Origin of the sequence: Steroidobacter sp. (assembly GCF_036402275.1) — a bacterium.
Taxonomy (GTDB): Bacteria; Pseudomonadota; Gammaproteobacteria; order Steroidobacterales; family Steroidobacteraceae; genus Steroidobacter.
The window spans coordinates 57,672-115,152 of sequence record NZ_DASWTF010000050.1; the positions used below are offsets into that span (position 1 = coordinate 57,672).

At 62.4% G+C, this 57,481-nt stretch carries 51 protein-coding genes (2 of these 51 only partly in view); 23 read left to right on the top strand and 28 right to left on the bottom strand.

Translation table 11 applies throughout. The features are described from left to right. Window positions 1-1,000, top strand: the 3' portion of a protein-coding gene (locus VGD45_RS29300; protein WP_331158948.1) for a PH domain-containing protein. Its footprint begins 509 nt before the window's first position; 1,000 of the gene's 1,509 nt are visible here — the last part of the coding sequence; the start codon falls outside the window, past its left edge; its stop codon occupies window positions 998-1,000. Between the two features lie 9 nt (window positions 1,001-1,009). On the opposite strand, the gene VGD45_RS29305 is transcribed toward VGD45_RS29300, so the two are convergent. From VGD45_RS29305 to VGD45_RS29315, 3 genes are all read right to left on the bottom strand, one after another. After that, window positions 1,010-2,692, bottom strand: coding sequence for a serine/threonine-protein kinase (locus tag VGD45_RS29305; protein ID WP_331158949.1), 1,683 nt, complete (start codon window positions 2,690-2,692; stop codon window positions 1,010-1,012). A gap of 377 nt (window positions 2,693-3,069) precedes the next feature. Next, entirely contained in the window at window positions 3,070-3,543 is a 474-nt protein-coding gene (locus VGD45_RS29310; protein WP_331158950.1) for a hypothetical protein, read from the bottom strand. A 198-nt stretch (window positions 3,544-3,741) separates the two neighbouring features. Beyond that, window positions 3,742-4,293 (bottom strand): Lrp/AsnC ligand binding domain-containing protein, encoded by a 552-nt coding sequence (locus VGD45_RS29315; RefSeq protein ID WP_331158951.1) that lies wholly within the window; start codon window positions 4,291-4,293, stop codon window positions 3,742-3,744. Between the two features lie 172 nt (window positions 4,294-4,465). On the opposite strand from VGD45_RS29315, the gene VGD45_RS29320 reads away from it, so the two are divergent. The 6 genes from VGD45_RS29320 to VGD45_RS29345 all read left to right on the top strand — a co-directional run bounded on the left by VGD45_RS29320 (window position 4,466) and on the right by VGD45_RS29345 (window position 12,271). Further along, entirely contained in the window at window positions 4,466-5,509 is a 1,044-nt protein-coding gene (locus VGD45_RS29320; RefSeq protein ID WP_331158952.1) for a Leu/Phe/Val dehydrogenase, read from the top strand. Beyond that, window positions 5,506-6,762, top strand: a complete 1,257-nt coding sequence (locus VGD45_RS29325) for a thiamine pyrophosphate-dependent enzyme (RefSeq protein ID WP_331158953.1) — start codon at window positions 5,506-5,508, stop codon at window positions 6,760-6,762. Before VGD45_RS29320 ends, VGD45_RS29325 begins: the two co-directional genes overlap by 4 nt. Further along, the gene (locus VGD45_RS29330) at window positions 6,763-7,779 is read left to right on the top strand and encodes an alpha-ketoacid dehydrogenase subunit beta (RefSeq protein ID WP_331158954.1); all 1,017 of its coding nucleotides are present in this window, start codon (window positions 6,763-6,765) and stop codon (window positions 7,777-7,779) included. Further along, complete coding sequence (locus VGD45_RS29335) at window positions 7,776-9,047, top strand: dihydrolipoamide acetyltransferase family protein (RefSeq protein WP_331158955.1); 1,272 nt, start codon at window positions 7,776-7,778, stop codon at window positions 9,045-9,047. Before VGD45_RS29330 ends, VGD45_RS29335 begins: the two co-directional genes overlap by 4 nt. A gap of 832 nt (window positions 9,048-9,879) precedes the next feature. Then, window positions 9,880-11,619, top strand: coding sequence for an EAL domain-containing protein (locus VGD45_RS29340; protein WP_331158956.1), 1,740 nt, complete (start codon window positions 9,880-9,882; stop codon window positions 11,617-11,619). A 46-nt stretch (window positions 11,620-11,665) separates the two neighbouring features. Next, complete coding sequence (locus VGD45_RS29345) at window positions 11,666-12,271, top strand: GNAT family protein (protein ID WP_331158957.1); 606 nt, start codon at window positions 11,666-11,668, stop codon at window positions 12,269-12,271. Here the strand turns inward: VGD45_RS29345 and VGD45_RS29350 are convergent. Continuing rightward, window positions 12,258-12,779, bottom strand: coding sequence for a gamma carbonic anhydrase family protein (locus VGD45_RS29350; protein WP_331158958.1), 522 nt, complete (start codon window positions 12,777-12,779; stop codon window positions 12,258-12,260). The genes VGD45_RS29345 and VGD45_RS29350 overlap by 14 nt on opposite strands. Before the next feature lie 113 nt (window positions 12,780-12,892). On the opposite strand from VGD45_RS29350, the gene VGD45_RS29355 reads away from it, so the two are divergent. Beyond that, entirely contained in the window at window positions 12,893-14,278 is a 1,386-nt protein-coding gene (locus VGD45_RS29355; RefSeq protein WP_331158959.1) for a sorbosone dehydrogenase family protein, read from the top strand. On the opposite strand, the gene VGD45_RS29360 is transcribed toward VGD45_RS29355, so the two are convergent. Then, a complete protein-coding gene (locus tag VGD45_RS29360) occupies window positions 14,211-15,566 on the bottom strand; it encodes an MATE family efflux transporter (protein WP_331158960.1) in 1,356 nt (451 codons plus the stop codon). The two genes, VGD45_RS29355 and VGD45_RS29360, sit on opposite strands and share 68 nt — an antisense overlap. A gap of 162 nt (window positions 15,567-15,728) precedes the next feature. Here VGD45_RS29360 and trxC point away from each other — a divergent pair, with 162 nt between their 5' ends. Then, entirely contained in the window at window positions 15,729-16,187 is a 459-nt protein-coding gene (gene trxC / locus VGD45_RS29365) for a thioredoxin TrxC (RefSeq protein WP_331158961.1), read from the top strand. Window positions 16,188-16,201: 14 nt separating this feature from the next. On the opposite strand, the gene VGD45_RS29370 is transcribed toward trxC, so the two are convergent. Continuing rightward, on the bottom strand, window positions 16,202-17,134 hold the full coding sequence (locus tag VGD45_RS29370) for an aldo/keto reductase (protein ID WP_331158962.1): 933 nt from the start codon (window positions 17,132-17,134) through the stop codon (window positions 16,202-16,204). A 219-nt stretch (window positions 17,135-17,353) separates the two neighbouring features. On the opposite strand from VGD45_RS29370, the gene VGD45_RS29375 reads away from it, so the two are divergent. Together VGD45_RS29375 and VGD45_RS29380 are read left to right on the top strand one after the other, a co-directional pair. Then, complete coding sequence (locus tag VGD45_RS29375; RefSeq protein WP_331158963.1) at window positions 17,354-17,572, top strand: hypothetical protein; 219 nt, start codon at window positions 17,354-17,356, stop codon at window positions 17,570-17,572. A gap of 121 nt (window positions 17,573-17,693) precedes the next feature. Next, complete coding sequence (locus VGD45_RS29380; RefSeq protein WP_331158964.1) at window positions 17,694-18,995, top strand: serine hydrolase domain-containing protein; 1,302 nt, start codon at window positions 17,694-17,696, stop codon at window positions 18,993-18,995. Here the strand turns inward: VGD45_RS29380 and VGD45_RS29385 are convergent. Continuing rightward, window positions 18,992-20,035: an NAD(P)-dependent oxidoreductase gene (locus tag VGD45_RS29385; RefSeq protein WP_331158965.1), complete on the bottom strand. Its 1,044-nt coding sequence runs from the start codon at window positions 20,033-20,035 to the stop codon at window positions 18,992-18,994. The two genes, VGD45_RS29380 and VGD45_RS29385, sit on opposite strands and share 4 nt — an antisense overlap. 211 nt (window positions 20,036-20,246) lie before the next feature. On the opposite strand from VGD45_RS29385, the gene VGD45_RS29390 reads away from it, so the two are divergent. Further along, window positions 20,247-22,751, top strand: a complete 2,505-nt coding sequence (locus tag VGD45_RS29390) for a TonB-dependent receptor (protein WP_331158966.1) — start codon at window positions 20,247-20,249, stop codon at window positions 22,749-22,751. Here VGD45_RS29390 and VGD45_RS29395 read toward each other — a convergent pair. Next, window positions 22,748-23,365 (bottom strand): LysE family translocator, encoded by a 618-nt coding sequence (locus tag VGD45_RS29395; RefSeq protein ID WP_331158967.1) that lies wholly within the window; start codon window positions 23,363-23,365, stop codon window positions 22,748-22,750. The two genes, VGD45_RS29390 and VGD45_RS29395, sit on opposite strands and share 4 nt — an antisense overlap. Window positions 23,366-23,626: 261 nt before the next feature. Between VGD45_RS29395 and VGD45_RS29400 the strand changes: the two genes are divergently transcribed. Beyond that, the gene (locus VGD45_RS29400; protein WP_331158968.1) at window positions 23,627-24,130 is read left to right on the top strand and encodes a nuclear transport factor 2 family protein; all 504 of its coding nucleotides are present in this window, start codon (window positions 23,627-23,629) and stop codon (window positions 24,128-24,130) included. A gap of 40 nt (window positions 24,131-24,170) precedes the next feature. Here VGD45_RS29400 and VGD45_RS29405 read toward each other — a convergent pair whose 3' ends face one another. Further along, window positions 24,171-25,946: a beta-N-acetylhexosaminidase gene (locus VGD45_RS29405; RefSeq protein WP_331158969.1), complete on the bottom strand. Its 1,776-nt coding sequence runs from the start codon at window positions 25,944-25,946 to the stop codon at window positions 24,171-24,173. Window positions 25,947-26,127: 181 nt separating this feature from the next. Between VGD45_RS29405 and VGD45_RS29410 the strand changes: the two genes are divergently transcribed. Further along, window positions 26,128-28,080, top strand: a complete 1,953-nt coding sequence (locus VGD45_RS29410) for a PQQ-binding-like beta-propeller repeat protein (protein ID WP_331158970.1) — start codon at window positions 26,128-26,130, stop codon at window positions 28,078-28,080. Here the strand turns inward: VGD45_RS29410 and VGD45_RS29415 are convergent. Further along, entirely contained in the window at window positions 28,064-28,666 is a 603-nt protein-coding gene (locus VGD45_RS29415; RefSeq protein ID WP_331158971.1) for a 5'-nucleosidase, read from the bottom strand. The genes VGD45_RS29410 and VGD45_RS29415 overlap by 17 nt on opposite strands. A gap of 72 nt (window positions 28,667-28,738) precedes the next feature. Between VGD45_RS29415 and VGD45_RS29420 the strand changes: the two genes are divergently transcribed. Continuing rightward, window positions 28,739-30,148, top strand: coding sequence for an amino acid permease (locus VGD45_RS29420; RefSeq protein WP_331158972.1), 1,410 nt, complete (start codon window positions 28,739-28,741; stop codon window positions 30,146-30,148). Window positions 30,149-30,154: 6 nt separating this feature from the next. Here the strand turns inward: VGD45_RS29420 and VGD45_RS29425 are convergent, their stop codons facing one another. Continuing rightward, the gene (locus tag VGD45_RS29425) at window positions 30,155-31,000 is read right to left on the bottom strand and encodes an alpha/beta hydrolase family protein (RefSeq protein ID WP_331158973.1); all 846 of its coding nucleotides are present in this window, start codon (window positions 30,998-31,000) and stop codon (window positions 30,155-30,157) included. A gap of 7 nt (window positions 31,001-31,007) precedes the next feature. Beyond that, complete coding sequence (locus tag VGD45_RS29430) at window positions 31,008-32,012, bottom strand: hypothetical protein (protein WP_331158974.1); 1,005 nt, start codon at window positions 32,010-32,012, stop codon at window positions 31,008-31,010. Between the two features lie 214 nt (window positions 32,013-32,226). Between VGD45_RS29430 and VGD45_RS29435 the strand changes: the two genes are divergently transcribed. Both VGD45_RS29435 and VGD45_RS29440 read left to right on the top strand, forming a co-directional pair. Next, on the top strand, window positions 32,227-33,939 hold the full coding sequence (locus tag VGD45_RS29435) for a redoxin domain-containing protein (RefSeq protein WP_331158975.1): 1,713 nt from the start codon (window positions 32,227-32,229) through the stop codon (window positions 33,937-33,939). A gap of 971 nt (window positions 33,940-34,910) precedes the next feature. Beyond that, window positions 34,911-35,249, top strand: coding sequence for a CC_3452 family protein (locus VGD45_RS29440; RefSeq protein ID WP_331158976.1), 339 nt, complete (start codon window positions 34,911-34,913; stop codon window positions 35,247-35,249). Between the two features lie 43 nt (window positions 35,250-35,292). Here the strand turns inward: VGD45_RS29440 and VGD45_RS29445 are convergent, their stop codons facing one another. The 6 genes from VGD45_RS29445 to VGD45_RS29470 all read right to left on the bottom strand — a co-directional run bounded on the left by VGD45_RS29445 (window position 35,293) and on the right by VGD45_RS29470 (window position 41,534). Beyond that, window positions 35,293-35,619, bottom strand: coding sequence for a DUF2845 domain-containing protein (locus VGD45_RS29445; RefSeq protein ID WP_331158977.1), 327 nt, complete (start codon window positions 35,617-35,619; stop codon window positions 35,293-35,295). Between the two features lie 195 nt (window positions 35,620-35,814). Further along, window positions 35,815-36,246: a hypothetical protein gene (locus tag VGD45_RS29450; RefSeq protein ID WP_331158978.1), complete on the bottom strand. Its 432-nt coding sequence runs from the start codon at window positions 36,244-36,246 to the stop codon at window positions 35,815-35,817. A 74-nt stretch (window positions 36,247-36,320) separates the two neighbouring features. Further along, complete coding sequence (locus VGD45_RS29455; protein ID WP_331158979.1) at window positions 36,321-38,318, bottom strand: amidohydrolase family protein; 1,998 nt, start codon at window positions 38,316-38,318, stop codon at window positions 36,321-36,323. A gap of 78 nt (window positions 38,319-38,396) precedes the next feature. Further along, on the bottom strand, window positions 38,397-40,481 hold the full coding sequence (locus VGD45_RS29460; protein WP_331158980.1) for a PQQ-dependent dehydrogenase, methanol/ethanol family: 2,085 nt from the start codon (window positions 40,479-40,481) through the stop codon (window positions 38,397-38,399). Window positions 40,482-40,619: 138 nt separating this feature from the next. After that, a complete protein-coding gene (locus VGD45_RS29465; RefSeq protein ID WP_331158981.1) occupies window positions 40,620-40,826 on the bottom strand; it encodes a hypothetical protein in 207 nt (68 codons plus the stop codon). A 63-nt stretch (window positions 40,827-40,889) separates the two neighbouring features. Next, the gene (locus VGD45_RS29470; protein ID WP_331158982.1) at window positions 40,890-41,534 is read right to left on the bottom strand and encodes a hypothetical protein; all 645 of its coding nucleotides are present in this window, start codon (window positions 41,532-41,534) and stop codon (window positions 40,890-40,892) included. Window positions 41,535-41,771: 237 nt separating this feature from the next. On the opposite strand from VGD45_RS29470, the gene VGD45_RS29475 reads away from it, so the two are divergent. Continuing rightward, the gene (locus VGD45_RS29475) at window positions 41,772-42,602 is read left to right on the top strand and encodes a class I SAM-dependent methyltransferase (RefSeq protein ID WP_331158983.1); all 831 of its coding nucleotides are present in this window, start codon (window positions 41,772-41,774) and stop codon (window positions 42,600-42,602) included. Here VGD45_RS29475 and VGD45_RS29480 read toward each other — a convergent pair. Continuing rightward, window positions 42,584-43,048: a hypothetical protein gene (locus VGD45_RS29480; protein ID WP_331158984.1), complete on the bottom strand. Its 465-nt coding sequence runs from the start codon at window positions 43,046-43,048 to the stop codon at window positions 42,584-42,586. The genes VGD45_RS29475 and VGD45_RS29480 overlap by 19 nt on opposite strands. Window positions 43,049-43,252: 204 nt before the next feature. Between VGD45_RS29480 and VGD45_RS29485 the strand changes: the two genes are divergently transcribed. Next, entirely contained in the window at window positions 43,253-43,630 is a 378-nt protein-coding gene (locus VGD45_RS29485) for a hypothetical protein (RefSeq protein ID WP_331158985.1), read from the top strand. Between the two features lie 116 nt (window positions 43,631-43,746). Beyond that, on the top strand, window positions 43,747-44,775 hold the full coding sequence (locus VGD45_RS29490) for a hypothetical protein (protein ID WP_331158986.1): 1,029 nt from the start codon (window positions 43,747-43,749) through the stop codon (window positions 44,773-44,775). A gap of 1 nt (window position 44,776) precedes the next feature. On the opposite strand, the gene VGD45_RS29495 is transcribed toward VGD45_RS29490, so the two are convergent. After that, window positions 44,777-46,555, bottom strand: coding sequence for a DUF885 domain-containing protein (locus tag VGD45_RS29495; protein ID WP_331158987.1), 1,779 nt, complete (start codon window positions 46,553-46,555; stop codon window positions 44,777-44,779). A 133-nt stretch (window positions 46,556-46,688) separates the two neighbouring features. Here VGD45_RS29495 and VGD45_RS29500 point away from each other — a divergent pair, with 133 nt between their 5' ends. Continuing rightward, window positions 46,689-47,462: a DUF4397 domain-containing protein gene (locus VGD45_RS29500; RefSeq protein ID WP_331158988.1), complete on the top strand. Its 774-nt coding sequence runs from the start codon at window positions 46,689-46,691 to the stop codon at window positions 47,460-47,462. Window positions 47,463-47,644: 182 nt separating this feature from the next. After that, window positions 47,645-48,235, top strand: a complete 591-nt coding sequence (locus VGD45_RS29505) for a DUF4879 domain-containing protein (RefSeq protein ID WP_331158989.1) — start codon at window positions 47,645-47,647, stop codon at window positions 48,233-48,235. A gap of 414 nt (window positions 48,236-48,649) precedes the next feature. On the opposite strand, the gene VGD45_RS29510 is transcribed toward VGD45_RS29505, so the two are convergent. From VGD45_RS29510 to VGD45_RS29545, 8 genes are all read right to left on the bottom strand, one after another. Beyond that, window positions 48,650-51,091 (bottom strand): hypothetical protein, encoded by a 2,442-nt coding sequence (locus tag VGD45_RS29510; RefSeq protein WP_331158990.1) that lies wholly within the window; start codon window positions 51,089-51,091, stop codon window positions 48,650-48,652. 186 nt (window positions 51,092-51,277) lie between these two features. Next, entirely contained in the window at window positions 51,278-51,553 is a 276-nt protein-coding gene (locus tag VGD45_RS29515) for a DUF167 domain-containing protein (RefSeq protein ID WP_331158991.1), read from the bottom strand. Window positions 51,554-51,558: 5 nt separating this feature from the next. After that, a complete protein-coding gene (locus VGD45_RS29520) occupies window positions 51,559-52,704 on the bottom strand; it encodes a hypothetical protein (RefSeq protein ID WP_331158992.1) in 1,146 nt (381 codons plus the stop codon). A 110-nt stretch (window positions 52,705-52,814) separates the two neighbouring features. Continuing rightward, the gene (locus tag VGD45_RS29525) at window positions 52,815-53,051 is read right to left on the bottom strand and encodes a hypothetical protein (RefSeq protein ID WP_331158993.1); all 237 of its coding nucleotides are present in this window, start codon (window positions 53,049-53,051) and stop codon (window positions 52,815-52,817) included. Continuing rightward, the gene (locus tag VGD45_RS29530; protein ID WP_331158994.1) at window positions 53,048-53,374 is read right to left on the bottom strand and encodes a hypothetical protein; all 327 of its coding nucleotides are present in this window, start codon (window positions 53,372-53,374) and stop codon (window positions 53,048-53,050) included. The genes VGD45_RS29525 and VGD45_RS29530 overlap by 4 nt, the downstream gene beginning before the upstream one ends. A gap of 59 nt (window positions 53,375-53,433) precedes the next feature. Continuing rightward, window positions 53,434-53,718 (bottom strand): RNA-binding protein, encoded by a 285-nt coding sequence (locus VGD45_RS29535; protein ID WP_331158995.1) that lies wholly within the window; start codon window positions 53,716-53,718, stop codon window positions 53,434-53,436. A gap of 318 nt (window positions 53,719-54,036) precedes the next feature. Then, complete coding sequence (locus VGD45_RS29540) at window positions 54,037-55,641, bottom strand: ABC-F family ATPase (RefSeq protein WP_331158996.1); 1,605 nt, start codon at window positions 55,639-55,641, stop codon at window positions 54,037-54,039. Between the two features lie 54 nt (window positions 55,642-55,695). Continuing rightward, complete coding sequence (locus VGD45_RS29545; RefSeq protein ID WP_331158997.1) at window positions 55,696-56,982, bottom strand: MFS transporter; 1,287 nt, start codon at window positions 56,980-56,982, stop codon at window positions 55,696-55,698. Between the two features lie 188 nt (window positions 56,983-57,170). Here VGD45_RS29545 and VGD45_RS29550 point away from each other — a divergent pair, with 188 nt between their 5' ends. Beyond that, window positions 57,171-57,481, top strand: the 5' portion of a protein-coding gene (locus VGD45_RS29550) for a hemerythrin family protein (RefSeq protein WP_331158998.1). 121 nt of this gene lie beyond the right edge of the window; only the first 311 of its 432 coding nucleotides appear in the window; it begins with the start codon at window positions 57,171-57,173; its stop codon lies off the right edge, out of view.

Genomic DNA, 57,481 nt, shown 5'->3' on the forward strand with positions numbered 1-57,481 from the left:
TCCGATCGAGGAACTGGTCCGTTACGGCCTGATCGACAATCGCGGCATGATCCTGGTCGCAGCAGCATTCGGCGTGCTGCACGAGACGGGCATCTTCGTGCTCAACGAGGCGCTGCTGCATCGAGTGCTCGAGTCATCGCCCGCCGCCGGTCTCGCGGCGCTCGGCTTGATGATGCAGATCGCCCTGGGCGCGTTCACGATTCTGGCCGCGATCGTCGCCGTGCGGATGCTGTCCGTGATCCTCGCCATCGTCACGTTCTACGACTTCAAACTCACGCGCGTGGCGGGAGATCTGCGCGTGCGCTACGGATTGTTTACTCGCGTAGCGCTGACGTTGCGCACGCGGCGCATTCAGGCCGTTCATCAAACCGAGTCACTGCTGCATCGCTGGTTCAAACGAGTTTCGCTCAGTGTCGATCTCGCTGGCGACAGTGGGGGCGGCGAAGGCGATCAGGACAGCTCACGGATGAAGACGCGATGGCTCGCACCGGTTTGCGCAGTTGCCGCCGCACCTGAGCTCATCGCCACTGCCCTGCCAACGCTCGATTGGAGCAACGAGCCCGACTGGCAACCGCTCGCACCGGGCGCGCGTGCCCGCATCTTCCGAAAAAGCCTGGCCTGGTCCGTGTTGCTGTTGACGATTCCTGCGCTCTATTACTTACGGGAAGGAGCGGTCATCGTGGTGTTGAGCTGCATTCCGCTAGCCTGGATGCACGCACATTTATATGTGAAGCACACTCGCTGGGCGCTGGCGCAGGACGCAGTGTTATTTCGTTCAGGCTGGCTGACTCGACGCCTCACGATCGTGCCGCGCGATCGGGTTCAGACCTTGAGCATCGAAGCGTCGCCGTTCGACAGGCGCAGCCGCATGGCGAGCATTTACGTCGACACGGCGGGCGCAAGCGCCGCGACTGCGGGAATCAGGATTCGTTATCTTGCGGCGGATGTCGCCGAGGGCCTGGCGACAGCGCTCTATAGAACTGCCGGTGCGAAGGTCTAAGAAAAAAGATCAGTCGCGTGCGAGCGATAGCATGCGCGAGAACGGCGAGTCCGTCCTGCGCCATAGCCGCCGCCGGAGCGACGCCATCGCGATGATCATGCCCGGGAACAGGCCGCTGAGCGCGCTATACAGATAATTGCGATCGGTGACGTGATCCGCCTGCACCAGCAGCGCGAGTCCCAGCAACGTACCGAACAACGCGCCCACGAACGATATTTCGAGCCTGAACCGCCCGGCGGCGATGCGCCAGCGACGGGTCACGTAATCCATACTGCTGGCCCAGACCGAGCCGCACAACATCATCACCAGGCCGTTGCTGAGGCCGGAAAGTTTCTGCGCCACGACCAGGACCAGGGCGATCCACACCACCGTGGCGACGAACGCCGCAATCACATGGCTGCGATATCGCGAGCGGAAGAAGGTCTCGCAGAACTCCACCATCAGTGCCGTGCCTATGCCGACGGCGATGCCGGAGGGATACATCCATTCATGGATGCGCCCCATGCTCAAGCTGTCGAAGTAGGCGAACAGCGCACCGGCAACGGTACCCAGCGCGATCGAGCGACCGAAGGCGTTGAAGACGGCACCCGGCACATCGTCTTCGCGACGCGCGACGATGCGACTCTGCAACTCGCGCAGCGAATCGAACCGGGCTTCGGGCCGGGGTGACATGGCGCGCATGATGGCCCGGGCGATCTGACGCGGAATATCGCGACGAACCTTTTCGATGGGCTGAACTGCGCCCATGGGCACGCGGCCCGTCAGCAATTCATACATCAGCACGCCGAATGCATATTGATCGGCGCGCCAATCGACTTCCTTCGCGTCGGCGTGCTGCTCGGGCGCCATGTAATAGGCCGTGCCCAGGTTCATGCCGGTGCGGGTGTACTCGTTATATTGATAGGCGCGCGCGATACCGAAGTCCATCAGCTTCACGACGCCGCTGCTGTCGATCCACACGTTCTCGGGCTTCAGGTCACGATGCACGATAAAGCGATGCGCGTGGCGCAGAGCTTCCAGCAACTGCTCGCCGATGGCGGTCGCTTCTTCGACGGGGAACGGCTTGCCGGTGGCAATCTGAGCCTGCATGCGCCGACGCAGGCTGACGCCACGCAGGCGCTCCATGGTGAAGAAATAACGGCCGCTCGCTACGCCGACGTCGAACACGCGGACGATGTTTGGATGCGCGAGCTTGCAGGACACTTTCGCTTCGGACAGGAAACGTCCGCGCGCCGCGGCGCTCGACAGCAATTCGTTGCGAAGAACCTTGATCGCGACTTCTTCGTCTTTCAGGCGATCGCGCGCGGCGAACACGCGCCCCATGCCGCCGTCGCCGAGCACTGCCTGAATCTCATAACGACCCTGGAGCACCACGCCCGGCCCGATCACCACGTTGGAACCCTGAGGAACCTGCGGCTGCGGCTCCTCGGCGTCATCCATGCGCATCATGGTGACGGCTTCGCGATTGACCTGTCGGGTGGCGGGCTCGGTGGCGCTGCGCGCCGTCTGATATGCATTCACCAGGCGCGCCAGATCCGTCTGGGCAGCTTCTTGGGCTGCCGGAGTTTCAGCGTTGATGAGCTTGTGCTGAAGAACAGCCAGACGGTCCGTATAGTTTTGCCATAACGTGGCCGGATCGTCCGCTGACTCCAGCCCGAGCAGCATCAGTGCATTCTCCAGACGGCTGGACATAGTGGTAGCGATACTTCCGTGCAAAAGCCAAAAGCAAAGATTCTTCCCGGATGTTATAGCCCGCGTATCGATTCCGGGGGTGACAACATTGCACGAGGCCTGACTGCTTGAAAAGTGCCTCCACGAGCAGACACTGTGCAAGCCGGGAGAAAGCTGATAGTCAATCGCGCCGCCGGCGGCGCGGGCCCGCTTTTTAACCGGCTATCGGTCGATGACCGCCGGTCGTCGGGCGACGAATTTTCGGCAACCCCGCCAGTGCAGCCGCGGACAGCGGCTCATCCACTCGTTTGCGCAAAAACAATCATCTCAGAAGCGCGCGCCAGCGCCGAAATGTCGCCAAAGCGCGATAGCGTTCATGAACGAATTGAGACATAACGTCAGGGCCGATGCCGACGATGCTTGCAGCGCATGGCCCATTGATGACGGGCATGCAGCCGCTCCCCTTCATCGTCGGTTTCGGGCGGCAGCTTGCGGATCGCCTGCAAGGCGGCGGCATGCGCGATGGCCACCTCGGGATCGGTTTGCAACAGCGCCCGATAGCGTTCCAGAAATGCCTGCTCGACTGGCGCGCCGACGCCGGAGAGCAACGCCGAGGCGTGACCGCCGATGGCCGCCACTTCGGTCTCGGGCAGATCGCCGTCGTCGGACGCATGATCGACGTCGGCAATCAGCTGATACAGCGGCTTCAGCCATTCCCACTGCGGGTCTTCCTGGATCTGGCGCAGCAGCGCCAACGGCGACTGCGCCCCGCCGAAACGGCGCTCCACCGAAATGATGACGCCCAGCAACGCCCGGAGGGCGCGGCTCGCGTCGTCCAGCGCTTGCAGATGCGGCGAGTCGGATTGAGTCATGAGTGTGCTCCGTAGGGGGCGAAACCACCGCCAGTGACGATCTCACCCGAAGACCCTCGCTCGCAAGGATGAAGCTTATGGACCCGCGAGAGTGTGCAGGTCACCGCAGTCATGAGCGGCAGTTCCTCCTCCGCGAGAGACAAGGCCGGGCGAGGGTCTCCTTCGGGCCTACTGATATCGAGCCATGGAGCAGCGACGTCAAGGCCGGGCCCGTCGGCGCTTCGGCGCCGCTGCGCCCGCCCGTCCGGCCTCGCTGAGGCGCACGCGCACCGCATGCGTCGACTTCACTTCCTCCAGCACGAAATACGTCTGGGTATGCCTCACGCCGCGCACGTTGACGATCTTGTCGCCGAGCACGCGCCGGTACTCGTCCATGTCCTGCACGCGCGTCTTGATCAGATAGTCGAAACCGCCGGCCACCATGTGGCACTCGACGATTTCCTCCACCAGTTGCACGGCTTCCTTGAAGCGCTGAAACACATCCTGTGTCGCGTGATCCAGCGTGACTTCCGTGAACGCCAGCATGCTCTGCCCGAGGCGTTTCGGATTCAAGTGCGCGTAGTAGCCATCGATGAAGCCTTCGCGCTCGAGCCGCCGGACCCGCTCGATGCAAGGCGTGAGCGTGAGATTCACGGTGCGCGCCAGCTCGGCGACGGTCAGTCGTCCGTCGGCCTGCAATAGCGATAGCAACTGCCGGTCGACGCGATCCAGTTCGCGACCCAGTTCACGCAAGGGAGGAGTGCTGCTCATACCGATCCAGTAAGAATTACTGTTACAGGGCGTTCGTTTGGCAGACTATGCTGCGAAACTGTCGGTATTGTAGCGCAATATGCTCCGGGACAGGCGGAGCGGACTCGACAGCCCTGACCATAAATTCCAGCTACAAGACCCACCAGCCCCTTTTTCAGACCAGCTTCAGACTATGTTCGACCATCCTTCGTTCGACCAGCACGAGCGCGTGGTCTACGCGCACGATGCTGCCACCGGTTTGCGCGCCATCGTCGCCATTCACTCCACTGCTCGCGGCCCCGCAGCCGGCGGCTGCCGCTTCTGGCATTACAACTCGACCCATGACGCGCTCGCCGATGCGCTCCGGTTGTCGCGAGGCATGAGCTACAAAAACGCCATGGCCGGGCTGCCGCTGGGCGGCGGCAAGGCGGTGGTGATGGTCGACCCCAGCCAACCCAAGACGCCGCTGATGCTCGAAGCCTTCGGCCGTTTCGTCGACTCGCTGCACGGCCTGTACATCACCGCCGAAGACGTGGGCGCATCGGTCGCCGACATGGAAATCGTCGCCACCCGCACGCGTTACGTCAGCGGACTGCCGCGGACCGCCGTCAGCTCCGATGGCAATCCGAGCCCGAAGACGGCCCTCGGCGTGTACCTCGGCATCAAGGCGGCAGTGAAATACAAACTCAACAAGGACGAGCTGCGCGGACTCACCGTGTCTGTGCAAGGCTTGGGTGGCGTCGGCTTCGAGCTGTGCAAGCTGCTCGCCGCTGACGGCGTCAGGCTGCGTGTCGCTGACGTGCGCGAGGCCGTTGCACAGAAGGCGTCCCATCAATTCGACGCAGCGGTCTCCGCGCCCGACAAGATTCTGTTCGAGCGTGCCGATGTCGTCGCACCGTGCGCCCTGGGCGCGATCTTCGACGCGAACACCATTCCGAAACTACAAACCACGATCATCGCCGGCGCCGCGAACAATCAGCTCGCGACCGCCGAAGATGGCGCGAGGCTGCACGCGGCCGGCGTGCTCTACGCGCCTGACTATGTCATCAACGCAGGTGGCATCATCAGCGTCGGTCGTGAATATCTGGGCGGCGCGACGGCCGAGTCCATCACCGCCGAGATTCATCGCATTCCTGTCCGACTCACGGAAATTTTTGCGCGTTCCAGCGCGACCAACCGTCCGACCAGCGACCTGGCGGACGAGATGGCTCGCCAGCTGCTAACGGAGGCCCGATGATGCGATCGCGTTTGCATGTCCCGAGACCGCCAGCTCGTCCTGGCGAGAAACCGGACTTCAGTTACGTTGCGCTCTCCCCTGCCGGCGCAGCCGCGCGGCCCGATCCGAACGCACCGCTGAACGATACCGAGTTCCTGTCGCGGGACCTGGTCCGGGTGCTCGATGACAAACATCGCGCGGTCGGCCCGTGGGATCCGCATCTCGCGGCGGCTGATCTGGAGCTCGGCCTGCGCCACATGCTGCTGACACGCGTGTTCGATGACCGCATGCATCGCGCCCAGCGCCAGGGAAAGATCACGTTCTATATCAAGTCGACGGGCGAGGAAGCCGTCTCGGTCGCGGCCAACATGGCGATGCGCCCCACCGACATGCTGTTTCCTTCGTATCGCAATCAAGGCCTGCAGATCGCGCGTGGCCGGAACATCGTCGATCTCATGTGTCAGCTGCTGTCGAACACGCGTGACATGTGCAAGGGCCGGCAGCTGCCGGTGATGTATCACTCGGTCGAAGGCAACATGTTTTCGATCTCGGGCAATCTCGCCACTCAGTTCCCGCAAGCCGTGGGTTGGGCCATGGCTTCGGCCATCAAAGGCGAAGATCACATCGCGGCGACCTGGCTCGGCGACGGCAGCACGGCCGAAGCGGACTTCCACTATGCGCTGCTGTTCGCACAGATCTACAAAGCGCCCGTGATTCTCAACGTCGTCAACAATCAGTGGGCGATCTCGACGTTCCAAACGTTTGCCGGCGGCGAAGGCCGCTCGTTCGCCTCGCGTGGGCCCGGTTACGGCATGCCCGGCATCCGAGTCGATGGAAACGATTTCCTCGCCGTCTATGCAGTCACTCAGTGGGCCGCCGAACGCGCTCGCATGGGTGCCGGCCCGACGTTGATCGAACACGTCACTTATCGCGCGGCTCCGCACTCGACCAGCGACGATCCGTCGCGTTACCGGCCGAAAGACGATTACGAACATTGGCCACTGGGCGATCCCATCGACCGGTTGAAGTCTCATCTGATCGCGCTCGGCGAGTGGTCCGATGAGCGCGAGCAGACGCTGCTCAAGCAATGCGAGGACCAGGTCAATCAGGCGTGGCGTGAGGCTGTCACGTACGGCACCCTCACCGACGGCCCGCAGCTCGATCCGGAAACCATGTTCCAGGACGTCTTCAAAGAACAAACGCCGAGCCTGGCGCGGCAGCGCATGCAGCTGGCCCAAGAAATAAAAGAGCGGCAACTGAAGGAGCGCGCCTAAATGAGTCAGATGAATATGATCCAGGCGCTGAACTCCGCCATGGATGTGATGATGGCGCGCGATCCCGGCGTCGTCTTGATGGGCGAGGACGTGGGCTACTTCGGCGGCGTGTTCCGTGCGACCGAAGGTCTGCAGCGCAAGTATGGCGAGCATCGCGTGCTCGACTCGCCGATCGCCGAGGGCGGCATCGTCGCCACGGCCATCGGCATGAGCTTGAACGGCTTGCGGCCGGTCGCGGAAATTCAGTTCGCCGATTACATCTATCCGGCGTATGACCAGATCGTGAGCGAGCTCGCCCGCATCCGTTATCGCAGCGGCGGCGACTTCTGCGCGCCCGTGACGATTCGCACCCCGTGCGGCGGTGGCATTCGCGGCGGCCAGACGCACTCGCAGAGTCCCGAGGCGATTTTCGCGCACGTGTCTGGCTTGAAAGTGGTGATGCCGTCGAACCCTTACGATGCCAAAGGACTGTTGATCGCCGCCATCGAAGAAGACGACCCGGTGATCTTCCTCGAGCCCAAGCGCCTTTATAACGGCCCCTTCGACGGCGATCCGAACAAGCCCGCGGTGGGCTGGAACTCGCATCCTCGCGGTGAAGTGCCGGAAGGACATTATCGGGTCGATCTCGGCGTTGCCGACATCGTGCGGCCTGGCGCGCAACTCACCATTATCACTTACGGAACGATGGTGCACGTTTGCATGGCCGCCGCGGAAAAGGCCGGCGTCGACGCCGAAGTGATCGATCTGCGCTCGTTTGTGCCGCTGGACATCGAGACCATCGTCAACTCGGTGAAAAAGACCGGTCGTTGCATCGTCGCGCACGAGGCGACGCGCTTCGGCGGGTTCGGCGGCGAGATCCTGTCGACCATTCAGGAAGAATGTTTCTGGCACCTGGAAGCGCCGATCCTGCGCGTGGCCGGTTGGGACACGCCTTATCCGCACGCGTTCGAGTGGGAATATTTTCCGGGCCAGGCGCGCGTCATCGCCGCCATTAAAGCAACGATGGAGGCGTCATGAGCCGTCATGTAGTGAAGCTGCCGGATCTCGGCGAAGGCACGACGTCCTCCGAGATCGTGGCCTGGAAGGTCAAGGTCGGCGACCAGATCGCCGAAGACGATCCCATGGTGGAAATGTCCACCGACAAGGCCGTGGTCGAGATGCCCGCGCCGGTCAGCGGCAAAGTGGTTTCGCTTGGCGGCGAGCCGGGCGATCAGATTGCGGTAGGCGCGGAGCTCATCGTGCTGGAGACCGGCGAAGGGAATGGGGCTGGCACAGCGGCGGAGAACACGCCGCCCCCTGCTGCAGCTCAGAAGCCGGCTGCGCAGAGCGCTCCTTCTAAGACGGCGGCTAACAACGGCAACGGCGCTGCGCAGCCTGCGAGCAAGCCGTCGGGTCGCGTGATGGCGTCGCCGGCGACGCGTGCGCGCGCCAAGCAATCGGGCATCGATCTGTCCACGATTGCTGGTAGTGGTCGCGATGGCCGCATTCAGCGGCAGGATCTCGAAGCCGCGATCCAGGAACGTCAGGTGGGTCGCGCGGCGCCTACGCCGCAGCCTTCCTCCGGCGGCCGACAGGAAGCTCGCACCGGCACCGAAGAGATCCGCATCCTCGGCGTGCGTCGCGTGAGCGCGCAGCGTGTCGCGGACTCGAAGCGGAACATTCCGCACTTCGCCTATGTCGAGGAAGTCGACCTGACGGAGTTGGAGCGGCTGCGCAAACATCTGAACTCGCAGCTGCCCAAGGGCTCGCCGTCGTACACCTATCTGCCGTTTTTGGCGATGGCGCTGGTGCGCGTCGTCGAGCAGTTCCCGAAAGTGAACTCGCGCTACGACGCCGAACGCAACGTGCTCGTTCGTTACGACGGCGTACACATCGGCGTCGCCACGCAGACCGGCGATGGTCTGAAGGTGCCGGTCGTGCGGCATGCCGAGTCGCTGTCTCTGAAAGAGATCGCCGCGGAAATCCGCCGAGTTTCGACGGCCGCGCGCGATGGCACGGCCAGTCGCAATGAGTTGCAAGGCTCGACGATTACGATCACAAGCCTCGGCAAACTCGGCGGCATAGTGTCCACGCCCATCATCAACGCGCCGGAAGTGGCCATCATCGGCATCAACAAGGCGATTGAACGGCCTGTCATCGTCAATGGTGAAGTGGCGGTACGTTTGATGATGAATGTTTCCTCGTCCTTCGATCACCGCTTCATCGACGGCTACGACGCGGCGGAAGCGATTCAGGCATTGAAGGAAAAGCTGGAACAGCCGGCGACGATCTTCATCCGCGATTGACTTTGTTTTTAGCCAAAGTCCCCCTCCCGTGCCTGGGAGGGGAAACTTAACTCTTGAGTTTTGATTTTCTCGTCCTCGGAAGGGTGGCACTCAGCCGGGGGTCCTGGCTCTGCACGGTCGGGGTGGGTGGGCGGACATGGGGCGGCCGCGCTTCATTTATTTCGACCTGAGGACAGGTCGAAATAAATGGCGAGCCTTGCGCGCCGGAGGGTTCGGCGTCACGGGTGTCAGCTGAGCCTTCCCACGTCACCAGCCGCCGAACCGCAAACCGGCGCGCGGCGGCGGGTGAGCGCGGATGCCTTTTCGAGGCGACTTAACGTCGCCTCGAACCGCGAGAACGACGGTACACGGATGTACCGGCTGGCTGAGGCTCCAAGGACGGCTGCTTGAGACGACCCCCCACCCACCCCGACCGTGCAAAGCCAGGACCGTGGTAACTTGAAACCGCCACCGGATTTCAGAGGTGGTAACTTGAAACGACCGCGGATTCAGCAGCGGCAATTCGGCTGAAGAAGCGCAGCACAATCCATCGGCTGCAATTCCTTCCGTTCCGCTCTCCGGGCAAGAAATAAAAAAATAAAAATCTAAGCTCCCCCTCCCGGGCACGGGAGGGGGTTAGGGGGGTGGGGTCTTCCGGCGAGAAGGAGCCACAGTTTTCACCGCATCGTGTGATGCCGTTCACACTGCCGGTCGCATCGGCCCGAGGCGTTGCGTTGCACGACGCAATTCCTTGTGAAACCGTGAGTTGTTTGCGAACCGCTTCCTACCAACCATGGCGGCGGCCAATTTACATTTGCCGGCAAGGCCCCGAGCCGGGGGCGAGCATGGTTATATGGATTCGGCAAACAGCACGATTCGGCAATTTCTGATCGAAGCGCAGCGGCGCTTGAGCTGCCATGCGGCGGCATTCGTTGCCCCTGCGCGCGATCAGTTCCAATTTCACTGCGACGGGCCCGATGCGGGCGAGATTGAAGAGATGTTGCGCGGGATCGCGGACACGTTCATGGCGCAGGCTCGCAGCCACGCTGGAGCCGACACAAATAGTCCGCTGATCCGAAACAAGGTGCGCTATGAAAATGGCGGCCCGCTCATCGGCCGATTTCTGGTCGCGCCCGTGCCGGACTCCGCCAATAATTTTTCGAGCATCGCCTCCGGCGATTTCTCGAGCATAATAATTATGTTCCGTCCGATGACGTCGGACGGGTTCAACGAAGAGCATCTGCCCCAGGCCACGCAGCTGAGTCGACAGCTCGCGTCCGTGCTGTCGCTGCCCGCCGATCCGGTCACGGGCCTGATTGCCCGCGAGAGCATGGAGAAGCTGGTCAGCTGGCGTTTGCAGACGCTGTGCGAGCGCTGTGAATCCAGCGTGCTCTATGGCGACATCGATCAGCTGCGGGTGGTCAACGACCTGCTCGGCTTCGAAGTCGGCGATCGCGCAATCGCGACGGTCGCGCATGCGCTCGCCGCAGGACTGGCAAACGAAGACGCTTTGCTCAGCCGCCTGTCCGGCGACCGCTTCGCCATCTTCCTGCCCGATTGCCCGCTGACCAAAGCGCAAAAGATCGCCGCCCGCCTGCGTGAGGCCGTGCAGGCTCGCCCGTTCGCCATCGCCGATGAAAGCATTCCTCTGTCGATCTGTTTCGGCGCGGCGGTGCTGGGAAATGGCGAGCGCAGCTTCGAGCATTCGCTCGCCGGCGCCGAAGTCGCCTGCAAGGCCGCCAAGGACCGGGGCCGCAACCGGGTCGAGATCTATCACGTCTCGGACACGAGCCTGATCCGTCGGCGCGACGACTTTTCCATCGTGGGCCGGCTGCGCGGCGCGTTCGAGCAAGGCCGGTATCAGATCGTCGGCCAGCCGATCGCGTCGCTGCTCACCCCCGATTCCATCCATCGCTACGAGATGCTGTTGCGGATCATCGACGAGAAGGGCCGACTGGTATTGCCGGCGCACTTCATGTCCTCCGCCACGCGCTATCAGTTGCTGCCGCAGATCGACCGTCACGTCATCACCGACGTGCTCAATCACTTGCGCTCCGCCAGCGCGCGCCCCGGATTCAAGCCGCTGCACATTTCCATCAACCTGTCCGGCCCGACCATCGCCGACGTCACCTTCCTCGACTGGCTGCAGACGCAGCTCGACGAAAGCGGCGTGAGCGGCGAATGGCTAACCTTCGATCTCACCGAGACCGCCGCAGTCAGCAACATGGCGCAGACTCAACTGTTGATGAGCAAACTCGGCGCGCGCGGCTGTCGCTTCGCCCTCGACGATTTCGGCACCGGCCTCAGCTCGCTCACGCACCTGAAGAATCTGCAGTTCACCTCCCTGAAGATCGACGGCTCGTTCGTGCGCGACATCCTCCACAACGAACGCTCGCGATCCCTGGTCCGCGCCGTGACGCAGCTCGCCACCGCGATGGGCATGGAAACCATCGCCGAGTACGTCGAGACTCCGGAAATCTGCATGCGCCTGATCGAGCTGCAAGTGGAGTTCGGCCAGGGCTACGCCATCGGCAAACCCCGCCCGTTGAACGGCATCCTCGCCCCCGCCGCCAACCTGCTGCACGCAAGCTGACACACATGCATTAAGCTAGCAGCCCGTTCCATTCTGGCTGCTAGCTATGCCCTGGCCCGAAACCGTCACTCTGCGCGGCGAACATGTCACGTTGGAGCCGCTGACCCTGGCGCGTCACGACGAGCTCGTCGAGGCCGTGCGCGACGGTGAGTTGTGGAACCTCTGGTACACGTTCATTCCCACGCCGGACACCATGAAGTCCGAGATCGAAAAGCGGCTGGAACTGCATCGTCAGGGATCGATGCTCCCGTTCGCCGTCATCGAAGCGACCACCGGCAAAGCCGTGGGCATGACGACCTATATGAACATCGACGCGGAAGCGCGCCGGGTGGAAATAGGCTCCACCTGGTATCGCAAGAACGTTCAGCGCACGCCGCTCAACACCGAATGCAAATTGATGCTGTTGACGCATGCCTTCGAACAGCTCGACTGCATCGCCGTCGAGTTCCGCACGCACTTTTTCAATCATCAGAGCCGGCGCGCCATCGAGCGGCTGGGCGCTAAGCTCGATGGCATCCTGCGCAATCACCGCCGCTCCAGCGACGGCACGCTGCGAGACACCTGCGTCTACAGCATCATCGCGAGCGAATGGCCGGCGGTACGCTCCCACCTTCGCCACCAGCTCGCGACGCGCGGCGCTAAATCTCCTTGAGATTGGCGAGGAACTGCGCGCGGCGATCGACGTAGCCCGCGGCGGCTTTCATCAGGTTCGCCACATCTTCATCCGACAGCACGCGAGCGACGCGTGCTGGCGCGCCGAGAATCAAAGAGCGATCGGGGAACACCTTGCGCTCGGTGACGATGGCGCCGGCCCCGACCAAACATCCCTTGCCGATGACGGCGCCGTTCAGCACCACGGCTTGGATGCCGATCAATGACCCGTCGCCGATGGTGCATCCGTGCAGCATCGCCTGATGGCCGATAGTGACATTCTCACCCACCGTCAGCGCCAGACCCGGATCGGTGTGCAATACTGCGCCTTCCTGCACATTGGAGTTCTTGCCCAAGGTGATGGTGTCGTTGTCGCCGCGAATGGTGGCACCGAACCACACGCTGACATTTTCCGACAGCACCACGCTGCCGATGACGCTCGCACTGGGCGCGACGAACACGCTCTCATGCGCGGAAGGAACGCGCTCGCCGTATCGATATAAAGGCATGGGAAACTCCACGGGGACCAGGATGCCGCCGGCATTCTAACCTCGTAGCGCCCCGGAACTCCCCTGCCGTCTCGATCCTTCAAATAACAACTCCCTCACGGCGGGATACTGTCATGCGCGTTCCTGCAAAAGCTGCCCTCGCATCGCCCCTTGCAGTGTTAGTAGCCGGCACGTGCTGCGTGGCTGCCGACGAAGTGACCACGCAGATGACCGAAGATCAGGGGTACGGTCCAAATCCGAAGCTGCCAGCGCCTGACAAATCGCTGATCCCGACAGTAAAAGTCGCGGAAGCGCAGCCGTGGCGAGCGGACGAAGCGCCGACGCCCGCGAAAGGTCTCGCCGTCGCGCGCTTTGCCTGCGATCTGGATCATCCGCGCTGGTTGTATGTACTACCCAATGGCGACGTACTCGTCGCTGAAACCAACGCGCCGGAGCGCCCCGAGGACAAGAAAGGCGTGAAGGGTTATTTCATGAACAAGGCGATGGAAAAGGCCGGCGCGGCGACGCCGAGCGCCAATCGCATCACCCTGCTGCGGGATGCGAACGGCGACGGTCAACCCGAAGTGCGCACCCGATTCCTCGGCGATCTGAACTCGCCTTTCGGCATGGCGCTGGTCGACAAGACTTTCTACGTCGCGAATACCGATGCGGTCATGCGCTTCAACTACGAAGCCGGCGCGACTGAGATCAAACAAACTGGAGCCAAACTCGCCGACCTGCCCGGCGGCACGCTGAATCATCACTGGACCAAGAATCTCATCGCGAGCCCGAAGGGAGACAAGTTGTACGCCACGGTCGGCTCGAACAGCAACGTCGCCGAGAACGGCATGGAGGCCGAAGACAAACGCGCGGCCATCCTGGAAATCGACGCAGCCACTGGCGCGACACGCGTGTTCGCATCCGGCCTGCGCAATCCCAACGGCATGGATTGGCAGCCGCAAACCGGCGCGTTGTGGACGGTCGTGAACGAACGCGATGAGATCGGACACAACCTCGTACCCGACTATCTGACCTCCGTGAAGGACGGTGGCTTCTACGGCTGGCCGTACAGCTACTATGGCAGGCACGTCGATGAGCGCGTCGAGCCGCAGCGTCCCGACCTCGTGGCCAAGGCCATCGTGCCCGACTACGCGCTCGGCTCGCACACGGCGTCACTGGGCCTGGTGTTCTATGACGGCGAAATGCTCCCCGATAAATATCGCAACGGCGCCTTCGTCGGCATGCATGGCTCGTGGAATCGCGAGCCGCGCAGCGGCTACAAAGTGGTCTTCGTTTCTTTCGCCAACGGCAGGCCGATCGGCATGCCCGAAGATGTGCTGACCGGATTCCTGAGCACCGAAGGTGAAGCGCGCGGCCGACCCGTTGGCGTCGAGGTCAGCCGTGATGGCGCGCTGCTGGTGGCCGACGACGTCGGCAATTGCGTCTGGCGCGTTACGCCGGCTGCGTCACGGGTGAGCCAAGCTGCAAACGCATCTGCTTCCGAAGCAAAGTCACGCTGAGGATGGCTTGCACAGCGCTGGCGGCGATCGACAAATACCACACTTGTTCGAGCTGGTAGCCAGGCTGTGACGTGAGCCAGATCAGTGGCAGCGCGTACAACACCAAGCGCGTCGCCGAACTGACCAGCGCGGGCACGGTATTGCCCAAGGCCTGGAACAAGCCCGAGCAGGTGAAGATCAGACCGCTCATCACGAAGTTCCACGAGATCAGGTGCAGGAACAGCGCGCCGACGCGAATGACTTCGGGATCTTTGGAGAAGAACGCCACCAGCGTTTCGGGCTGCCACTGACACAACACCATGACCACCAGCATCACGCCGATGCATTGAGTAGACGCGACCCGGAATGTCTCGCGGACGCGCGCCATCTGTTTCGCGCCGTAGTTCTGCCCGGCCACGGGCGCGACCACGAAGGCAATGGCCATCGCGGGAAGAAAGATGCCCTGCATGATGCGGGAGCCGATACCGAAGCCGGCCTGAGCCGCCGCGCCGAAATTGCGAATCGCCCAATAGGTGATGGCCGTGTAAATGAACATCAGCGCGAACTCGCCGCCAGCCGGCAGGCCGATGGTGAGCATGCGTTTCCAAACGGCCATGCGCGGCTGCCACTGCTCGGCATGAAAAGAAACATACTTCTCGAGCCGCCCGAAGTAGAGCGTCAGCACGATCACGCCGACGATGATTGCAATGGTGCTCGCAAGCCCCGCGCCGGCGACGCCCATGGCGTAACCGGTGCCCCAGCCTGCGATCAGCACCGGCGCGAGCGCGGTGTTGAGCAACACCGTCAGCACTTGCACGATCATGGTGGGCTTGACGATGCCCGTGCCACGCAACGCCGAGGACATGGCCACCATCGCGAACTGCAACGCCATGCCCGGCAGGAACCAGTACAGATAAGCGCGCCCGTGCGCGATCGTCTCCTCGTCCGCTGCGATCGAGCGCAGATAAGGACCGGCCACCGAGTAGCCGGCCACCAGCACCACCAAGCCGCACAGCGCCGCGAGCAGCAGCGACTGATTGAAGACCAGGTTGGCGTCCTGCTGGTCCTTGCGGCCCACTGCGTGCGAGATCAGCGCCACAGTGCCGACGCCCAAGACCTGCGTCAGCGCCAACACGATGAACATCGCGTTGCCGGCCGCGCTCACGCCGGCGACGGCCGCGTCCCCGAGCCCGGCGACAAAATACAGATCGACGAAGTAATACAGGGTCTGAAACAGCATGCCCGCCGCCGTGGGCACCGCTAGCGAAATCAGATGCCCGGCGATCGAGCCTTGAGTGAGATCTTTCATGCGCTGAAAAGGATCGATGCCTTCCTTGCGGGGCGTCGGCCAGGGTGGGAGCTGGGAAAGACCGCTATTGTGCTCGAAATCGCCCCCGGCGCGTGGGCTTGACTGCGAATTTCATCGCCCCCATGACAGGGGCATCCGTCTGACGCCAGGTACACGTTTCTCATGAGCTCATCCGCTTCAGCCGTCGCCAACGGCACCCATCTGGTCTGCGGACATTGCGATTCCGTGGTGCGGATCCCAACGGATCGCCTGGACCAGGGACCCAAGTGTCCGAAATGCCATCACGCCCTGTTCGAGGGACATCCGCTGGAGCTGACCGCGGCGGCCTTCGACCGCCACCTCACTCGCAGCGATCTGCCACTGATCGTGGACTTCTGGGCGCCGTGGTGTGGCCCCTGCCGGATGATGGCGCCGCATTTCGAAGAGGCCACGCGACGGCTGCAGACCAAGGCGCGCTTCGCGAAAGTAAACTCGGACGACCAGCCATCGCTGTCGGCGCGCTTTGGTATTCGAGGCATTCCGACCCTGATCGCCTTCAAGCAGGGCCGCGAGATCGCACGCCAATCGGGAGCGATGGATCTCGGCGGGCTGCTACGCTGGATCCAACCCCATCTGCAATGAACGGCTGAGCTCGCTCAGACTGTCGCCCACAGCTCCTCGATGCGCTTGCGGCCGGCCGCATCCGGCAAGCGGCCGCGGCCGGCCAGCTGGTTGTCTTTCAAGTGCGCGATCTTGGTGGTGCCCGGAATGACGGCGGTCACCGCCGGATGTGAGATGTCGTACTTCAAGAACAGCTGCGCCCAGCTGGTTGCGTCGTAGTCCGCGGCCCAGGCCGGCAACGGCTTGTCCTTCACCTTCGCCAGCACGCTGCCACGACGACCGCCGAGCGGCACGTTGACCAGCACGGCGATGCCCTTCTCTTTCGCGAGCGGCAGGATCTTCTCATCGGCGCCGCGGTTGTCGATGGAATAATCCACCTGGATGAAGTCGAGCTTGAGCTTGCTCATCGCGTCCAGCATCTGCGGATACTGATCGTCGGTGGACGTCGTGATGCCGACGTAGCGCACCTTCTTCGCCTGCTTCCACTCCAGCAGCTTCGGGAACAGCGTGTCGATGGCGTTGAAGTTATGAATCTGCAACAGATCGATGCGATCGGTCTGCAAGCGCTGGAATGCGAGCTCCAGCTCGCCGTCGCCGCCGGCCGGCTCACCGCGAATCGACGTCTTGGTGGCGAGGAAGATCTGGTCACGATTGCCCAGCTCCTTGAGCAGGTTGCCGATGACCACTTCGGACTCGCCGTAGCCGCGCGCGGTGTCGATGACCTTCGCGCCCAGCTTCGGAAAATTCTGCAGCACCTCGCGACGTGCGGCGATCTCTTCGGGCGCAGTCACGCTGTATTGATTGGTGCCGAGGCCCACCACGGGCAACAACTCGCCGGTGGATGGAATGGGCTTGGTGATGACTGCCGAGTTTGCGGCCGCGTTCGCGACCACACCGCCCATTGCAAGACCGACACCCGCGGCAACCCCGCCCTTGAGCACTGTCCGACGCGTGACCACTGAACTCACAACGACCTCCGAATGGATCCCACTCACACCATTTGACTCTCAGCGGCTGACCGGACGCTGACTCGATGCTGACTCCCGCGCAAGCTGAACGACGCGCGCGGAGCGCGTTTATGACGGCGATATACGAACGTTGTCAATAACATAGCAGTCACACTGCATCCGACCGCCCTGGCCTTGGCGAATATTGCAGCAACGGCAATTCGTTTCCTGAGAGCAGGCATGAGATCGACGAGAGCATCGGCTGCGTGGGCGGCACTGGCGATAACGACATCGCTACTGGGCATGGCGATCGTGAACGCGGAACCGCAGCCTGCGGCGACGACTGGCGAGCACCCCGTCAGCACGGCCGTGCAGCCCACACTCGCTCACCTGCACGACGACGCGACCCGCACCCTCGTGAATCCAGGACCGACGCCCGGCTCGAACTTCGCCCACTGACCCAATTCGCTTTCCCGGAAGCCATCGTCGCGGGGCTCGCGGCGGTGGCTCTTTTTTTGTGCGCTCGATCAGTAGAATCGCTGCCGTCCGTTCATTTTCGGGACAGCAACAAGGACACTCAATGCGCACGCCTTTCTTAACGACGACATTGCTGACGGCCCTGTTGAGCAGCGCCGCGCTCGCCGACACTCCGCAGACCGAAAGCTGGACCGCTCCGAATGGCGCGCGAGCCCAGATCGCCGCCGCCACCAGCATTTCCAAAGAGCGCCTCGCGAGCATCGACGGCTTGATGCAGAAGTACGTCGACGAGAATCTGATCGCGGGCGCCGTCGCCTTGATCCTGCAAAACGGCCAGCCCGTGTACGAGCACGCGGCCGGCTGGGCCGACAAGGAAGCCGGCACGAAGATGACCACGGACACCATCTTTCGCATCGCCTCGCAGACCAAGGCGCTGACCAGCGCCGCCATCCTGCAACTGCAGGAGCAAGGCAAGCTCGTGGTCACCGATCCGGTCAGCAAGTTCATCCCGGAATTCGCCAAGACCACGGTGTACGTCAAGGATCAAGCCACCACCGTGCCCGCCAATCGCGCGATCACGCTGCGCGACCTGCTGACGCACACTGCCGGCATTTCCTATGGCACACAGCCCGGCATCTCCTCGCTGTATGCCGAAAAGTCGCTCGGCCCCGCGGCGGGCCACGGCTGGTACACGGCCGATAAGAACGAGCAGACCTGCACGACCATGGCGCGACTCGCGTCGTTGCCGTTCGTGGCGCAACCCGGCGCCGAATTCGTGTATGGCTACAACACGGACATTCTCGGTTGCGTCGTCGAGCGCGCCTCCGGCATGCCGCTGGACGAGTACTTCCGTACTCACATCACTCAGCCGCTGGGCATGCGAGACACTTATTTCTTTTTGCCCAAGGAGCAGCGTCGCCGGCTCGCGGCAGTGTACGCCTCGGGCTCCAACGGCAAGATCGTGCGCTCGGCCGACGACGCGAAAGGCCAGGGTCACTACGTCGACGGTCCTCGCAAAAATTTCGCGGGCGGCGCCGGCCTGGTGTCGACCGCGCGAGACTATGCGCGCTTTCTCGAAGCGATTCGCAACGGCGGCGTGTTGGGCAACGCTCGCATTCTGTCCCCACGCAGCGTCGCACTGATGACCACCAATCAGATCGGCGATATTTATAACAAGCCGCGCATGGGATTCGGCTTCGGCTTCGAAGTGGTGGAAAGCTACGGTGCGAGCGGGATGGAGGCGCCGGGAACTTTCGGCTGGGGCGGCGCTTACGGCAGCAACTATCGCGTCGATCCCACCTCCGGCCTGGTGGTGGTGCTGATGATCCAGCTCATGCCGAACAACACTGACTTCCGGGAGAAGTTCGCGAGCCTGGTGTACCAGTCGCTGCTGCCCAATAACTAGTAATCGCCCGCCAACAACGCAATCAACGAAACCGCCACATAGGCCTGTGCCAGCGTGGCGGTGGGTCTTTTCTGCCGCAACGCGCCTAGCGTTGCGGCGAAACCCTCGGCGAGATCGACCTTGGGCTGCCAGCCCAGCAACCGCTGGGCCTGCCTCGAATCGAACGCGGCATCGTTCAGATAAAAATCCATGCGCCGACGATAAATCGGCGGTTTGATCTTGAGCACCTTGCACGTGTCCTCGACCACCGCCGCCAGGGCCAGCATGGGGCCGAGCGGCAGGCACGGACCGAACGCTGAACGATTCGCGGCGCGCGCAATCGTTTGTAACATCTCTCGCAACGGGACCGCCTTCGGTCCCGCGACGATCAACTCGCGATTTGGCGCCAACGGCGTCGTGCACGCACGCAGGAAAGCATCGGCGAGGTCGGTGACGTAAATCATATGACGGCGGCCGTCGCCGGTGCCGAACAAAGGAAACCGTCCCTTGGCCACCGAGCGAAACAGTTTCAACAATCGCTCGTCGCGGGGCCCGTACACCGCCGTCGGCCGAAGGATCACGTACTCCATGCCCGCCTCGCTGGCGAGGGTCCGCACGCGCTCGTCGGCGGCGAGCTTGCTGCGTTCGTAGCTGTTCCAAGGACGGATCGGAGTCTGTTCGTCGATCGTACCCGCCACGCGCTGGCCGTAGATGCCAGCAGTGCCACAGTGAACGAAACGTTTGACGCCGGCGGCGACGGCCGCCTTGACCACGTTCGTCGTGCCTTTGACATTCATTCGTTCGAAGTACGCCTCGTCGGCGCCGGACTCCCGGAATGCAGCGGCAAAGTGACAAACGCAATCGACGCCACGCAGCGCGTCGGCAAAAGACTCAGGCTTCAGGATGTCGCCGCGATGGAGCCTGGCCCCGCGCGCGGTCAAGCGCTCGATATCGGCACGATGTTTCGGACCATTACTACGGTAGAGGCCAATGACTTCGTGGCCCGCCGCCAAGGCACGCTCGACGAAGTGCGCGCCGATGAAGCCTGTGGCGCCAGTCACAAACATCCGCATATACAGCCGCCGATATTGTTCGAAACGCGTTTGAAAAAGTTATACGCGACTCACACCAATGCACGAGGCCGTATGTTCGTTCCTCGCAACGAAAATTTTTTGCGCTCGCAAGCGCGCACCGCGCAAAGCAACACCACCGTTGCTATTTCATCGGGAGCGTATTACATCCCCTTTCTGGTCCACCGCTTGGGAGTGAGTTATGGACAACAACAACCGTATTCACAGCTCCGCCCGCGCCTCGTTTGTAATTTTGCCCTTGTTCCTCGCGACCACGGCGCCCGCCCAGGAGGCTGCCACCGAGGACGAGGCCGATATGGAACAGATCATCGTCACCGGCACCCGTGTCGCCAATCGCTCGGCGCTGGATACGGCGGTGCCCGTCGACGTCGTGAGCGGCGAACAACTGCAAAATCTGGGCGTCACCGAAGTGAGTCAGGCCCTGTCGGTGACCGTGCCCTCATTCAACTTTCCGCGGCCCGGCTTGAACGACGGTACTGACACGGTGCGGCCAGCGACGCTACGCGGACTCGCGCCCGACCAGACATTGGTGCTGGTCAACGGCAAACGTCGGCATCAAGCCGCACTGGTCAACATCAACCAAAGCATCGGTCGCGGCTCGACGGCGGTGGATCTCAACACCATCCCGAACGCCATCATTCAATCCGTGGAAGTGTTACGCGATGGCGCGTCGGCCCAATATGGTTCGGACGCCATCGCCGGTGTCATCAATCTGCGACTCAGGACCGACGACGACGGCGGTGACGCCGGCGTCACTTACGGCTGGCGAGAAACCAGCTACGACGTGATCGTCGGCCCGGTCGTCGCACCCAACGCCACGTGGTCCGCCCCAGGGCGACTCGGTCGTGACCAGTCCGACGGCGAGACGCTCACTGTTTCGGCATGGAAAGGATTGCCCATCGGCACCACCGGTTCCGTGGTGATTGCCGCCGAGTACAAGGATCAGGAGCACACCGAGCGCGGCGGCTATGACATACGCCAGCAGTACCCGCTGGTGGGCAGCGCCTACGATCCCCGCGAGACCACCTTCGATCGCTGGAATTCCTGGTATGGCGAACCGGAGCTCGAACAGAAAACATTGTTCGTGAATGCCGAGTATGAAGTCGCGAGCGGCGCGACCGTCTACGGCTGGGCGAGTTATCAGGATCGTGACGCGCTCTCGGCGGGCTTCTACCGGCCCGCCGGCGATCCTCGCAACACCATCGAGATCTATCCCGACGGCTACCTGCCGAAGATCGCCCCTGAAGTCATCGACCTGTCGGCCGCGTTCGGCGCCAGCTGGAGCCTGGGCGAATGGAACATGGATTCCTCGTTGAGCTACGGCCGCAACGAAATGGACTTCCGGGTGGAGAACTCGTTGAACCGCTCGCTCGGTCCGGCCAGCAAGACTTCGTTCGATTCCGGCGGTTTCGATTACGATCAGTTGACGCTGAACGTTTCCGGCGTGCGCACGGTCGACGTGGGTCTCGCCTCGCCGCTCAACATCGCGATCGGCGTGGAAGCGCGGCGAGAAACATTCGGCATCGATGCGGGCGAGCCGGACTCTTATCGCAATGGCGGTGTCCGCTTGCCGAACGGCTTACCGGCGCAATCCGGTGCGCAGGTGTTCCCAGGGTTCCGGCCCGAGAATGAAGTCGACGAAGACCGCACCGCTGTCGGCGCATACATCGACCTGGAGGCCAATCTGACAGAGCAGTTCCTGGCGTCAGTGGCCCTGCGCGGCGAGAGTTATTCGGACTTCGGTGAGAATCTCGCCGGCAAGATCGCGCTTCGTTATGACTTCACCGAAAACTTCGCGCTGCGCGCCTCGGTGCAGAACGGCTTCAAGGCGCCATCGTTGCAACAGCAGTACTTCTCGACCACGTCCACCAACTTCATCAGCGGCGTCCCGTTCGACATCGCGACTTTCCCGGTGAACAATCCAGCCGCCATCGCCCTGGGCGCGCAGCCGCTCGACGCCGAGGAGTCGTTGAACTACTCGCTGGGAGCCGTGGCGCGTCTCGGCGATCTCACGATCACCATCGATGCGTATCGCATCGACATCGATGACCGCATCGTCCTGTCGGAGAATCTTACCTCGCCCGCCGTGGTGAGCTATCTCACCGGCCTGGGCTTCGTCGGCATCGGCGGCGGCCGCTTTTTCATCAACGGCGTGGAGACGGAAACCGAAGGCGTGGATATCGTGCTGAGCTATCCGCTCACGACCGACGCGCTGGGCCGCTTCGACTTCACCCTGACGGCGAACTACAACTCCACGGATGTCACGAAAGTGCCGACGACGCCGCAGCTGTCGGCGCTGCCGACCCCGCCGGTACTGTTCGGCCGCATCAATGTGCTGAGTTTCGAGGAAGGCACGCCGGAAGATAAATACGCGGCGGCCATCAACTGGCAGCTCGGCGGCTGGGGCGCCACGTTGCGGGCGACACGCTATGGCGAAGCCTTGTGGCCGGATGCGAACCCGGCCCTGGACTTCACCATGTCGCCGGAGACGCTGGTGGACCTCGAAGCGCGCCTGTCAGTCACCGACCAGCTCAAGGTCGCGGTCGGCGCCGACAACGTCACGGACGAGTACCCGGATCCGCTGCCGTACCAGGTCAACGCGACCGGCACGCAGTCGTTCTCCAACTACTCGCCGTTCGGCCGCTCCGGACGCTTCGTTTACGGCCGATTGACGTACAGTTTCTAACGAGTAGCCACTGCGACGGCTGCGCAGGCCATCGCGGCCCCCGTGCCACGATTGATCCTGCGTACCGCCGTCGCACTCTTGAATACCCGACGCGCCCGGGCGGCGAGCAGTACGTAAGCGCCGAGGGTCAGCGGCAGCAAAATCGAAATCGCCACGACCATTTCCACGAAGCCCAGCAACGTCAGTTGCTCCAGAGACACGACCGTCGGCAACAGCGCCAGGAAAAACACCATGGTCTTGGGGTTGGCGAGGGTCAGCGCCAGGCTGCCCAGGAACAGCTGAAAGGGTTTCTGGCCTTGCTCGAGGTCCGGAGCTTCATCGGCCGCTACCGCCGGCGCGGTCCACAGCTTGTAGGCGAGATACAGCAGATATGCCGCGCCGGCGTACTTCACCACCACGAACACGGTGTGAGCACTCTGCGCCAGCGCCGCCAGGCCGGTAGCCGCAAATGAAAACCAAATGAGATCGCCGACCAGGAAGCCCGCGATGAACGCCGGCGCGCCGCGCGTGCCTTTCGCCAGCGACCGCGCGATCACCGCCGCCACGCCCGGACCGGGCGAAGCCACGGCCAGCATATAAATCGCCGAGAAAACCAGAAGCCCATACAAAGACATATCGTCCTCCTGCCCGCTTCGAGCCATCCGTGCCTCGGAGGACTCACACAGCAACTGCGCCGAGAATAACCGGAAATCGTCCGGGCTCGCAGGTGGACATGTGTAGCGCAGATGATCTTTTCGATTCCGTGACCGCGAGGCTCTCGGATAACCGTGGTGACGCCCCATGGACCCGGGAATATTCTTTTGCTGCGGGTGGCAACGACGCACTCGCCGCTACGCGAAGTCGCGTCAATGAGATGGAGTCACGGGGGAACGATCATGAACACTGTGGCTGGATACTCAAGGACGATGCTGACGCTCGGAGCACTGCTCGGCGTCACGCTGGGGGGCTGCGGTAGTAACGGCAGCGACACCTTACCTAGAGCTGTCGTGCAATCGTTCGAGCGCTGCTTCAATGCCGACGATCTGGACGGCTGCCTCAAATTGTTCGACGACGATGCGCAGATCCTGCCGGAGCGCGGCCCGGCGGTCACCGGTCGCGATGGCATCGCCACGTTCCTGAAAGATCAGATGACGCCGGTGGTGTCGTTCAACACCGAAGCCGATATGAGCCTGGTGAGAGACGACATCGCTATCGAGCAAGGTCACTATCGGGTGCGCGACGTCCGGCGTGGGTCCGACATCGAGGAAGGCAAGTACATGCACGTGTGGCGCAATCGCAATGGCGAATGGAAGCTGTATCGCGTGATGTACAACACCGACGTAGCGCCGCCGACGGCCGTATCCGTGGCGCAGGCTGAAGAGGAGGAGCAGGGCGGCTGAACCGCCCGGCCCTGGCTTCGGCCAGCTCTTGCATTGGAAATCACATCGGACCACCCGCGATGTCTCTGGCGACATCGATCGAGGTGGTCCGGGACAAGGGCTCGCCGTTGTGGAACACAGCGGCCTTGATCACCGTTGCCCGCGGCACTTCAAAGACGTCGGCATAGACCGGAGACCTGGCGGTCGGTTCCGCGCCGTTGACGGTGTATCGGATTTCTCCCAGCGGCGCCTGCTTGGCGAGCTCGACCGAGACGCGATCGCCGGACTCGCCACGCTTGAACGCCATCGGGCGAAACGCCGCGTCGCTGAACCGCAATCCCAATCGCGAATAGCGCGCCATCATTGCCACGAGGCGCGTTGGGAAATCGGCCCAGCGCAGCTCCGAGGACGGGGTCCAGCCAGTTTCGGCCAAGGCGGCGGCGCGAGGGAAGGTCATGGATTCGATCTCCGCTTCATTGCCGTCCGTGCGGGTCCAGACGCTGGCGTGGACGCCGACCAGCCGGCTGCGATCCTGCGGCGACAAGGCTGCGGGGGCGGGATCGAAGCGATACACGTCGGCCAGGCTGAGAATGTCGCCGGCTTTGACGCGCTCGCCCAGCCGCGCGGTCTGCGGGCGATCGAAGCTCAACAGGCTCGATGAAGAAACAATCACCTCGTGGCCGGACGCCACGGCCCCGAGCGCGCCATCCAGGCCACGCGCGGTCATGATCACCGAATCGGCCGGCACGCCGCCGCCGAAAATGCTGTCCCAGCCCACGATGCGCTTGCGGTGCTTCTGCGTGAGCTGGCCGATGCGCTCGAAGAAATAACGCTGCAGGCGGGCTTCGTTGACGATGCCCAACTCGCGCATGCGCGCTTGCACGCTGGCCGATTGTTTCCATTGCTCCTTGGGAACGTCGTCCGCGCCGATGTGTATGTACTCGGCTGGGAACGACGCGGCGATTTGCGCGAACACGGCATCGAAGAATGCAAACGTTTCTTCTTCGACGTTGTACAGGCTGTTCGCGCCGCCTGGCGCATCGGCGGCCCGCAGCGTCGGATACGCTGTGACTGCCGCTGTGGCGTGTCCCGGCATCTCGAGCCCGGGCACCACCATCACGTTGCGAGTGGCGGCGTGCTCCACCACCTCGCGCACGTCCTCCGCCGAGTACGAGCTGAGGCCGCCGGTGAGCTTGGGATATTTGGGGATCTGCAGCCGCCACGCCTGATCGCCGACCAGATGCCAATGCAATACGTTGAGCTTGTGGAGCGCCATGAAATCGATGTAGCGCTTGATGAAGTCCACCGTCTGATACTGGTGCGCGGAGTCCAGCAACACGCCGCGCCAGCGCATGCGAGGCGCATCCTCGATGCGTACCGCCGGGATGCGCACTTCCGGTACGACGCTGGTTTGCTGGCTGGCCAACTGCCACAGCGTCACGGCGCCGTTGAACAAGCCACGAGGATCGGCGGCTGAAACCAGCGCCATGCGTGGCGAAACTTCGAGTCGATACGCCTCCGGCCCCGCGCCGCTGCCGCCGCCCAATGCGAAAACAACGGATCGTTTTGGCGCATCCTGGGCCGAGCCTTGTACGATCACGGGGCGTATACCGCGCGTTCGCTCGACCAATTCACCAAAGTAGTGCGCCACTGCCTGCGCCCGGGCGTCGCCTTCCCAGACGATCTGGGACTGCGATTCGAGCGTGAACGAGCCGCCCTCCTGTTGCACGCTGGCGGGCCAGGGAATCAGCGAAATCTCGGCGGGACGCTCGGCAGCGCCAGCGCCCGAGACCAGGCAAAAGAACACCGAAACAGCAGCGACCAGTCTGCTCGTCATTATGTTTCCTCCCAACGCCATGCTCGTTTCGCGAGCTCGGAGCAGCGAATCCGGATGGCGCGATCGTTCGTATCGCCAATCGCATGCAGGAGGTATGCCCGCCGCGCCTCCCACACAATTCTTAGGTGGCGGCGGCGACCGGTCCTGACTCTAATAGCGGCTACGAGGGGGGATCAATACGATGCTGACCAAAGCTGCGATTCGGACCGTGGCGACTGGAGCCTGGGCTGTACTGCTCGCCTTGGGCCAGCCGGCGATGGCTCAACAGGGAGGTCACGATGCCGCCGCCCTGGCCAGGGCGCAGGCCGCGATGGCGCCTCATCCCGGCAAAGCCGTCTACGAACAGAGCTGCGCCGCCTGTCACAACCAGCCCGAAGCCACGCGCGCGCCCTCGTTGGACACGCTCAAGGCCATGCGTTACCAGACCATCCTGTATGCCTTGAACGAAGGCAAAATGAAGGTGCAGGCTTCGCTGCTCAACGCCACTCAGAAGGCGGCAGTGATCGATTACCTGGTGGGCCGGGAAGCGACTTCCGATGAATGGCTGACGAGCTCGATGTGCGGGCCCGAGCGACGCACGGCGAAGCTGGATGGACCGGCGACCGTCACCGGCTTCGGCTTCGACCCCAAGAACCATCGGCAACTCAGCGCGTCGCAGGCCGGGCTGCGCACGGCCGACATGCGCAATCTCGAACTGGCCTGGGCGATGGGCTTTCCGAAGGCCACCCAGATGCGCTCGCAACCGGCCATCGTCGGCTCGACGTTGTTCCTGCCCGTCGCCGATGCGCAGCGGCTGTTCGCCATCGACATTTCGGCGCAACCGTGCGTGCAGTGGGTTTACTCCCACGAAACACCGCTGCGAACCAGCGCGGCCTTCGGGCAGTTGCCGAACGGTCGCAAGGTCGTCGTGTTCAGCGATATCGCCTCCAAGGTCCACATGCTGGATGCGGCCACCGGCCAGTTGCTGTGGATCGAGTACGTCGGCTTGTATCCCCTGTCGCTGACCACCGGCACGCCCGCGATTCATGGCGATCGCGTGTATGTGCCCATCTCTCAATATGAGATCTCGTTGGGCGGCAACAACGATCACGAGTGTTGCCGCACGCACGGCGCAGTGACCGCGCTCGACGCAACCACCGGCAAAAAGATCTGGACCGCGCACACGATGGAAGAAGCCAAGCCCGTGCGCGACCGTGGGGACGGCAAGATGATCTACGGCCCCTCGGGCGCGCCGATCTGGACGTCACCCGCCATCGATGCAAAGCGCGGCGTGTTGTACGTCGGCACGGGCGAAGCGACTTCGGAGCCCGCTGCTCCGACGACCGATGCAATTCTCGCTATCGATCTCAAAGACGGCCGCATTCGCTGGTCGTTCCAAGCCACCGAGAACGATATCTTTCTCACTGCCTGCGCACGCAATCGCAACGGCCTGAACTGCCCCAAGAACTCCGTGCATCGTGATGTCGACTTCGGCGCTTCGGTGATCATCGCGCAGCGCGCCGATGGTTCGGATGTGTTACTCGCGGGACAGAAGTCCGGCACCTTGTGGGCGCTCGATCCGGACCGCGACGGCAAACTGCTGTGGCGACAGGATTTCGGTGAAGGCTCGCCGCTCGGAGGCATTCATTGGGGCATCGCTTACGACGGCACGCGCGTGTTCGCGCCGATCAATCGACCCTATGCATCCTTCACCGCCAAGACCTTCGGCTCACAAAAGCCGGGGCTGCATGCCGTGCGCGTCGACAACGGCGCAGTGGAATGGACATATACAGCGACGCCGGACTGCACCGGCAAGCGCGCCGAACTGGTCAAAGCCTGCGAAACCAACATCGGCTTCTCCGGCGCGCCCACCGTAATCGATGGCGCAGTCATCAGCGGCAGCCTCGACGGCTTCCTGCATGCGTTCGACGCGAAGACCGGCGAGCTGCTGTTCAAATTCGACACGGCTCGCGCCTTCGATACGTTCAACGGCGTGACCGCGACCGGCGGCTCGATCGACAATGCGACCATCGTCGCAGCCAACGGCATGCTGTTCGTCAGCTCGGGCTACGGATTGTTCGGGCAGATGCCCGGCAACGTGCTGCTCGCGTTCCGACCGAAGGCCAAACAAACGCCGGTCACGCCTTCGCCGTGAAGCGCTCGTACAAGGCCAGGAACTGAGCCGCGGCAAGCTTGAGATTGCTGTGCCAATCCTGGCCGGCGGCGTGATCCGCGCCGTCGGTCACATACTTCACCGCCGTGAATGGGACGCGCTCCATCCAGCACACTTTAGCGAGCGCATACGCTTCCATGTCGACCACGTCGCACTCCATCGCGCCCTGGACCATCACGAACGAATCGCCGCTGCCGCAAACACCGCGCGGCAATTCATCGAAGCGCGGCGGAAATTCCAAGCGAGCGGGAATGTCCTCTTCGAAGGGCGTAACGCCGAGCGGTACACCGAGCCCTGTCACATCCATGTCCCGCTGCACGAACGCGTGACATTCCAACACCGTCCCGGTCGGATGCACACGGCTGCCTACTGTGCCGAAGTTGACGACTTGCGGCGCGGGCGCGCCGGCATGCGCATAGGCAACGAGTCGTCGCGTCAGCGCGTACGCCGCGTTCACTTTGCCAATGCCGGTATACAACACCGGAATATTGGCGCGCTCGAACAAGCCCTGGCTTTCGAGCGGCAGCGCCATCACCAACAACGGATCGGGAAACTGAGGATTGGACATGTTGGCGCCATCATAGCGCGCCAGCAGACGCACGGGCTTACAATGCGCGCCACACGAACAATGGGGAGCGCCATGGCTTTCTGGAATCGCCGCAAGAGTCTCGAGTCCGTCAGCGCCCGGCAATCGCACAGCGCGCTTCGGCCCACGCTGGGCTGGCCGCATCTGATGTGCTTGGGCATCGGTGGCATCGTCGGCACCGGCATCTATACGCTGATCGGCGTGGGCGCGGGGCTGGCCGGCCCTGCCGTGATCATGTCGTTCGTCGTCGCCGGCTTGGTTTGCGCTTGCGCGGCACTGGCGTACACCGAGATGTCGACGATGATGCCCATGGCCGGCAGTGCCTACACATACAGCTACGTGGCGCTGGGTGAGTTGCCCGCTTGGTTCGTCGGCTGGACGTTGATTCTCGAATACACGGTTGTATGTAGCGTCGTCGCCGTCGGTTGGTCCGGCTACGCAGCCGGCTTCATGCGCTCGGTCGGCCTCGATCTTCCCGAAGCTTTAATTGCTGGGCCGGCCGCGGGCGGCGTGATCAATCTGCCCGCCATCGTGATTGCACTGGCGGTTGCCGGGTTGCTCGCACTGGGTTCTCGCGAGAGCGCGACGGTGAACATGGTTCTCGTGTTCGTGAAGTTGCTCGCGCTCGCGACTTTCATCGCTTTGGCGATTCCCGCCTTCGACATGAACAACTTCGAGCCATTCGCGCCCCACGGCTTCGGTGCGAAAGAAATCGGCGACGCCAAGTACGGCATGATGGGCGCTGCCGCGTTGATCTTCTTCGCGTTCTATGGTTTCGATGCGGTGTCCACGGCGGCCGAGGAAGCAAAAGATCCCGGCCGGGATCTCAAGATCGGCATCGTCGGTTCCATGGTCGCCTGCACGCTCATCTACATGGTGGTCGCTGCCGCCGCTATCGGCAGCACGCGCACCGACGCGTTGGCCGCGAGCTCCGAGCCGCTCGCCATGGTGTTACGAACGCTGAATCATCCAGGCGCCGCGAGGTGGATCGGCGTCGCGGCAGTGGTGGCGCTTCCTACCGTGATCATGGCGTTCATGTACGGTCAGTCGCGCATCTTCTTCGTGATGGCGCGTGACGGGCTGCTGCCGCAACGTCTGAGCGCAGTCAACGAGTCATCGGGTACGCCTGTGTTGATGACCATGATCACCGGCGTGATCGTCGCCATCATCGCCGGCTTCCTGCCGCTGCAGCGAATCGCCGAGGTCGCAAACGCGGGCACACTGGTGGCGTTCATGGCCGTCGCGGTGTGCATGCTGGTGTTGAGAAACAAAGCGCCCACGGCGCCGCGACCGTTCCGTACGCCCGCGCCGATGCTGGTCGCGCTGGGAGCGATCGTCGGTTGCGCCTATCTGTTCGCCAGCCTGCCGCGCGTGACGATCTATACGTTTTTGATCTGGAACGCGATCGGCATCGCGGTGTATTTCATCTACGCCCGGTTCCAGAGCGCCTTGGCTCGGGCGTGATGTGACTTACTCGGCCGAGGCGGGCTTGGCCGAGTAACGAAAGATGTATTTCATGGCGTCACCCACCGTGCCCGCCCACACAGCCCACGAGTGCGCACCGTCGACGATGCGCAACTCGGCGGGCTGTTTGTTGGCTCTCAGCAGCGAATACAGCTCGGTGGCCTCGGCTTCGATCATGAACTCATCGTCGTCGCCGGAATTGATGTACATGGGCACGGGCGTCTTCTTCGCCAGATACGCTTGCCACAGCGTCGGATAGTTCAAACTCTTCCACACCTGCTCGTCGAACTGCGGCTCGCCGAACGTCCCGACGGACCGAGCGCTCGACTTCGGCGGCGGGAGCGGCTCGTAAATGGCCGGCGACAACAAGGCTGCCGCCGCGAACTTCTCGGGATACTTCAACGCGAAGCGCAACGCGCCGTAGCCGCCCATCGACAACCCGCCGATCAGGCGTCCCTCGCGCGACTTCAACACCCGCAGATATCTTTCGACATCGGGAATGAGATCCCGAATCACGGCCGTCTCCATCTTCTCCTTACGATCGACGAACCAGGTCACTCCGGCATCGGGCATCACGATCACCGCCGGCGGCATGTCGCCACTGGCGATCAAAGCGTCGGCCGTGCTTTGAATCTTCCCCTTCTCCACCCAGTCGCGCCGCGAGCCGTTGTTGCCATGGAATAGATACAACACCGGATAAGTCAGCCGCGACGTGTCGTACCCAGTGGGCAAATACACCTCATACGACCAGGTTCGCTCCAACGCCGTCGACTTCAACTCACGTGTGACGATCTCGCTGGCAAACGACGGCGCTGCTACCAGCAGCGCGCAGAGGTACAGGATAGTTTTCATCGAACGCTCAATTGGAAGCCGCCGCGGCTGCCTTCTCCTCTTCCCGGGCGCCGGACAGAATGCCCGGCAGCGCGTAGTTTCCCTCGTGGCACGCGTATTCGTAAATGTTCGCGTCCGCCGACTGGAACGGCAACTCGCCCTTGATCGTCTCGGTGAACGTGGCGGGGTCGTCGATCGTGAAGCGATACACGATCTTGTCCTTCGACACCCGGGTAAATCGCTCCGTGATGACCGCGTTTTCCGACGAGCCCCGGAAGCTCTGATCCGGGCGAAAGTTGCGCGTCTCGACCACGAGCGTGTCGCCTTCCCAACGTCCGATGGAATCGCCCATCCATTTGCGCACGCTGCCTGGCACATGCTTGTCGTCGATGCGAATGATGCGCGCATCGTGGACCATCTCAACCAGGATCATCACGTAACCGGGCGACTGCACGATCTGGTAATAGCTGTTGTACATGACCGGTAGCATCGGCGGGCCCGAGGCATAACCGAACGACAGCAAACACCGCTCACCGAGTGCGCGCCCCTCCGGCCCATCGTTCGAACGACCGACCCGCGTGGCTTCGATCCGCCGCTGAGCGGCTTCAGTCAGCGCAGGCACGCGACCGTTGAGCGGCTCGACGATCATCGAGGTTCGAGGCTCCCCATCGATGACCGCGACGTGCATGCCTCGATCCGTCCAGAACAAGTTGTAATTACCGACAGGCGGCAGCGAGCTGGTCGCTTCGATCTTTTTGTCAGGATCGCTGGGCCGCGCGTCGGCCTCGACCGCTGCGATGGCCGCTTTGCTGATGGCCGCAGCCTCTGCATCCGTGAATGCACGACGCGTCCCCAACTCTGGGGCGCGTTCCATGGGTGTCGCCGTCGCGTTGGTCCATACACCTTGCAGATCGACCGCGCCGTCCGCGAGTCGCGGCGGCTGATAGCGCCGGCCTGCGCTTTCCCCCGAGTGCGCCGTCGTGGAAATCACTGCCAACGACACGGCAACACCGATCATCAGTCCCTTATTCATCCCCCACCTCGCCATTCTGTGACTCGGAACGCAGCGCGAGTGCGAATTCTAACGAGCAGTCAACGTGACACTGTCGCAGGCCATGCACAAGATTTATCAAGACGGCGTTCAGCCAGCGATTTTCGGGGCGTGCGTGCGTGGACACGAAGCATGCCCCAACGCAAACTAGCTTGCCCCATTCACCTTGTTGGCCAACCAGTTAAACGGATGTCACATGAGTAACCTTCAGCGTGCGGGGATCCTGCTCTCCTCGCTCTTCCTGAGCGCGCATGCGCTGGCCGCCGCCGACGTCGCGGACAATTTTCGCCTGACGGATCATCGCGGCGTTTCGCACGAGCTCTACTATCTTTCCGACATGAAGGCCGTGGTGCTGCTCGCGCAAGGCAACGGATGCGACGCGTCGCGCCTGGCCACGACTGCTGTGCAGGCCCTGCAGGCCAAGTACGAGCCGCAGGCCGTGACGTTCGTGGCCATCAATTCGAATTTGAGCGACTCGCTGCAGGCGGTGGGCAAGGAGGCGAAACAAGCCGGCATCAAGCTGCCCATCATGCTCGATACGACTCAGCTGGTCGGCGAAGCGCTGAATCTCACTCGCAACGGCGAAGTGCTGGTGCTGAACACCAAGGGCTGGAAGATTGCCTATCGGGGCGATGCCAGCGGTGTCGCCGGCGCGCTTGACGCCGTCATTGCCGGCAAGCCAGCACCCTCCGCGTCGACGGCTGCCAATGGCTGCGCCATCAACATGCCTGAACGTGACAAGCGCAGCGCGCACGCGCAGATATCTTACGAAAAAGAAATCGCGCCGCTGCTGCTGGACAAGTGCGTGGTCTGCCATCGCGAAGGCGGCATCGGCCCCTGGCAGATGACCAACTACAACATGATTCGTGGGTTCTCGCCGATGATTCGTGAGGTCGTTCGCACGCAGCGCATGCCGCCGTGGCACGCCGATCCGCACTACAACGTGTTCAGCAACGATCGCGGCTTGTCGCCCAGGCAGGCCAAGACGCTGGTCCACTGGATCGAAGCCGGCTCACCGCGCGGCTCGGGCCCAGATCCTCTGCTCTCGCAAAAGAAAGATTGGCCGAAATGGCCGCTCGGCGAGCCCGACCTGGTGGTGGAACTGCCGCCGTTCACGACGCCGGCCACGGGCACCATCCCGTATCAGAACATCAAGATCCAGAACCCACTCGATCGTGATGTGTGGGTTCGCGCAGTCGACTTCCTGCCCGGTCAGCGCGCGGTGCTTCATCACATCATCGCGTCGGCCGGCGGCGAGACTCGCGGCAACATCAGCTTGAACAACTACGTGCCGGGCGCGGAGCCGCTGCAAGTGCCGAAGGACAACGGCATTCTGCTGCCGGCCAAGACCAAGCTGCATTTCCAGGTGCACTACACACCGAACGGCCAGGTGCTGACGGATGTGACGCGCATGGGCCTGTACTTCATGAAGGACCCGCCCAAGTACAACTTCCGCAGCCTGGTGTTTTACAACGCCAAGCTGAAGATCCCGCCCAACACGAAGGTTCACGTGGAAACGGCCGAGCGCAAGTTCGATCAGGACGCCGTGATCTACAGCCTGCATCCGCATGCGCACTTCCGAGGCAAGTCATCGAGCTTCGTGGCTCATTACCCGGATGGTCGCGAGGAGATGCTGATCAACATTCCGGTCTACGACTTCAACTGGCAATCGACCTACGACCTGGCGAAGCCGCTGACTGTCCCCGCCGGCACGCGCATCGTCTACACACAGGTGTTCGACAATTCCTCGCAGAACAAAGCCAATCCCGACCCGAACCGCGAGGTCACGTGGGGCGAGCAGACCTGGGAAGAGATGGTGTTCGGCGTAATCCGCTATCGCAACGTGAAAGAAGATAAGGCCCCGAAGTCGAGTGAGCCTTCGCAGACTGAGCTGTTCAGCGGTACGTAACCGAGCTTGGCTCACTTTCAGACCAAAAGACCCACCCCCTGCCCCCTCCCGTGTACGGGAGGGGAACTTAACTTTTCAATTTTTCTCCTCCGGAATGTGACGTTTCCATGGAACCCTATCGCATGGAGTCGCCCACCTTCGAGCCAAAGGGAAGTACGGCCGGCCGAAGGCCGGCACGTGCGTCGGCAGGACCGTGACGCATCGGGTCGCGCATCTTCGAGCTGGGGTGAGGTGGGGGTCTCGTGAAGTTCGCCAAGCCGCGATCACGGTGAACCGCTCGTCATTCGGGCAAGCCGTTGCAGGGTTATCTCACCGCCGAGGCGGCGCGTGGCAGCTTGCAGCGCGTTAGCGCGAGCAAGCGATACCGCGCAATGAAGCCAGCCGCTGAGCAAATCGTGCGGCAGCCATCGACGACGCTGAGATGCCGCCGAAGACGCCTGGCGAGTTTCACGAGACCCCCACCTCGCCCCAGCTCTGCCGTCAGGCTGCGCGCCAACGCGAAGCGCGACCGCGGCAGCGGAGGCGGAGGCGGCAACAAGCGCCAGCGAGGCGGCAGCGAGACCCCAGCGCAGCCGATATCTTCCGTTACGTTCGCAAACACTTCTTTGCAGTTGTCACGACAACGTAACCACGCGTCGACTCTCTGACGCCGTGCGAGCCGTGTCGCCGTTCGGCGAATTTTGCGCGAGTGAAGTTGCATTGACTTGCAGTGCTAATCCTTCTTTCATCATTCTTCACAAACGCCGCGAATCCGTGCATCATACGCGTGCGGCGCTAGAAAAAAGCCTCCAAAAACGCCGCCTCCCTACAGCAAAGAAACATTTAGCGCGCTCGCATACATCACAAAACGCGCGATTCATTCCTGAGCGCGCGGCAACTCACTCGTGCTGAAAAACGCATTGGCTCGTTCTCTTGCGCTGCATACAGTGCCGGCCGTCCAAACGCACCTGTGATGCAAAGGAGATTTGACGATGCGTATGTTGGCGATGGCGAGTGCGGTCGCGATCTGCACTCTGGCGATGAGCAACCTGGTGTCGGCAGCGGCGCCCGCTTACCTGGCCCAGGCGACGCTCGTCACGCCGGTGTCGACACCGAGCGAAACGGAAATCGCCGGCGTGAAGTGGCGCTGTGAAGGCGATCAGTGCGAAGGCAAAGGCGACCGCCGTGGCAGCCTCGATTCGTACATGAAGGAATGCCGCAAAGTGGCGGAAGCGCTCGGCGAGCTGTCGTCTTACACGAGCCGGGGTCGCACCATGAGCAAGCGCGACATCCAGAACTGCAATAAGCTGGCTGGTAAGAGCAGCTCGTGATTTCTCGTGCGACCGGGCAGCGTGGCCCGGTCGCTCTGCCCGCTCAGCGATCCACGCGGGTCAAACTGACGATTCTTCCATCCACGATCACGACGGCCATGGGCAGGCTGGATGGCGACGGCTGATACAGCCAACGTTCGGTGACCGTGAAATTTCCCGTCTTCACCCGCATGCCGTTGGCGTTGGTTATATAAACATCGTCCTTGGTCACGTCGCGGCTCTTGGGTTGGCCGCATTTGTTCACCAGCTCATCTACCGTCACCGACTCGCTCACCACCCATTTGCCACAGCGCATCGAATCGGCGTTGGCGATGCTCATCGCGCCGGCCGCGATCGCGAAACAGATGATTTTGTATCCACGATTGCGCAAGGGCCGTGTCCTCCATCGTTCTTCGTAGCAGAAGCTTACGGGCAACGGCGAGGACAGACCAGAGATTCTACAGCCGGCCGGAAGACCCACCCCCTGACCCCCTCCCGTGAACGGGAGGGGGAACCTAAATTTTTTTAATTTCCTGTTTCGGAAGGGAGCGCTCCGGTTCTCAGACGGGAGCGTTCCAAGTCGAGGTTAGTAGTCGTCGCTGGCGTAACGATCCCGATCACGTTTGCCATCGCGCGAGCGCAACTCACGTTCAACGTCCAGATACGCTTCAGTTACTGGCTCGAACTCTTCCTCGGCGTCGCGGCTATGCGAACGGTCGACTTCATCGCGCATGGCGTGATAGCGCCGCGATACATCGCCGAACGCATCTCGCACGTCCGAATCGGACGAGTCCCTATCCTCGACCACGCGCCGGAATTCTGCCGTCTCTTCGGCTAGCTCACGCGCATCGCGTTGGAAACCGGAGCGCGCATCATCATCGCGTGCTTCGTCCTGCAGTTCGTAGGCGCTTCGCTCCAAGCGACTCGCCGAACTGCTCAGGCTGCTTCCCGTGGTGGCACAGCCGACCGTCATCAATCCAACCGTCGCAACCAACAACAAATTGTTTCTTACCGACATGGCCCACTCCTGTCTCTTCGAGCGCCCATATAGATGCCCAAGAAACGAGTCGGCCGCGGGGTCGGTTCCAGCCGTCAGCGCGGCAGCACGCCTATGCTCCGGTAGAGTTTCGCCACTTCGTAAACTTTGCCGTCCTTGATCACCAACTCGGTGTTTCTGATATCGCCGATACGCCGTGCGGGATCGCCTTCCACCAGGATCATGTCGGCCAGCTTGCCCGGCGCAATGGTTCCCAGATCGCCCTCGCGCTTCAGAACTCTCGCCGCGTTGAGCGTCGCGATTCGGAGCACCTCCGGCGCGGAAATGCCGGCTTGAACATACATTTCCAATTCACGATGCAAGGTGAACCCCGGCAGATCGTCAGTGCCTGCCACGAGTGTGATTCCCGCGTCGTGGAGTAGTTTCACCATACGCAGCAGGGCGTCGGCAGAGTCGCGATATTGCTGTTCGCTGCCCTTCGGAATGGGCAATCCGCCGGTGAGCAGGCCGCGGCGAACTTGCGGCGGTAGTCTGCTCGCGATGGGCGCGTATGCAGGCCCAACCGTGCCGGGCTTGTTGGTGAACATGGAATGGAAAATCGTCACTGTGGGATCGATGACGACGTGCCTGTCCTTCAGCAGCTGCACGAACGAGCGCACTTCCTTGGAGTTGAAATCCAACTTCGAAGCTCGCTGCGCGATCGTGGTGAAGCGCGCTGGCGTGCGGGTGTCCTGCACTTCATCGAAGAAGAAGTTCAGGAACACGAAGTTGATGTGCTGCATCTCATCCGTGCCGGCCTCGACGAACTGCCGAGCCGTCATGAACGCCGGCACGTGACCGCCGACCCGCAGGCCCTTCTCATGCGCTCTCTTGATGATGGCCGGAACCAGCTCCGGTTTGATGGAGCTGTAAATCTTCACGCCCTGGTATCCGAGCCTCGCGTAGTTGTCGACGGCGTCGCGCACTTCATCTTCGGTGTCGACCAGCACTTTGGTCGGGCCGGCGAACGGACCGGGCCCATCCAGGATGCCAGACATGAAGATGCGCGGCCCGATCTCCTCGCCCGCTTCGACGCGGCCCTTCATCGCCAGCAGTGCATCGGTATCGCCCGCCAAATCCCGCACAGTTGTTACACCGGCGGCGAGATGCTGCATACCTTCGTCTTCACCCAGGTGCACATGCATGTCCGCCAGGCCCGGCAGCAGTGCGCGACCACGCGCGTCGATTCGTTCGGCGCCGGCCGGAATGGTCACTTTGCCGTTCGCGCCCACCGCTTTGATGCGATTGCCTTCGACGAGCACGGTGGTGTTCTGGGCGGACTTCCCTGTTTGAGAGTCGAACAAGTTCGCGTTCACGATTGCGAACGTGCCAGGCGTTCGCGTCAGAGCGCGTGCATTTTCTTTGGCGCGTACGTTTGCACGCGAGCCCTGTAGGTCCAGGAGCTGCGGCACGCTCGACTCCCAGCCTTCGGGAATGATGGCCATCCAGCTGCTGACGGAGGCAAAAAAGCTGCCGTCCTGATTCAACCAGACGACTTCAGGCGCGAAGCCCAGACCGGAGATCTCATAGCCCACCACTCGCCGCTCGCCCGCCTCCGACCGCAACGTCGCTTCTTCAGCGCGTTGAATCGTCGCCTGCCCTTCAGGCAGCAAAGCGAGCTTCTGGCCTTTGGCTTTCAGCAAGGCGTTCGCGAGGAATGCCGTTTCCTCGGGCGTGCTTTGCAAACTCAGGTAATACGCGGGCGCGGTGAGCTTCCTCTCGCCGTTCTCAGCGTCGTTCTGCCATCGCGCCACACCCTGCTCGAGCGTGAACGTCTCCTTCACCGGCACTTTCAAATAATCGTTGCCACTGGTCTGGACCGAGACCGGCAGCCCGGCTTCGTTGAGCTTGATTCGAGCCGTGATCTTGGGACCCCGGCCGCGATCGTTGAACTCGAAATGCACTTCGCGAGTGCCGTCGGCCGCGACCGTCGATGTTTGTATACCGGCCTTGTTGCCGCCGAGAATGACCGTATGGCGGGTCTCTGCCGCCGCTGCTACTGAAAGCACAGCCGTGCTGGCGAGAAACGCAATCGAAACGAGCAGACGCGTCATGCTGAGCCCCTGGCGGTTGAACAGGCCGCAGTCTGCCAAGACACACGGCCCTTCGCCAAGGGATCAGAGTCGCGACCGTCAGAGCGCGACGGCGAGCGACACCAGATACGCGCGAATCTCTTCGGCTTGCGCCGGGGTCAGGGTGGAGCCGAAGCCGACCATGCCTTTGTCCGCGCGAACGCCGTCGATGACGATGGATTTGAACGTGGCCCGATCGACGATGGCGTTGGAGTAGCGCAGGTCCGGAATGGCGGTGACGCTTTTTGCGTCCATGCCGTGGCAGGCCATGCAGACGCGATCGTAATTGCGGCGGCCAGCTTCGATGTCGCCCTCGGCATTGGCGCGTCGAACGTCAGGTGGACGACGCGCCACGTTAGAAATCAACGAAGGCAATGCCGCCTTGCCGCCCAGCTTGAACGCGACGACGCGACCGAACGCGCTGCGGTTCTGCGAGCCGCCGAGGCCACCAGCAACAGCCACGCCACCAATACCAGCGAGAGCCGCGACATACTGCTCGCCATCCAGCTCGAACGTCACCGGCCCGCCGTGGATCGCGTTCTGAACATCCTGCGACCACAAACGCGCGCCCGTGTCGGCGGCGTACGCGTTGAACATGCCGTCGACTGACCCCTGAAAGACCAAGCCGCCGCCCGTCGAGAGCAAACCGCCGTTGCCCGCGCGCTCATAGTTCACTCGCCACACTTCGCGCTGACCCACAGGATCCCACGCGATCAACATCGCGCCACCCTTGCTCTTCGCCGCATCAGCCACCGTCTTGGCGTTAGCTCCGTCGCGCGACAGCGAGAACGCGATGCCCGTATTCCAAGTGCGATCTCGAAATTGAAACGCGTCGTCATGTTTGTAATAGCTCGACGCCTCCAGCGCAGGGATATACGCCAGCTTGGTTTGCGGACTGAACGTCATCGGATACCAGTTGTGCGCACCGAGCGGCCCTGGCGACACCATCGCCGGCTCACGCAGATAGCGCGCCTCAGGCACGACACCAGGCCGGCCGGTCTTCGGATCGAGACCGGTGGTCCAGGTCACATGCACATAGTTCTTGGCGTGAATGAATTCGCCGGTCGCGCGATCGAGCACATAAAAGAAACCATTCTTCGGCGCCTGCATCAGCACCTTGCGCACGCGCCCGTCGATAGTGAGATCCGCGAGAATGATGTGCTGAGTCGCGGTGAAGTCCCACGACTCCGCCGGCGTCGTCTGGAAATGCCACACGTATTCGCCAGTCGCAGGCCGCAACGCCACGATGGAAGACAAATAAAGATTGTCGCCTTCCCCGTTGGAACGAATGCGATGGTTCCACGGGCTGCCATTGCCCACGCCGATGTACAGCAGATCCAGTTGCGGGTCGTAGGCCATCGAGTCCCACACGGTGCCGCCACCGCCGTACTTCCACCACTCGCCATGCCACGTCTTGGCTGCACGCTCCAACGCCGCGTTCTCGAATCCGTCCTTGGGATTGCCGGGCACGGTATAGAACCGCCACACCATCTTGCCGTCGTTAGCATCGTAGGCAGACACGTAACCGCGCACGCCCATTTCACCACCGCCATTACCGATGATGACCTTGCCGCCGATGACTCGCGGCGCGCCCGTGATGGTGTAGCGCTTGCTGGGATCCGTCGTCTGCACCGACCACGCCGGCTGACCGGTCTCGCGATCGAGCGCGATCAGTCGTCCGTCGAGCGTGCCGACGAACACTCGCTTGCCCCACGCAGCCACACCACGATTGACGACATCGCAGCACGCATCGATCGCCTTCGCGCCATCCACTTTGGGATCGAACCTCCACAACTCGCGTCCCGTGCGCGCATCGAGCGCGAACACCTTGCTCCACGCGGACGTGACATACATGACGCCGTCGATCACGAGTGGCGTAGCTTCCTGCCCGCGCGTGGTGTCGAAGTCATAGAACCAGGCGAGCTTGAGCTCGCCGACGTTGGATTGGTTGATGCGAGCCAGCGGGCTGAAGCGCTGCTCGTCGTAGGTGCGGCCGTGAGTCAGCCAGTCCGCGCTGTTGCCCGGCGCAGCCAGCAGTCGCGCGGCATCGACTTCGGCGGCGGGAACAGAAATGGAGTGAGCGAGCGCGACGCCAAGCATCGCTCCCTGGAATACGCGCCCTACTGCTGAACGGAATGGCCGCATCGAATTCCCCCTTTGTTGTGGCCCGCGCCTTGGGTCCGGCGCGGTGGGCGGAATCTTATACGTGCGGCCCGGGCTTCAGGCCCGCCGTGTTTTCAAAGAAACGTCATGAACGCCCCGGCGTCCTGCAGGGCGCACCGCTCAGCGTAGCGACTGGCGTGCGATATTCAGCGCCGACTCGAGGATGTCGGCCATGCTGTCGGTCTTGTTATAGGAAGGCAGGTAGACCCACATCTTCACCACGTCGAGCGACGGCTCGTCCGGCGCGTCCTTTTGCGACTGCGCCCCGACCTCCACCGACAGCGCCCCACTGCGCAGGAAACTGATCGACATCACTTCCAGCTTCATTCCCGATTCCCGTCCCAGGTTGTTATTCAAGATCCGACCGATTCAATGGTTCAGCCCGGCGCGTCAGAACTGAGCTTCGAAGCTGAAGCCCATGAAGTTCACGCCGCCGCCGGTCTCGCTGAACAGACCGAACACGCTGGAGCGGTGCCAGACCAGGAAGCCCACCGAAGCCTCTTCGATGGCGCCGCCCTGAAACAAGCCATGCAGCGGCTCGAACTGACGCAGCGGCAGGTCGATGCTCCACTCCAGATAATTCATCAACTTTTCCGACTTCGCGCCGTCCTTCTTGGCGAAGTCGCGCACCTCGCTCATCGGGATGCGCGTCACGTAGCTGAGCCCTTCACCCAGCCCGAGCCGGACTTGCTTATCGGTCCACGGCAACTCCCAACGGTAGTGCGCCTTGATGTACGCGGTGACGCCATAGCCGTCGTCCTGATAGCCGCGCTCGTCGAGGTACTGCACACCCAGGTTCGCGGTCATCTCCAGCGGCAACGTGAACAACGTGTCGCTGTATTGATAGCCGTACACCGCGCCGATCAGGTAATTCGACTCCGGCGAAGCGTCGTAATCGCCGATCACCACGGTCGCCAGATCGGTCTCGGACGACTTGTTCCAATGCACTCGGAGGCTCTTCTCGCCCTCGGCGCGAGCCGGCGAGCTCAGCAGGGCGGCGATGAATGCAGTGGCGATGAAAAAGCGACAAACCACGGGGTGTTTCCTCGGTGAGCGACCAGTGACCGCCGGAAATTCGGCGCGGTGCATCTTAACGACTGTCGGTCGGGCACGCTGTACGATGAAACCTTAAGCGACGGTAGTTTGACGCGGACAGACGCAGCAGCCTGAGTAGCAGTTCACGAAAGTGTTACGTGGGTCTCGCTTGTACTGCCGCTGAAGCGCGGCAGCTGAGACTTTGCGAGCCACGAGCCATGCGCGCATCATGCGAGCATGACCAAGCACCGGAATCCGCAAGCCGAGCAGATGGCGGACGAGTCCATGGTCCGGAATCTGCGTGCCCAGGCCGAAGCCATCTGGCCGCAAGAACAATTATTACTGGCGCGCTACGGGCAGCCCTCACACATCGCCGATATCGGCTGTGGCAGCGGCGAAATCACTAGCCGCCTGGCGGCCCGGTATCCGCAAGCCCAGATCGTCGGCATCGATATATTGGAAAGCTCGGTCGCTTACGCGCGCCGCGCCCATTCATCTCTGGCGCCACGGGTGCGCTTCGAGCAGGGCGACGCATTCGAATTGAAATTGCCGGCGGGACAGTTCGAGCTGGTGGTGTGCCGTCACATGACCCAGGCGGTGCCCGATCCCGAAAAAGTCATCGCCGAGCTGTGCCGGATCGCCAGGCCCGGCGCTTGGATTCACGTGCTCAGCGAGGATTACGGCATGTTACACATGCCCGCCGGCGCCGTGGATCCCGATCGGCTGTGGCACGAAGGCGTGGTCGAATTTACCCGTCGCACCCACACCGACGCGCGCATCGGCCGCCGCACCTGGGCGATCATGAACCATCTGGGCTTGCAAGATTTGCGCGTCGATTATGTGGTCGTCGATACATTGCGCGTGTCCCGCCAGACTTTTGCCGCGATCATTCAGGCTTGGCAGGACGGCTACACCGACGTGCTCGCCGAGCACAGCAAGCTCGGTGAGAATGAGATTCGTGCGCTATTCGAGCAAAGTGTCGGCGCCATCCTGGATCCGACTCAGTACGCCGTCTGGCACATTCCCATCGTCAGCGGCCGCAAGCCGGCTCAGCGTTTCCAGCCGTAATCCAGCTCGAAACGCAGCCCCAGCACCCAGGAATCGTCCAATGTGACATCCGTGCCGAGCCGGGTCTCGGAGGGCCGCGCGACTTCCAGTCCTTCGTCGCGATAGGTCAGTTCCCAGGCATAGCGGCGCCGGAAGCCCGGCAGCTCGTCGCGGCGCCGGTCGTCGCTGTCATCGTACCGGTCGTCGTATCCAACAGCATATTCAGCCACGGCCGGCGGCGTTTCGAGCTCGTCGCCCTCGACCACGAGCACCTCGTAAGAGGGCTTCAGGGTGCGCAACGCTTTAATAACAAACGAAGTGGCGGTGTCGACCGCCGCCGTGACATCGAGCCGGACGGTCTTCGGAGCAGGAGCGGACGCGCGCTCGCAATTCTCGCAGGCCTGCGCGAGCGGGATCGCGATCAGAAAAAAGGCCGCCCCTTGCGCGGCGGCCGGAAATCGACCCATCGCTTCACTCCCACTCGAATGTAACTATGTAACGACGACGCGCCGGAACCGCTCAAGCGCCGATCCGTTGCATGAGGCATCAGTCATTCCCTGAAGCGGCCCGCCGACTTTCGGCCGTTCATGGTCCTCATTGTGTTGACAACGCAAACTGGCGATGGACAATTTGGACACGGCGAGGACATCGCGCGTTTGCGGGGAAGTAGGATGGGACAGCACACCCAGGGACCTTGGATCGTCAGTCTGGATCCACGTTACCCCAGCGAGCCATGCATCGACGCGGTGGTGGACGGGGTGGTCTGGCACGTCGCTCTATGTCACAACGCCGCGGGTCCCGACGAGGGCAGCGCCGAAGCCAACGCCCGCCTGATCGCCGCCGCTCCCGAACTGCTCGCCACCCTGAAGGACGCCCTGCCCGTGTTACGGGCCGACGTGGAAAAACAGTCGGCCGCCAACGCCGGCCGCCCCAGCATCGAATCGATCAGCCTGCGCGCCGCCCGGTCGCGCTATGAAGCCGCCATCACGGTGCTGGCCAAGATCGATGGGGCCGTGCCCTATCGCCAGCAGCGCTCCGAACAGCGCTGAGGTTCGCTCCGCGGAACCTGAAGAAGGGTCAATGCAGGCCGCCGGCGCGGCGGCTTCTGCAATACTCGCGTCGCTTCGACACACATCGCCAAAACATTGGATGTGAGAGGACGCGAATGAAACCGATCCGCGCTTCGATGACGCTCCCGCTGGCGGCGCTCGGCCTGACGCTGACATTCCCGGCGCTTGCGAACGGGAGTTACAAAGCGCCGCGCACCGAGCACGGCCATCCCGATCTGCAAGGCATCTGGACCAACGCCACGCTCACGCCGGTCGAGCGTCCAAAAATGTTGGGCAATCAGCTCGTGCTCACCGAGCCCGAGGCGTTGCAGATGGAAAAGCGCATGCAGGACTTCGCCGCCGAGTCCGACCGCCCCAGCGACCTGAGCAAGGAGCTGCCCAAGGGCAACGTCGGCGGCTACAACGTGTTCTGGTTCGATCCCGCGAACAAAGTCGCCACCGTCAAAGGCGAGCGGCGCAGCTCGCTGATCGTTTCTCCCGAGAATGGTCAGGTGCCCGCGCTTTCTGAACCAGGTCAGCAACGACTCGCCGCCCGGACCGCGCGTGCCGCCCAGGGCGCCTTCGACGGCCCCGAGCAACGAGCGCTCGGTGAACGCTGCATACTAGGTTTCGGCACAAACTCGGGACCGCCGATGTTGCCGGTGATGTACAACAGTAACTATCAGATCGTGCAATCGGCCAACACGGTGCTGATCCACATCGAGATGGTCCACGACGCGCGCATCGTCCGACTCGGCGGCAAACATCCGCCCGATCACGTGCGCAAGTGGATGGGCGATTCCATCGGCCGGTGGGAAGGCGACACGCTGGTGGTGGAGACCACCAACTTCAATCCGGCGCAGCCCATTCAGATCGGCCAGGGCGCGAGCTATCGAAGCATTCCCGTGTCACCCAAGCTCAAGGTGACGGAACGTTTCACTCGCACCGAAGCGCAGACCATCCATTACGAATTCACGGTCGAGGATCCCGACACGTTCAGCACGCCGTGGCGTGGCGAGATCCCGTTCCATTACACCGACCAGCCGATCTACGAGTACGCCTGCCACGAAGGCAACTACGCGCTGCCCGGCATCCTTGCCGGGGCGCGCGAAGAAGAAAAGGCCGCGGCCAGGGCCAAGCAGTGAGCTACTCGCGCTGACTGCCGGGCGCGAACCTGGCGGCGACGGCCTGCTCCAGCAAATCGAACGGCAGCAGGCCCTGATCGACGATGAAGTCATGAAACGCCCGCGCGTCGAAGCGGCCGGGCTGGGCCAACTCCATGCGAGTGCGCAGCGCGTTCAAGCGCGCGTAGCCGTAGTAATAAGCCGTGGCCTGCCCGGGCGCACGGAACGTGTAGCGATCCACTTCCTGCTTGGCCATCGGCTCGGAGAGCACGATTTCGTTCATCAGGAAACGCAGCGCCGCCTCCGGCTCGATCAAACCGAGATTCAACATCGGATCCAGAAACGCCCGCGCCTCGCGCATCATCCGCATTTGCAACGAGCCGATGCGACCTTCCACCGGCAGATACTCTTTCATCACGGCTTCGGCATACAGCGCCCAACCCTCGACGTTGGCGCTGTTGAACGCAAACACCACGCGCGCGGTTGAAACACCTCGCTCCATCATTCGAGCGAACTGCAACTCGTGGCCAGGACGCGCTTCGTGCGCCGTCAGCGTCCACGCGATGGCGTCGTAATTGAAATCATCCATCTCCGCGCCAGGCTTGGCGTTGGGATTGCTCGTCGGCAGGACGAACTCGGCCGGCTCACCGGTGTTGCCGATCAAGCGCGGCGGATCGATGTGCGGCGCTGGCGATGCGGCGGACTCGGCGTCGCTGGCCAGGCGAATGACGGCATCGCGCTCGGGCATGGTCACGATGCTCTTGTCGCGAACGATGGCTTCGATCTGCTTCAGCCGGCCTTTGTACAGGTCCAGCAGTTTGTCCTTGGGAATGCGCTCTTTTTTCAGCTGACGAATCACGTCCCGGTAATCGCTCGAGGACCAGTTGCGCTCTTTCGCCAGCTGTGCGGCCGTGATCGTCATCTCGTCACGGGTCTGCACATAATCCGCCATCGCCCGCTCCATGATTTCCTGCGGGCTCATTTCCACGCCGACGTTCTTCAGATTGTCGGCATACAACTCCGCCGGCAGCTGATTGGTCTTGCGAGCTCGCGGCAGCACGGTGGCGCGAACCCACTTGTCGTAATCGGCGAACTGCTTGCGCAGCGTCTTCAGATCGCGCTGCCAACCCTTCAAGCCGCTGTCCTTGAGCAACTGTTCGGTGCCGTCGAGAAAGCGCGGCAAGTTATCCAGGTTCTGCTGGACCTCGACCACCCACGGCCCGGTCAGCTTCGGATCGCCTGCTCGCTCTTCATAGCGAGCGCGAGCGAGTGAGGTCAGCGGCTCATAGCCCTTCTCCGCGCCGACATAACGGCGCAGCCGGACCACAGCGGCTTTCTGGCGCTCCTTGGCCACGCGCGCGTCGAGCAGATCCTGGAATCCCTGAAACACCAGCTGGCCGACATCGACGAAGGGCAACATCAATTGCCGGTTGAGCTCGATCGTGCGGCGCTGGTCCTTCGCGGCCTTGATCAGGATGTCGACGTCCTGACGCACCAACGGATCGGTGACGGTGGCTCGCACCGACTCGAGCTTGGACTGCGCCGCCTGCAAGTCGGCGAGTTGCCGCTCCGTGAAGCCGGGCTTCAGATCGACGATGGCCTCGTCGTAGCCCTCGACGCCGAACGACGAAGCGCCTTCCGGCGAGTACTTCGACAGGATCTCGAGCAGGATCTGCGCGTGCCGATTGCTCTCCTCCACCCACGCCGGCGGCGCCGATGCGTCGGCGGCCATGACGACCGGCGTTGTCGCCAGCACCAACGCGCCCAGCAGGCCGCGACCCCAGGATCGGAAACTCTTCATAACCTCACTCCGTAGTTCGGATGCGCGAATTGTAACCATTCATTTCCGATTCATAGTTGGAAACAACAGTATTAGGCAAACCTCGCTCCGGCGGGCCTGCGACCCTTTGGGTGACTGGCGCATCCAGCAGCGAATGTTGCGAACTGTTGCCTCTGTGCTCGTTACCTCGGCGCGAACTGCCGGCGCGGTCGCCCTCACCGCAGTGCTGACCGTCTGCGGCAACCACTCGCTCGATCCGAACGAGACCGCGTTCCACGTGCGCAGCCTCAATCTGGTGAAGGAGTCGCCCACCCTGGAAATCGATGTGGACGACACGACCCTGTTCACTGCCGGCTATGGCCGCGCCACTCGCTTTACTGCCGGAGATCCAGGCCAGCACACACTCAGCTTCAGTGCGATTCTGCCACCCGATCTGCGTGACGACGACGAAACCGCGACGCGGGTCAGCGGCGCCTCGGCCTACACATTTCTCGCCGGGACCGAGTACACCGTGGTGGCGTACGGGACCATGGATGACCTCCGCACGTTCATCATCGAAGGGCTGGATCAACGCGAGCACGTGGAAGACGACAAGCTCGTGCTGCAATTCACTCACGCCTCGCCCGACACACCTGCGGTCGATGTGTATGTGACGGCGGTGAAAGCAGGCATCACGTCGAGGTATTACGTCGACACCCTGTCGCTCACAGAAACCTCGGATCCTCTGGAGCTGTCACTGATTCGGAGCGAGGACGATTCGGCGGAGAACTCAGCGCTCTCCGCCGATGTCGTGATCGAGCTGATGGTGGCCGACACCAACGAGCTTTTGTATCGCTCCGATGCGATCACCTTCGCCGAGCGGAATCGCGTGATGATGGCGATCGCCAGCAACCTGGAACTGCTGCCGGTCAGCGACGCCGCGCTTTGATCGCCACACGAGCCGCCGGCAACGGCTCGCATCCCGGCATGAGCCCGTCGGATATCTCCGCCGTGATTATATGTGGGGAAGTCAACACGACTACACGTTGGGAATGATTGGACACGACGCGTTATTACAGGGCTATACTCCCCGCGGCAGCAAACGGCTGCATTTCAGGATGAAAGTTCACCATGAGCAAGGGATTGTTCACTCTCGCCGGCGTCCTGCTGGCGGGCGCGACGGTTTCCGTCGTGCAAGCACAGAAAGTCGAAGAGCCCGTTCAACACGCGATCACGACCTTCCCGGCCGAGCTCGCCTCAGGCGGCCCTTTGACGAAAGTTGTAACGGAAAAGGCGCCGTCCGAGCTGGCGCCGATGGCTCCGGCGCTGCTCGGCCCGGCGCTGCCGCTCCAGCGAGTGCTGGTCTACGCAGTCGGCTCGACCCAGTTCGGCGGTTGGGAATACATGACAACGATCGGCCAGCAGTGGACCGTGGGTGACCACGGCGGCGCCCAGCTTCGCGTGGTGGTGCAGGAGATCGGCCATGGTCTCAACCCCCTCGCCTGGATGGCGGGCTCGATGCTGCCATCATCCGCCAACTACCAGAACGATACGATCTGCATCGAAGGGAACTGGTACGTGTCGCCCTGTCCCGTCGGCGGCATCATCGTCGGCCACTATCGTTACTACAATCTCGATGGGTGGCAGGACAACTACTTCCAATATCAGAACATCTCGATCGGCACCGGGCCCACCCTGAGCACCTTTATCAACATCCAGTAACGGCAACGTACAGGCAATCGAGGGGGGCTCGTGGCTTGAAATCCCTGATCGTCGCCGCAACTAGGCCACCTGTAGAATTTCGGTATTGGCGCGCGGCTTCGGTGGGCGGCACGCGTCGGCAATGAGCCCACGGCAACTGAAGGAGGTGATCCAAGTGGCTAATTCAAACGTTGGTTCGATCGCAACTCTGGGTGTACTGGTTGGCGAGGGTGGTCGCTAGTCGATTACTCGAACTGGCCGCAAGGCCTCGGAGGATGCGCGCAGGCTTTCGCCACGCGCGCGATCGAGGTCCAACGGAGGGACGCTTCGACGCAGTTGCCTTTCGGATTAACCTTGATCCGTATGGAATGATGCTCGAGCAGAGAACGGCGGGGTCCGCGAGGGCTCCGCCGTTTTTCTTTCCCGTCTCTCCGGCTATTGATTCGCGATCCGCAACTGATTGACCAGCACCTGCAATTCGTCGGGCGGCATGCTGTTGATCACCTGCATCGTCTCTTCCGGGGACAGGCTTCGGCCATCCGGGCTCAAGGCGCCTCGCCGGCCTTCCTCCATCAGCAGAGGCACGACCGGCACCGACTGGTAGTACTCGTCTTCGCCCAGGTCGCCGATGATCGTGGCGGCTGCTTCGGTGAAGCCGGCGTCGACCAGGAACTGCTGGGACAGTTCGATCTTGGTCGTCTTGTCTCGATGGCCGCTCAGGGCGCTGTTGCCGAATACCGAGATGCCCACCATGACCGAGCCGATCAGCGCGCCGACCGGGCCGGAGGACAACGTCATCACGATCGTCCCGGTGGCGCCGACGGCATAGAGGCCGGCCTCGACATGTTTGTACGGGCGATCGGATAACAACGCATCGACCGTCTTGGCGATATCGCCGGTCGCTGAAATCAGTCCCAGTGCGCGGTTCCAGTTCTCGAAACGCACATCGGCGCGGATCACACGCTGCGTGTCAGCGAACGTGCTATCCGCCCCGATGGGTACGCTGCCGGGCCGGTGCATCAGATCGCGCACGTCCTTGGACAGACCCGCGGCGTCCGCGAAAGCACCGATAGTGTTGGACCAGCTCTGATCGCTGATCGCATCGGTAGCGGACTTGGCGAAGGTCAGGCCCGCGGCCGCCACGCCCAACGATCGGAACGTGATGCCAGCAGGCTGATCCGGGTTGAATCCTTCGATACCGCGCAACGCGCTGTCGAACTGCTTGAGCCGTGTCTCCAGCAAAACCTGATTGTCGCCGGGGACGTCCACCAGAGATGTGAGCGCCTCGATCGCCTGCTGGTATTGAGCGGCATCCTTACCTAACAAATTGGCGTAGCGCGAGCCGAGTTGTTCCAATTTTGTTTTGGCATTGGCGACACTGGTTGGATCGGTTCGATCGACCTCCGCGAACACCGCCAACGCGTTCTGTTGAATCGCATCCGAGGCCAGGCGTTTCAAAAATTCCGCGCCTTCCTTAGAGACCTTGTTGACGTCGAACAGACTCACCATCGAGTCCGCATCGGCGCCGATCAGGAAATCGCGATCGCGGGAAGCCGCCAAACCAACCGCCTGCAGCACCGCATCGTTGTTGGCGAGATCGGTCAGCTGCGATTGCAGCTCGGGATACGTCGCCTTCACGCTGTCCGGAAGGCTGTTGAGGCCCGCGAGTGTCTCTTTGAACAAGTGACCGTTGTCGATCAGTCGCTGTTCCAGCTCCTCGAATTTCGCCTTCCACTCCGGCCCTTTGCCCTCGACATACTCTTCGACCGCCCGCGCGATCGCATCCGGCGGCAAGCCCTCCGCATACTTCAGAACCCGGCCGAGCTCGCTCAGCATGCTCTGGTATTCGGCCAGGTCAGTCTCGGTTCGTGACTGCAACGCTTGCGCCCCTTCGAGAACGCCGCGCAAGACGATGCCGGACTCTTCCGTTCGCCCGCTCGCCTCCAACTGCCGCGCCAGCTCCAACGCGAGTGCGGGACTGGCGCCGTCGCGGATGGAATTCGAGATGTTTTCGCTGAGCGGACCCCACTGCCCGCGCCAGTCGCCCGAGTGCGCCAGATAGGTAGTCGCGATGTCGCTGATGAGCTGTTGTGCCGCGGGGCTATCGCCCAGCGAGCCCACGACGCGCGCCATATTCGTGTACAAAGTGCCGCCGTGTTTCTCGCCGGCGTACATCGGCTTCACTTCGGCGATCTTCATGATCGTGTCGATGTTCTGCGTGACCACGGCAAGCGCGAGCTCGGGCGGCAGGTCGGCAGTGAGCTCAGCCAATCGACGGGACGCCTCATTGGCCGGTTCAATTTTGGCCTTGGGGTCGCCGCTGTCTTGGAAGTTGGCGTACGGCTCAGCTACCCATGGCTCCACGCGATCGCGGAGTAAGGTTGCCAGCTCTGGGCTGGTGGCGAGTTGCTCGCGAGCCTCCGGTGAGAGTGACTGCCACTGGTCGTTGAGGATGTTGACCACGGCTTGAGCATCACCGCCGCCTCGTGCGACGTTGAGCGTGAATGTGACTTCGTGATCGACTCTGATCTCGCCAACCACTTCCTCGATGACGGTCACCGTAGCGGAATCGTCGCCGTAGCGCGCCGCGATGCTGCCGCCGTATTGCTCGATTGTTTGAGCGTCATACACCGCGCCAGTCGGGCGCGCGCGAAACTCTTCTGCATATCGAGCCAGCATTTCCGCTTCGATGGCGTCTCTCAGCTCTTCGCGCGCCTCCGGCGTTGGCGTCTGCCGATATTGCAGGACTGCCGCATCGACTCGTTCCTTAGGCGTTAGCGAAGCTTCGTCCGCAGGCGCTGCAACATTCGAGACCTGCGGTGTATCGGTCCCATCGGCTGGTATCTGCGAGGCCCAATCGTTAACGACCCGCGTCACGGATGTGATCGCATTAAAAAATGTCATCGGTAATGCCCGCCCTGTGCATCCTTACAAGCTCTATGTTCGAGCGAACATACGCCGTTCGATTCCGTCCGGCGACGCACTTCCGGGCGAGCGTTGCGGCTTCTACAAAAAATCAAAGGCAACGCCCTGACGATTCGGACCAGTGCGGATAGAGCTTTCCTATCGAGAAACCGACAACGAACCTGCGAGCTCCTCGGCAGTCACGCCGTCTACTTCGACGGTCTTGCGACGGCTGGCCAGACCGGCGGTGATGCGCACCCGGGACTTTGGAACATCTAACTGTTCGGCGATGTATTCAATCAGCGCAGCATTGGCAGCGCCATCGACGGGCGGGGCCGCCAATCTTATTTTCACGCAGCCATCGTGCATGCCGACGACGGCGGTTTTGCTCGCGCGCGGCTGGACGTAGACGTTGATTCGAGCCGAATCCGCCATGCCGATCAGCGCTCCAACTGTTGAGACAGCTGAACGGCGATGCGTCGAGCCACGTCGTCTTCGTAGCGCTCAGCGAATCCACTCAGCAGCGTCCGCGCGGTGCGGCGGTCGCCGCCATCGCGGGCGAGCTCGACGAGCTTGATGGTATCACTGCTCTGGAGCGGTCGGAATTTGTCGTCGACCTGCAATTGTTTCCTGACGACGTGCAGAGCGTCGCCCGTCTTGCGTGCGGCCAGCAGCTGCGGGATCAGCTCTTGAGCCAGGCGATGCGCCAATCGTGGATCCGGCCACTGCGATGCGCGTTCGAACAAATCTCTCAGTTCGTCGCTCGGCCGGGGACTGTCATTCAAATGTTTCTCGATGGTGCGCCACGCATTGCCGTACGCGCCGCCCCGCCACTCGGCGAAGATGCGATCGATGAGCAGATCGATCTGCCGCGCGCGCTCGCGTTTATTCTTCTCGGCCGCACGCTCCGGCGAGCGCGAGGGCTCGAAGCCCAACTCCTGACGTCGCACATACAAAACACCGCCGATCATGGCGAACGACGCCAGCCATGCATACATCAGCACCGCGATGCGCACAACTTCCGGCAAGGGGATCTCGATAGCAAGCGGTAACTCCGCGCCCGGCAGCCACGTGACGAGCACCGTCGCCAACCACCAGGCCCCAGCGAGCACCGCGAGGATCAGCGCGTAACTACCAGGGACGCGAGCGACGATCTGTAACAACACCAGCGGGTTGAGCGACTGAGCGAATCCGCTCGCCGCTTGAGTCATGATGATGGCCGGCACGAGCAACAAACCGACCGCACGGAGCACCGTCACCGCCTCGGCGCCAAGCGAAAACCGCAACATGTCCGTGAGGAAATAGAAGACGGCGACCACGACCACCAACCCGAGCGGCCGCGACTCGTTGGCGGGATTCAACATCTCATAGGAGAGCACCGGCGGCTCATTCACGCCGTCGGCGACCTGATCCAGCAGCGCGAATCCGTATTTGAAGAACCAGGAAGCGACCAGTAATGCCAACGGCAGGCCGAGCAGCCCGCCATGGGCCGCCAATAGCAATAGGATGCTGAATGAAAGAATGAGAACCAGCGCCGCCCCGCGCAGGGGGATCGACAGGTACTTGAGCGTCTCCATCGCATGCATGCCACGACTTTAGTCGCGGCCGACGTGAGCTCGCAAGGCAGTGAGAGCCTGCTCGCAGCACACCGAGGCCCGGCCCGCCGGCTCGATCCGCAGTTCGGCTCCAGCTTGGGTTAGCGACCCTTCTTCTGTTTGCCGATGCGCCGCTCGTTGAGCCGCTCGATCATGGCGTCGACCAGTTGCGTCACTTCGACGCGAGTGCCCGCGCGCATTCCGGTGATTTGATTGCCGCCTTGTGAAATCACATAGCTGTGCCAGACACCTTCGGCCCCCGGCGGCGTCTCCGCGGGCGTCACGGAGTCCAGGGTAAAAGGCACTTCGAGCCAGGCTTCGGTGGCAGCAGGTTTCATGGCGCCATCCCTGTGGGAGTGGAATCCGCACCGCCCGCGCGGCGGCGCTGCTCCTGGTGAATCTCCGGCACGGAAATGTCCGTCTCAGCCGCGATCACCCTGACCAGCGAATGGTTCGGGCTGCGCGGCAAGCTGAGCGAGTGCAGGTGTTCCCAGATGCGGATACGTTCTTGAGGCGAGTGGAGCGGCGAGCGCTGAGACGCAAGCCGCTCCTGCCTTTCCGTCGCACGCTCCTGTTGCTCACGCAAAACGGCGGCGCGACGGTCCGCGGTGCTCATCGTGGTCAAGCCAACCTCGCTCGGGGCTGATCGCTCGTAACTCATGACGTGCTCCGGGGATGGAAACAGTCCGCACGCACCAGGGTGCGTGCGGATTTACGGACTTACCAGCGGCGCGGACCGCCACCACCACCGCCACCGCCACGGGGCTTGTCTTGCGCCTCGTTGACCTTCAGCGGACGGCCGCCCATGTCCTGACCGTTCAGGCTCTGGATGGCGCGAGCCGCATCGGCGCGCGGCATTTCGACGAAGCCGAAGCCGCGGGGACGGCCGGTCTCACGGTCCATGATGAGGGCCACGGACTCGACGGTGCCGTGCTGCTCGAACAGCGAGCGGACCGCGTTTTCATCGGCGGAAAAGGGCAGATTGCCCACGTAAATCTTGCTCATTCAATACTCCAACAAAGCGCGAACACTCAAACCGCGTCCATCACATCCGTGGGAGGACGCCGAAACAGGTCGCAAAAACGGGCTGGCGGTAATGCACGCCCACTACGGTTCGGCAACGATCGGTTTAGGTTGAGTTGGTCGCGCCGGAGCACGGCGCCGGCGATGGCATGAGAATGAATCGCCGCGGACCAAGAAAAGATAAAAAGAAAGATGACGAGCCGAGTGCACTATACACGGCCGGCGGCGGCCGCGAGAGATATTTTGGATGAATCTGCTGTGGGCGGCGCCTGACTCACAGGCGCCGCCCCGTGACCTGGCTCAGGCCGCGAGCCCCTGCGCTTTCAGATATTCGTCGTAGGTGCCCTTGAAGTCGACCAGTTTCCCGCCCGGCTGGATCTCGATGATGCGGTTGGCGATGCCGCCGACGAACTCGCGGTCGTGCGAGACGAAAACCACCGTCCCGGGATATTTCTCGACGCCGATCTGCAGCGATTCGATCGTTTCCATGTCCATGTGGTTGGTCGGCTCGTCGAGCAGCAGGACGTTCGGTTTGGTGAGCATCAGCTTGCCGTAGATCATGCGGCCCTTCTCACCGCCGGACAGCACTTTGACCGACTTGCGCGTCTCGTCGCCGGAGAACAGCAGACGGCCCAGCGTGGCGCGCACGATCTGGTCGTCATCGCTCTTGGAGCGCCACTCGCTCATCCAGGTGAACAAATCGACCTTCTCGGCGAACTCCGCCTGCGGGTCCTGCGGCATGTAGCCGAGCTTGGCATTCTCCACCCACGTGATCGTGCCCTTGCTCGGCTGCAACTCGCCAGCGAGCAAACGCATGAGCGTGGTCTTGCCGACGCCGTTCTGGCCGATGATGGCGATGCGCTCGCCCGCTTCGACGTTGAAATTCACATTCTTCAGCACCGGCGTGTCCGCGCCCGGATATGTGAAATCCAACTCCTCCACCGTCACCGCGTTCCGATACAGCTTCTTTTCCTGCTCGAAGCGGATGTACGGATTCTGGCGCGAGGACGGCTTGACCTCCTCGATCTTGATCTTGTCGATCTGACGCAGACGCGACGTAGCCTGACGCGCCTTCGAGGCGTTCGCCGAGAAGCGCCGGACGAATTCCTGCAGATCGGAGATACGTTCCTTGGCCTTGGCATTGGCCGCTTCCACTCGCTCGCGGGCCTGCACGGACGCCAGCATGAAGTCGTCGTAATTGCCCGGATAGATCTTGAGCTGACCGTAGTCCAGATCCGCCATGTGCGTGCACACCTGATTCAGGAAGTGACGATCGTGGCTGATGATGATCATGGTGGCGTCGTACTGGTTGAGCACGCTTTCCAGCCAGCCGATGGAATGAATGTCCAGGTTGTTGGTGGGCTCGTCCAGCAACAGCACGTCGGGCCGGGAGAACAGCGCCTGCGCCAGCAGCACACGCAGCTTCCAGCCTGGCGCCACTTCACGCATCGGCCCGTTGTGATAGGACGGATCGATACCCGCATCCTTCAGAATGCTCGCCGCGCGCGCTTCGGCGTCGTAGCCGCCGTACTCGGCGAACTTCGCTTCGAGCTCGGCCGCGCGCATGTAATCGTCGTCGGTCGCTTCGGGATTGGCGTAGATGCGATCGCGTTCGACCATCGCTTGCCACATTTCCGCGTGACCCTGCATGACCACGTCGAGCACGCGCTGGTCTTCGTACGCGAATTGATCCTGGCGCAATTTGCCGAGGCGCAGGCCGTTCATCAGCATCACTTCGCCGGAGCTGGGCTCCAACTCGCGGCCGAGGATTTTCATGAACGTGGATTTGCCGCAGCCGTTGGCTCCGATCAGGCCATAGCGATTGCCATCGGAGAACTTGACCGAGACCTGTTCGAACAGCGGCTTGGCGCCGAATTGGATGGAGACGTTGGCGGTTGAAAGCATTGCGTGTTCTGAATGTTTCCGAAAGCGTGAAAAATAAAGCCCAAAAAAGAAAACTCAGTGTTGAGGCTGCCCTGGCCGGATCAAGCCCAGCGCCAGCAACGAAACCGCGCCCGCGGCCGTGAGGTAATAGCCGACATAGGCAAGGCCGTAATGCGTGGCGAGCCACGTGGCCACGTACGGCGCGAGCGAGGCGCCGACGATGCCGGCGAGATTGAAAGTCAAAGAGGCGCCAGTGTACCGGACCGACGTGGGAAACAACTCCGAAAGTGCCGTTCCCAAGGGACCGTAGGTGAGTCCCATCAGGCCAAGCCCTAACGACAGGAATATGACCACACGGAGCGCCGAGTCAGACCCGAACAAGGGCTCGAAAAACAAACCGAAGGCCATGATGCCCAGCGTGGCCGCGATCAACATGGCGCGGCGTCCTTGCCGATCCGCAATCACCGCGGAGACCGGAATGGTGAGCGCGAAGAACAGCACGCCGATCATTTGCAGGATCAGGAATTCCTGGCGCGAATATCCCAACGCCGACGTGCCCCAGCTGAGCGAGAACACCGTCATCAGGTAGAACACGACGAAGGTGGCGGTCGCCGCGAATGTTCCCAACACCAGCATGCCCGGATGACGCGTGACCACCGTGAGCATCGGCAGGCGCACGCGCTCGTTGTTGTCGATGGCGCGCTGAAAAGCCGGCGTCTCATGCAAACGCAAGCGGACATACAACCCGACGAATACCAGCAACGCGCTGGCCACGAACGGCACGCGCCAGCCCCAGACGAAGAACTCGGCGTCGCTCAAATATTCGGTCAGCAGCAGGAACACGCCCGTGGAGCACAGGAACCCGAGTGGCGCGCCGAGTTGCGGGAACATGCCATACCATGCCTGTTTGCCCGGCGGCGCATTCTCGGTGGCCAGCAGCACCGCCCCGCCCCATTCGCCGCCCAATCCCAGGCCCTGGCCGAGACGACATAAAGCCAGCAGCAGCGGCGCCAGCAAGCCAATGGACTCGTAGGTCGGCAGCAGACCGATGAACACCGTCGACAGGCCCATGGTCAGCAGCGCCGCCACCAGCGTGGCCTTGCGCCCGATCCGGTCGCCGAAATGCCCGAACAGCGCCGAACCCAGCGGCCGCGCGAAAAAGGCGAGCGCGAACGTCGCCAGCGACTGCAGCGTGGCCGAAGCCGGATCTCCCGCCGGAAAGAACAGACGCGGGAACACCAGCACGGCCGCCGTGGCGTAGATGTAAAAGTCGAAATACTCGATCGTGGTGCCGATCAGGCTCGCAAACAGCACCCGTCGCGGCGAGTTGCCCCCGCCGCCTGACACCGACGTCTGACTCATTTAGGGTTCGGAACGATGGGATTCTTGGGATTTCGGCCGCGGATTCTCGCATGAATCGCGATTTTTGGCCCACCATCCGGGATTGGCCGCAAAGGCTCCGGGGAACCCCGGTCTCCAGCCCGCCCGCCGCGCGGCGATACCTGAACTGTGACAACTACAAGTCTGTGACAACTGAAGGATTGGCCCCGATGAGCTTACTTCCCTGGGACGCCCAGAAATTTGACGTATTGGTCGAGGAAATGAACCGGCAGCACCACGGCCTGGTCGACGCCATGAACGAGCTGCACGAGCGCGCCCACGCCGGCGCCGACAAGGCCGAGTTGACGAGATTGTTACAGCATCTCGAAAGCCTGACCGTCCGTCACTTCCGCGAAGAGGAAACGATGTTGGCGCGCCAGCACTATCCCCAATTGGAACTTCACAAGGGCATTCACGCGCGATTGCTGAAAGAGTTCGGCAACCATAAGCAGGCGTTTCTGGCCGGCCCTGGCAGGTTTGG

Bases quoted from the DNA above. Each gene is read 5' to 3' on its own strand.
- VGD45_RS29305 (WP_331158949.1), bottom strand. From the start codon at position 2,692: ATGTCCAGCCGTCTGGAGAATGCACTGATGCTGCTCGGGCTGGAGTCA.
- VGD45_RS29310 (WP_331158950.1), bottom strand. From the start codon at position 3,543: ATGACTCAATCCGACTCGCCGCATCTGCAAGCGCTGGACGACGCGAGC.
- VGD45_RS29315 (WP_331158951.1), bottom strand. From the start codon at position 4,293: ATGAGCAGCACTCCTCCCTTGCGTGAACTGGGTCGCGAACTGGATCGC.
- VGD45_RS29320 (WP_331158952.1), top strand. From the start codon at position 4,466: ATGTTCGACCATCCTTCGTTCGACCAGCACGAGCGCGTGGTCTACGCG.
- VGD45_RS29325 (WP_331158953.1), top strand. From the start codon at position 5,506: ATGATGCGATCGCGTTTGCATGTCCCGAGACCGCCAGCTCGTCCTGGC.
- VGD45_RS29330 (WP_331158954.1), top strand. From the start codon at position 6,763: ATGAGTCAGATGAATATGATCCAGGCGCTGAACTCCGCCATGGATGTG.
- VGD45_RS29335 (WP_331158955.1), top strand. From the start codon at position 7,776: ATGAGCCGTCATGTAGTGAAGCTGCCGGATCTCGGCGAAGGCACGACG.
- VGD45_RS29340 (WP_331158956.1), top strand. From the start codon at position 9,880: ATGGATTCGGCAAACAGCACGATTCGGCAATTTCTGATCGAAGCGCAG.
- VGD45_RS29345 (WP_331158957.1), top strand. From the start codon at position 11,666: ATGCCCTGGCCCGAAACCGTCACTCTGCGCGGCGAACATGTCACGTTG.
- VGD45_RS29350 (WP_331158958.1), bottom strand. From the start codon at position 12,779: ATGCCTTTATATCGATACGGCGAGCGCGTTCCTTCCGCGCATGAGAGC.
- VGD45_RS29355 (WP_331158959.1), top strand. From the start codon at position 12,893: ATGCGCGTTCCTGCAAAAGCTGCCCTCGCATCGCCCCTTGCAGTGTTA.
- VGD45_RS29360 (WP_331158960.1), bottom strand. From the start codon at position 15,566: ATGAAAGATCTCACTCAAGGCTCGATCGCCGGGCATCTGATTTCGCTA.
- trxC (WP_331158961.1), top strand. From the start codon at position 15,729: ATGAGCTCATCCGCTTCAGCCGTCGCCAACGGCACCCATCTGGTCTGC.
- VGD45_RS29375 (WP_331158963.1), top strand. From the start codon at position 17,354: ATGAGATCGACGAGAGCATCGGCTGCGTGGGCGGCACTGGCGATAACG.
- VGD45_RS29380 (WP_331158964.1), top strand. From the start codon at position 17,694: ATGCGCACGCCTTTCTTAACGACGACATTGCTGACGGCCCTGTTGAGC.
- VGD45_RS29390 (WP_331158966.1), top strand. From the start codon at position 20,247: ATGGACAACAACAACCGTATTCACAGCTCCGCCCGCGCCTCGTTTGTA.
- VGD45_RS29395 (WP_331158967.1), bottom strand. From the start codon at position 23,365: ATGTCTTTGTATGGGCTTCTGGTTTTCTCGGCGATTTATATGCTGGCC.
- VGD45_RS29400 (WP_331158968.1), top strand. From the start codon at position 23,627: ATGAACACTGTGGCTGGATACTCAAGGACGATGCTGACGCTCGGAGCA.
- VGD45_RS29405 (WP_331158969.1), bottom strand. From the start codon at position 25,946: ATGACGAGCAGACTGGTCGCTGCTGTTTCGGTGTTCTTTTGCCTGGTC.
- VGD45_RS29410 (WP_331158970.1), top strand. From the start codon at position 26,128: ATGCTGACCAAAGCTGCGATTCGGACCGTGGCGACTGGAGCCTGGGCT.
- VGD45_RS29415 (WP_331158971.1), bottom strand. From the start codon at position 28,666: ATGTCCAATCCTCAGTTTCCCGATCCGTTGTTGGTGATGGCGCTGCCG.
- VGD45_RS29420 (WP_331158972.1), top strand. From the start codon at position 28,739: ATGGCTTTCTGGAATCGCCGCAAGAGTCTCGAGTCCGTCAGCGCCCGG.
- VGD45_RS29425 (WP_331158973.1), bottom strand. From the start codon at position 31,000: ATGAAAACTATCCTGTACCTCTGCGCGCTGCTGGTAGCAGCGCCGTCG.
- VGD45_RS29430 (WP_331158974.1), bottom strand. From the start codon at position 32,012: ATGAATAAGGGACTGATGATCGGTGTTGCCGTGTCGTTGGCAGTGATT.
- VGD45_RS29435 (WP_331158975.1), top strand. From the start codon at position 32,227: ATGAGTAACCTTCAGCGTGCGGGGATCCTGCTCTCCTCGCTCTTCCTG.
- VGD45_RS29440 (WP_331158976.1), top strand. From the start codon at position 34,911: ATGCGTATGTTGGCGATGGCGAGTGCGGTCGCGATCTGCACTCTGGCG.
- VGD45_RS29450 (WP_331158978.1), bottom strand. From the start codon at position 36,246: ATGTCGGTAAGAAACAATTTGTTGTTGGTTGCGACGGTTGGATTGATG.
- VGD45_RS29455 (WP_331158979.1), bottom strand. From the start codon at position 38,318: ATGACGCGTCTGCTCGTTTCGATTGCGTTTCTCGCCAGCACGGCTGTG.
- VGD45_RS29460 (WP_331158980.1), bottom strand. From the start codon at position 40,481: ATGCGGCCATTCCGTTCAGCAGTAGGGCGCGTATTCCAGGGAGCGATG.
- VGD45_RS29465 (WP_331158981.1), bottom strand. From the start codon at position 40,826: ATGAAGCTGGAAGTGATGTCGATCAGTTTCCTGCGCAGTGGGGCGCTG.
- VGD45_RS29475 (WP_331158983.1), top strand. From the start codon at position 41,772: ATGACCAAGCACCGGAATCCGCAAGCCGAGCAGATGGCGGACGAGTCC.
- VGD45_RS29480 (WP_331158984.1), bottom strand. From the start codon at position 43,048: ATGGGTCGATTTCCGGCCGCCGCGCAAGGGGCGGCCTTTTTTCTGATC.
- VGD45_RS29485 (WP_331158985.1), top strand. From the start codon at position 43,253: ATGGGACAGCACACCCAGGGACCTTGGATCGTCAGTCTGGATCCACGT.
- VGD45_RS29490 (WP_331158986.1), top strand. From the start codon at position 43,747: ATGAAACCGATCCGCGCTTCGATGACGCTCCCGCTGGCGGCGCTCGGC.
- VGD45_RS29495 (WP_331158987.1), bottom strand. From the start codon at position 46,555: ATGAAGAGTTTCCGATCCTGGGGTCGCGGCCTGCTGGGCGCGTTGGTG.
- VGD45_RS29500 (WP_331158988.1), top strand. From the start codon at position 46,689: ATGTTGCGAACTGTTGCCTCTGTGCTCGTTACCTCGGCGCGAACTGCC.
- VGD45_RS29505 (WP_331158989.1), top strand. From the start codon at position 47,645: ATGAGCAAGGGATTGTTCACTCTCGCCGGCGTCCTGCTGGCGGGCGCG.
- VGD45_RS29515 (WP_331158991.1), bottom strand. From the start codon at position 51,553: ATGGCGGATTCGGCTCGAATCAACGTCTACGTCCAGCCGCGCGCGAGC.
- VGD45_RS29520 (WP_331158992.1), bottom strand. From the start codon at position 52,704: ATGCATGCGATGGAGACGCTCAAGTACCTGTCGATCCCCCTGCGCGGG.
- VGD45_RS29525 (WP_331158993.1), bottom strand. From the start codon at position 53,051: ATGAAACCTGCTGCCACCGAAGCCTGGCTCGAAGTGCCTTTTACCCTG.
- VGD45_RS29530 (WP_331158994.1), bottom strand. From the start codon at position 53,374: ATGAGTTACGAGCGATCAGCCCCGAGCGAGGTTGGCTTGACCACGATG.
- VGD45_RS29535 (WP_331158995.1), bottom strand. From the start codon at position 53,718: ATGAGCAAGATTTACGTGGGCAATCTGCCCTTTTCCGCCGATGAAAAC.
- VGD45_RS29540 (WP_331158996.1), bottom strand. From the start codon at position 55,641: ATGCTTTCAACCGCCAACGTCTCCATCCAATTCGGCGCCAAGCCGCTG.
- VGD45_RS29545 (WP_331158997.1), bottom strand. From the start codon at position 56,982: ATGAGTCAGACGTCGGTGTCAGGCGGCGGGGGCAACTCGCCGCGACGG.